The organism is Candidatus Cardinium hertigii (assembly GCF_003176915.1).
In the GTDB taxonomy this organism is placed as follows: Bacteria; Bacteroidota; Bacteroidia; order Cytophagales; family Amoebophilaceae; genus Cardinium; species Cardinium hertigii_A.
Map to the genome: position 1 here is coordinate 1,095,757 of NZ_CP029619.1, position 57,671 is coordinate 1,153,427.

Annotated in this window: 52 protein-coding genes, 1 tRNA gene and 1 pseudogene (2 of these 54 only partly in view); 35 read left to right on the forward strand and 19 right to left on the reverse strand. The window is 39.0% G+C overall.

Going from position 1 to position 57,671, the window contains the following annotated elements; genetic code table 11:
* Nucleotides 1-53: the beginning of a hypothetical protein gene (locus tag DK880_RS05490; RefSeq protein WP_204082260.1), read on the reverse strand. Its footprint begins 613 nt before the window's first position; only the first 53 of its 666 coding nucleotides appear in the window; the start codon lies at nt 51-53; its stop codon lies beyond the left edge, outside the window.
* Between the two features lie 336 nt (nt 54-389).
* Here DK880_RS05490 and radA point away from each other — a divergent pair, with 336 nt between their 5' ends.
* The 5 genes from radA (at nt 390) to rsmG (ending at nt 5,652) form a co-directional block, all read left to right on the forward strand.
* Entirely contained in the window at nt 390-1,739 is a 1,350-nt protein-coding gene (gene radA, locus DK880_RS04615; RefSeq protein WP_109997607.1) for a DNA repair protein RadA, read from the forward strand.
* A gap of 226 nt (nt 1,740-1,965) precedes the next feature.
* Complete coding sequence (locus DK880_RS04625) at nt 1,966-2,928, forward strand: hypothetical protein (RefSeq protein ID WP_162534224.1); 963 nt, start codon at nt 1,966-1,968, stop codon at nt 2,926-2,928.
* A 136-nt stretch (nt 2,929-3,064) separates the two neighbouring features.
* Nucleotides 3,065-3,136 (forward strand) — tRNA-Gln (locus tag DK880_RS04630).
* A gap of 116 nt (nt 3,137-3,252) precedes the next feature.
* Nucleotides 3,253-4,620: an ATP-dependent Clp protease proteolytic subunit gene (locus tag DK880_RS04635; protein ID WP_109997610.1), complete on the forward strand. Its 1,368-nt coding sequence runs from the start codon at nt 3,253-3,255 to the stop codon at nt 4,618-4,620.
* A 390-nt stretch (nt 4,621-5,010) separates the two neighbouring features.
* The gene (rsmG, locus tag DK880_RS04640) at nt 5,011-5,652 is read left to right on the forward strand and encodes a 16S rRNA (guanine(527)-N(7))-methyltransferase RsmG (RefSeq protein WP_109997611.1); all 642 of its coding nucleotides are present in this window, start codon (nt 5,011-5,013) and stop codon (nt 5,650-5,652) included.
* Here the strand turns inward: rsmG and DK880_RS04645 are convergent.
* Nucleotides 5,649-6,266: a thymidine kinase gene (locus DK880_RS04645; RefSeq protein WP_162534225.1), complete on the reverse strand. Its 618-nt coding sequence runs from the start codon at nt 6,264-6,266 to the stop codon at nt 5,649-5,651. The genes rsmG and DK880_RS04645 overlap by 4 nt on opposite strands.
* A 201-nt stretch (nt 6,267-6,467) precedes the next feature.
* On the opposite strand from DK880_RS04645, the gene DK880_RS04650 reads away from it, so the two are divergent.
* The 5 genes from DK880_RS04650 (at nt 6,468) to rho (ending at nt 13,916) form a co-directional block, all read left to right on the forward strand.
* Nucleotides 6,468-8,114 carry an ArnT family glycosyltransferase gene (locus tag DK880_RS04650; RefSeq protein ID WP_109997613.1) on the forward strand — a complete coding sequence of 549 codons (1,647 nt, stop codon included), beginning with the start codon at nt 6,468-6,470 and terminating at the stop codon, nt 8,112-8,114.
* Nucleotides 8,115-8,204: 90 nt separating this feature from the next.
* Nucleotides 8,205-8,639, forward strand: coding sequence for an rRNA maturation RNase YbeY (gene ybeY / locus DK880_RS04655; protein ID WP_109997614.1), 435 nt, complete (start codon nt 8,205-8,207; stop codon nt 8,637-8,639).
* 357 nt (nt 8,640-8,996) lie between these two features.
* On the forward strand, nt 8,997-10,286 hold the full coding sequence (tyrS, locus tag DK880_RS04660; RefSeq protein ID WP_109997615.1) for a tyrosine--tRNA ligase: 1,290 nt from the start codon (nt 8,997-8,999) through the stop codon (nt 10,284-10,286).
* A 17-nt stretch (nt 10,287-10,303) separates the two neighbouring features.
* Complete coding sequence (locus DK880_RS04665; RefSeq protein ID WP_109997616.1) at nt 10,304-11,842, forward strand: YifB family Mg chelatase-like AAA ATPase; 1,539 nt, start codon at nt 10,304-10,306, stop codon at nt 11,840-11,842.
* A gap of 529 nt (nt 11,843-12,371) precedes the next feature.
* A complete protein-coding gene (rho, locus tag DK880_RS04670; protein ID WP_109997617.1) occupies nt 12,372-13,916 on the forward strand; it encodes a transcription termination factor Rho in 1,545 nt (514 codons plus the stop codon).
* 128 nt (nt 13,917-14,044) lie between these two features.
* Here the strand turns inward: rho and DK880_RS04675 are convergent, their stop codons facing one another.
* Complete coding sequence (locus DK880_RS04675; protein ID WP_109997618.1) at nt 14,045-16,453, reverse strand: alpha-ketoacid dehydrogenase subunit alpha/beta; 2,409 nt, start codon at nt 16,451-16,453, stop codon at nt 14,045-14,047.
* A 272-nt stretch (nt 16,454-16,725) separates the two neighbouring features.
* On the opposite strand from DK880_RS04675, the gene DK880_RS04680 reads away from it, so the two are divergent.
* The 3 genes from DK880_RS04680 to DK880_RS04695 all read left to right on the forward strand — a co-directional run bounded on the left by DK880_RS04680 (nt 16,726) and on the right by DK880_RS04695 (nt 19,584).
* Entirely contained in the window at nt 16,726-17,004 is a 279-nt protein-coding gene (locus tag DK880_RS04680) for a co-chaperone GroES (protein WP_109997619.1), read from the forward strand.
* A gap of 48 nt (nt 17,005-17,052) precedes the next feature.
* Nucleotides 17,053-18,690, forward strand: a complete 1,638-nt coding sequence (gene groL, locus DK880_RS04685; RefSeq protein WP_109997620.1) for a chaperonin GroEL — start codon at nt 17,053-17,055, stop codon at nt 18,688-18,690.
* Nucleotides 18,691-19,263: 573 nt separating this feature from the next.
* The gene (locus tag DK880_RS04695; RefSeq protein WP_109997622.1) at nt 19,264-19,584 is read left to right on the forward strand and encodes a hypothetical protein; all 321 of its coding nucleotides are present in this window, start codon (nt 19,264-19,266) and stop codon (nt 19,582-19,584) included.
* A 126-nt stretch (nt 19,585-19,710) separates the two neighbouring features.
* Here DK880_RS04695 and gltX read toward each other — a convergent pair whose 3' ends face one another.
* From gltX to prmC, 3 genes are all read right to left on the reverse strand, one after another.
* Nucleotides 19,711-21,243 carry a glutamate--tRNA ligase gene (gene gltX, locus DK880_RS04700; protein ID WP_109997623.1) on the reverse strand — a complete coding sequence of 511 codons (1,533 nt, stop codon included), beginning with the start codon at nt 21,241-21,243 and terminating at the stop codon, nt 19,711-19,713.
* Nucleotides 21,244-21,337: 94 nt separating this feature from the next.
* Entirely contained in the window at nt 21,338-22,063 is a 726-nt protein-coding gene (locus tag DK880_RS04705) for a hypothetical protein (protein WP_109997624.1), read from the reverse strand.
* 80 nt (nt 22,064-22,143) lie between these two features.
* Nucleotides 22,144-23,028, reverse strand: coding sequence for a peptide chain release factor N(5)-glutamine methyltransferase (gene prmC / locus DK880_RS04710; protein WP_109997625.1), 885 nt, complete (start codon nt 23,026-23,028; stop codon nt 22,144-22,146).
* Nucleotides 23,029-23,232: 204 nt separating this feature from the next.
* Here prmC and hflX point away from each other — a divergent pair, with 204 nt between their 5' ends.
* The 9 genes from hflX (at nt 23,233) to DK880_RS04755 (ending at nt 33,502) form a co-directional block, all read left to right on the forward strand.
* The gene (gene hflX / locus DK880_RS04715) at nt 23,233-24,453 is read left to right on the forward strand and encodes a GTPase HflX (RefSeq protein WP_239302523.1); all 1,221 of its coding nucleotides are present in this window, start codon (nt 23,233-23,235) and stop codon (nt 24,451-24,453) included.
* A 423-nt stretch (nt 24,454-24,876) separates the two neighbouring features.
* Nucleotides 24,877-26,010, forward strand: coding sequence for a hypothetical protein (locus DK880_RS04720; protein WP_162534226.1), 1,134 nt, complete (start codon nt 24,877-24,879; stop codon nt 26,008-26,010).
* 83 nt (nt 26,011-26,093) lie between these two features.
* Entirely contained in the window at nt 26,094-27,317 is a 1,224-nt protein-coding gene (locus tag DK880_RS04725) for a hypothetical protein (RefSeq protein ID WP_109997627.1), read from the forward strand.
* A gap of 140 nt (nt 27,318-27,457) precedes the next feature.
* A complete protein-coding gene (locus DK880_RS04730; RefSeq protein WP_109997628.1) occupies nt 27,458-28,252 on the forward strand; it encodes a hypothetical protein in 795 nt (264 codons plus the stop codon).
* A gap of 130 nt (nt 28,253-28,382) precedes the next feature.
* Nucleotides 28,383-28,679 carry a hypothetical protein gene (locus tag DK880_RS05335; RefSeq protein ID WP_162534228.1) on the forward strand — a complete coding sequence of 99 codons (297 nt, stop codon included), beginning with the start codon at nt 28,383-28,385 and terminating at the stop codon, nt 28,677-28,679.
* Between the two features lie 348 nt (nt 28,680-29,027).
* Entirely contained in the window at nt 29,028-30,344 is a 1,317-nt protein-coding gene (locus tag DK880_RS04740) for a hypothetical protein (RefSeq protein ID WP_162534229.1), read from the forward strand.
* Between the two features lie 234 nt (nt 30,345-30,578).
* Complete coding sequence (locus DK880_RS04745) at nt 30,579-31,445, forward strand: hypothetical protein (protein ID WP_162534230.1); 867 nt, start codon at nt 30,579-30,581, stop codon at nt 31,443-31,445.
* A 240-nt stretch (nt 31,446-31,685) separates the two neighbouring features.
* A complete protein-coding gene (locus DK880_RS04750) occupies nt 31,686-32,906 on the forward strand; it encodes a kinetochore Spc7 family protein (protein WP_109997632.1) in 1,221 nt (406 codons plus the stop codon).
* Nucleotides 32,907-33,154: 248 nt separating this feature from the next.
* Complete coding sequence (locus DK880_RS04755; RefSeq protein WP_162534232.1) at nt 33,155-33,502, forward strand: hypothetical protein; 348 nt, start codon at nt 33,155-33,157, stop codon at nt 33,500-33,502.
* Between the two features lie 936 nt (nt 33,503-34,438).
* Here DK880_RS04755 and DK880_RS04760 read toward each other — a convergent pair.
* The 11 genes from DK880_RS04760 to DK880_RS04810 all read right to left on the reverse strand — a co-directional run bounded on the left by DK880_RS04760 (nt 34,439) and on the right by DK880_RS04810 (nt 43,607).
* On the reverse strand, nt 34,439-35,752 hold the full coding sequence (locus DK880_RS04760; RefSeq protein ID WP_109997634.1) for a TolC family protein: 1,314 nt from the start codon (nt 35,750-35,752) through the stop codon (nt 34,439-34,441).
* Nucleotides 35,753-35,770: 18 nt separating this feature from the next.
* Complete coding sequence (locus tag DK880_RS04765; RefSeq protein ID WP_109997635.1) at nt 35,771-36,433, reverse strand: ABC transporter ATP-binding protein; 663 nt, start codon at nt 36,431-36,433, stop codon at nt 35,771-35,773.
* Complete coding sequence (locus DK880_RS04770; protein WP_109997636.1) at nt 36,430-37,527, reverse strand: efflux RND transporter periplasmic adaptor subunit; 1,098 nt, start codon at nt 37,525-37,527, stop codon at nt 36,430-36,432. The genes DK880_RS04765 and DK880_RS04770 overlap by 4 nt, the downstream gene beginning before the upstream one ends.
* A gap of 2 nt (nt 37,528-37,529) precedes the next feature.
* Complete coding sequence (locus DK880_RS04775) at nt 37,530-38,729, reverse strand: ABC transporter permease (RefSeq protein ID WP_109997637.1); 1,200 nt, start codon at nt 38,727-38,729, stop codon at nt 37,530-37,532.
* Nucleotides 38,730-38,749: 20 nt separating this feature from the next.
* On the reverse strand, nt 38,750-39,967 hold the full coding sequence (locus tag DK880_RS04780; protein WP_109997638.1) for an ABC transporter permease: 1,218 nt from the start codon (nt 39,965-39,967) through the stop codon (nt 38,750-38,752).
* Nucleotides 39,968-40,059: 92 nt separating this feature from the next.
* The gene (locus DK880_RS04785) at nt 40,060-40,968 is read right to left on the reverse strand and encodes a tyrosine-type recombinase/integrase (RefSeq protein ID WP_109997639.1); all 909 of its coding nucleotides are present in this window, start codon (nt 40,966-40,968) and stop codon (nt 40,060-40,062) included.
* Between the two features lie 23 nt (nt 40,969-40,991).
* Nucleotides 40,992-41,411: a 30S ribosomal protein S21 gene (gene rpsU / locus DK880_RS05620; RefSeq protein ID WP_320409225.1), complete on the reverse strand. Its 420-nt coding sequence runs from the start codon at nt 41,409-41,411 to the stop codon at nt 40,992-40,994.
* A gap of 366 nt (nt 41,412-41,777) precedes the next feature.
* Nucleotides 41,778-42,548 carry a TatD family hydrolase gene (locus tag DK880_RS04795; protein ID WP_109997723.1) on the reverse strand — a complete coding sequence of 257 codons (771 nt, stop codon included), beginning with the start codon at nt 42,546-42,548 and terminating at the stop codon, nt 41,778-41,780.
* A gap of 56 nt (nt 42,549-42,604) precedes the next feature.
* Entirely contained in the window at nt 42,605-43,138 is a 534-nt protein-coding gene (locus DK880_RS04800; protein ID WP_109997641.1) for a metallophosphoesterase family protein, read from the reverse strand.
* Nucleotides 43,139-43,160: 22 nt separating this feature from the next.
* Nucleotides 43,161-43,313, reverse strand: coding sequence for an MGMT family protein (locus tag DK880_RS05730; protein WP_109997642.1), 153 nt, complete (start codon nt 43,311-43,313; stop codon nt 43,161-43,163).
* A gap of 12 nt (nt 43,314-43,325) precedes the next feature.
* Complete coding sequence (locus DK880_RS04810) at nt 43,326-43,607, reverse strand: methylated-DNA--[protein]-cysteine S-methyltransferase (protein WP_109997643.1); 282 nt, start codon at nt 43,605-43,607, stop codon at nt 43,326-43,328.
* Nucleotides 43,608-44,019: 412 nt separating this feature from the next.
* On the opposite strand from DK880_RS04810, the gene DK880_RS04815 reads away from it, so the two are divergent.
* From DK880_RS04815 to tsf, 6 genes and pseudogenes are all read left to right on the forward strand, one after another.
* Nucleotides 44,020-44,559, forward strand: a complete 540-nt coding sequence (locus DK880_RS04815) for a ComF family protein (protein ID WP_204082261.1) — start codon at nt 44,020-44,022, stop codon at nt 44,557-44,559.
* A gap of 175 nt (nt 44,560-44,734) precedes the next feature.
* Nucleotides 44,735-46,000 (forward strand): M16 family metallopeptidase, encoded by a 1,266-nt coding sequence (locus DK880_RS04820; protein ID WP_109997645.1) that lies wholly within the window; start codon nt 44,735-44,737, stop codon nt 45,998-46,000.
* A 128-nt stretch (nt 46,001-46,128) separates the two neighbouring features.
* Nucleotides 46,129-46,581, forward strand: a complete 453-nt coding sequence (rplM, locus tag DK880_RS04825; RefSeq protein ID WP_109997646.1) for a 50S ribosomal protein L13 — start codon at nt 46,129-46,131, stop codon at nt 46,579-46,581.
* Nucleotides 46,582-46,586: 5 nt separating this feature from the next.
* The gene (gene rpsI, locus DK880_RS04830; RefSeq protein ID WP_109997724.1) at nt 46,587-46,976 is read left to right on the forward strand and encodes a 30S ribosomal protein S9; all 390 of its coding nucleotides are present in this window, start codon (nt 46,587-46,589) and stop codon (nt 46,974-46,976) included.
* Between the two features lie 36 nt (nt 46,977-47,012).
* A pseudogene (gene rpsB, locus DK880_RS04835) lies at nt 47,013-47,717 on the forward strand (30S ribosomal protein S2); the annotation flags it as partial.
* Nucleotides 47,718-48,075: 358 nt separating this feature from the next.
* Nucleotides 48,076-48,909, forward strand: coding sequence for a translation elongation factor Ts (tsf, locus tag DK880_RS04840; RefSeq protein ID WP_109997648.1), 834 nt, complete (start codon nt 48,076-48,078; stop codon nt 48,907-48,909).
* Between the two features lie 39 nt (nt 48,910-48,948).
* Here tsf and DK880_RS05340 read toward each other — a convergent pair whose 3' ends face one another.
* Complete coding sequence (locus DK880_RS05340) at nt 48,949-49,095, reverse strand: hypothetical protein (RefSeq protein WP_162534234.1); 147 nt, start codon at nt 49,093-49,095, stop codon at nt 48,949-48,951.
* Between the two features lie 66 nt (nt 49,096-49,161).
* Here DK880_RS05340 and ruvB point away from each other — a divergent pair, with 66 nt between their 5' ends.
* From ruvB to DK880_RS04860, 4 genes are all read left to right on the forward strand, one after another.
* A complete protein-coding gene (gene ruvB / locus DK880_RS04845) occupies nt 49,162-50,181 on the forward strand; it encodes a Holliday junction branch migration DNA helicase RuvB (RefSeq protein ID WP_109997649.1) in 1,020 nt (339 codons plus the stop codon).
* A gap of 23 nt (nt 50,182-50,204) precedes the next feature.
* On the forward strand, nt 50,205-50,972 hold the full coding sequence (locus DK880_RS04850; RefSeq protein WP_109997650.1) for a YebC/PmpR family DNA-binding transcriptional regulator: 768 nt from the start codon (nt 50,205-50,207) through the stop codon (nt 50,970-50,972).
* A gap of 220 nt (nt 50,973-51,192) precedes the next feature.
* A complete protein-coding gene (gene lipA, locus DK880_RS04855) occupies nt 51,193-52,053 on the forward strand; it encodes a lipoyl synthase (protein ID WP_109997651.1) in 861 nt (286 codons plus the stop codon).
* A gap of 87 nt (nt 52,054-52,140) precedes the next feature.
* Nucleotides 52,141-53,922 (forward strand): AAA family ATPase, encoded by a 1,782-nt coding sequence (locus DK880_RS04860; RefSeq protein ID WP_109997652.1) that lies wholly within the window; start codon nt 52,141-52,143, stop codon nt 53,920-53,922.
* A gap of 20 nt (nt 53,923-53,942) precedes the next feature.
* Here DK880_RS04860 and DK880_RS04865 read toward each other — a convergent pair whose 3' ends face one another.
* Entirely contained in the window at nt 53,943-54,650 is a 708-nt protein-coding gene (locus DK880_RS04865) for a hypothetical protein (protein ID WP_109997653.1), read from the reverse strand.
* 312 nt (nt 54,651-54,962) lie between these two features.
* On the opposite strand from DK880_RS04865, the gene DK880_RS04870 reads away from it, so the two are divergent.
* The 3 genes from DK880_RS04870 to thrS form a co-directional block, all read left to right on the forward strand.
* Nucleotides 54,963-55,577: a hypothetical protein gene (locus DK880_RS04870; protein ID WP_109997654.1), complete on the forward strand. Its 615-nt coding sequence runs from the start codon at nt 54,963-54,965 to the stop codon at nt 55,575-55,577.
* 34 nt (nt 55,578-55,611) lie between these two features.
* On the forward strand, nt 55,612-56,439 hold the full coding sequence (locus DK880_RS04875) for a hypothetical protein (RefSeq protein ID WP_162534235.1): 828 nt from the start codon (nt 55,612-55,614) through the stop codon (nt 56,437-56,439).
* Nucleotides 56,440-56,836: 397 nt separating this feature from the next.
* Nucleotides 56,837-57,671 carry the start of a threonine--tRNA ligase gene (gene thrS / locus DK880_RS04880; RefSeq protein ID WP_109997656.1) on the forward strand. 1,085 nt of this gene lie beyond the right edge of the window, so only the first 835 of its 1,920 coding nucleotides appear in the window; its start codon is at nt 56,837-56,839; its stop codon lies beyond the right edge, outside the window.

Here is a 57,671-nt window from a genome sequence, read left to right on the forward strand (position 1 = left end):
ATAGCAAGAAACAATAAAGGGGCAATACCTTTTTTTATATTTGAATGTTTCATATGCGCTTAGTTATTATGTAGTTCTTAATTTTAATACATTTCATTGTTATGGTGACTTACAACATAGAAGTTCCTACCCTATTTTTTAGAAACCTTTTACAACAAAGAATGTTTTTCACTAAAGAAAGTAAGGGACAATTTAATAATTCATTTTATGAATTCCAACTAAGTTGGTATGGTATGCAACGGTACACAGTTGCTTATTCCGTTTTAAACGTACAATAGATAGAAGCTGTTAAATAGAGCAGGCTGTTATGGATGTAGCCCCAGTAAGCGAAAAAATGTTGGCGCTTTCTTTGCTAACTTTTACTTTATAGCTATTCTTTTTAAAGGATTATGACTTTCGTTTGTACAAATTGTAGTGTAAAATATGCTAAGTGGCAAGGAAAATGTGATGCTTGCCAAACATGGAATTCACTAACGCCATTTATTGAATCAGCTAAAAGTAGCGTCCTGTCCGGTCTAGCTAACAATGCATTGTCTCTTCCTAACAACCAGCCTATAAAGATGGATGACGTTGCTGCGCTTCCTCTTGTTCGTTTATGTACGCAAGATATAGAATTAAATAGGGTATTGGGAGGTGGAATTGTACCAGGTTCTTTGGTATTATTAGGTGGGGAGCCAGGTATTGGAAAATCCACGCTTTTACTTCAAATGGCTTTGCAATTAGAATCCTGTAAGGTTTTGTATGCTTCTGGGGAAGAAACGGTAGCTCAAATTAAGATACGTGCTGAACGCTTGGCATTGGCTGCTCAAAATTGTTTCTTACTGCAGGAAAATTCGCTTAGGAAGCTATTGGAACATGTGGATACCTTACAACCTGCTGTGTTAATTATAGATTCCATGCAAACTTTGTATGGCGAAGAAGAAGGTGGAATGGGTAGCATGCATCAAATAAGGGCTTGTGCTACACGCTTGCTCTATTATGCCAAACAAACGGGCAGGGCTATTTTTTTAATAGGCCATATCAATAAGGAAGGTACGTTGGCTGGCCCTAAACTATTGGAGCATATAGTGGATACAGTATTGCAATTTGAAGGAGACAAACATTTCCTATATCGAATGGTGCGAACCATTAAAAACAGGTTTGGTGCTGCCTCAGAATTAGGAATGTACGAAATGACAGCCAATGGGTTACAAACTGTCCCGAACCCTTCTGCTGTGCTGCTTGCCACGCAGGATTGTTCGGTTAGTGGAACGGCTATCGGTAGTTGCTTGGAAGGAAGTAGGGTATTTTTTATTGAGGTTCAATCATTAGTATCTATTTCAAAATATGGAAATCCACAGCGCAATGCCACGGGTTATGATCCCAGACGGCTTACTATGCTATTGGCTGTATTAGAGAAGCGAGCAGGTTTGCGTTTACAGGATCGGGATGTTTTTGTAAATATTACGGGTGGGTTAAAGGTAGATGACCCTGCCTTGGATTTAGCCGTTTGTATGGCGATAGTTGGTTCGCTAAAAGATAGCGCTATTGCGCATGATCAATGTTTTATAGCGGAAGTAGGGTTAAGTGGTACGCTTAGAAAGGTTTTACGTGTGGAACAAAGGATAGCAGAAGCTGAAAGATTAGGGTTTAAAGAAGTTTTCATAGCTGCCCAAAGTCAATCGATTACTAGATCTTTTCGCGTAAAAATTAATTATGTCCAAACGTTAAAGGAACTTATAACCTGTTTGATCCATTAGGTAAGTTGGGTTCCCTGTTAGCTAAATGTGTAAGCAGGATGCCTAGCTGCTTTAACCCTACATGGATAGCAATGCATTTTTTTGCTACTTTTCTTAAAGCATTTAAAGCTTTTATTTTATTTTTTTATACCTTCGTGAAGATTATTATAGCTATATGTAATTGTTTAAAGATTAAAATATTTGATACGCTACAAGTTTTTATTTGTATATGAACCAGATTAAGTATATGATAAATAAAAATATACAAAAGGGAATTGCGTTTTTATTGTTTCTTTCTACAATAATACTAGCAGGGAATTGTAATAAAAAACCTAAGACAACAGGTAGTAAAACAGCACTAAAAGCAGCACCAACAAAACCAGTACCAAAACCAGCAGCAGCAGCAGTAGGAACCACAACAAGCAGCAGTATTAAGAGCAGCAGCACACCCCCTCCACTAGCCAATAACATCCAGCAACAGGCGCGTGCTGATAATATTTCGGGTCAGGAGCCGGAGAACGTACGTAAACAGTGGTTGAAAGAACTGGATCAGGGGGTGGCGGATGCACATAAAGCGCTAGAAAAGCTGCGTCAAGAGCTGCCTCAGGCGCTAGCGGAGGGGTTCGAGTGCCTGTGTAAGCAGGATAAGGAACTTTTAACCTGGTTTCAGCAGCAGTTTCAACAAGAAGAGCTTGAAAATTATATTGCTTTAAACAATGAATGGGAGCGCAATATAATAAACATAAAACAGAAACAGGGGGAGCTGCATTCTACAGATCTAAATTTATACCACGATCTGGCGAGTTGGAGGTTACGACGTTTATACGACGATCTGGTGAATGCGAGAAGACAATTATTGCAGAAGCTCGAGGGGAAGCAGCCGGAACTGAAAGAACAATGTAATCAAATTCAAAGACAGGGAAGTACTATGAATGACTTGTTACAAAAGTTGTATTATTTGCCAAAGGATCATTTGAAGAAGAAATCTGATTGCTTGAATCGGTTGAATAGGGCTAAAGTACATTTGGATATAAATCAGCGGATGCTGGATAAAGATGAACGGGTTAACGAAGAAGAATTTGTTTGTATAATAGAGAGATGTGGATGGAACTTGAGTACTGCGAAGCAGGGTATAGAGGATCTAACTAATGATCTGGGTAATTTTAAGAAGCGGTTCCTGAACAAAACGATAAGCAACGGATCCAAATAATATTAGACAGGGTTCCAGTACATAGGGCTGCAATGTTTTGCTTTTTATGGTTAAATGTATATATTCGTAGACTAAACGGGGTCTAATAAGATTAGATGCTTCCTATGTAGCTGGAATAGCTGCTATTGCTTAATATTGTCCGGTAGTGTAATGGCAACACGTCTGGTTTTGGTCCAGAAGATTCTAGGTTCGAGTCCTAGCCGGACAACTGTGTATGATGGTTTAAGTTGGGTATAGGTTTAGCATTATATAATAAAAAACCCTAAGTTTAAGCGTAGGGTATAACCACCAACAACATAGGATTAAAATTTTAATGGGACAATTATGTTATCATTTTCAAATATGCCCTGTAAGCAGAGGTTAAGGTGTGGATTGCTATTCCTATTTGGTTTATTGCTATCAGTTCAGGATACAGCAATAGCTAAAGATGTAAAAGCTAAAAAAGAGGGAAAGGAAACGGTAGTTGTATCTCCCCTTCCTCAGGAGGTAGCCGCTGTTAAGCTCCGTGCTGCTGATGTAAGTAAAGAGTCTTTGCAAAAAGAATTAGCGCAAGAGAATGCGTTAAATCGGGCATTGCTGGAAAAGAAATTAGCCGGTATAATGGCACAAATTGAACAGCTTCGCCTTGAAAAAGAGCGCAGGCGCTTATCTAAGGAAGCGGAAGAAGAGACGCTCCAGGAGGCCCATAATAAGGCCATGCAGTCGCTGCGCATGGAAAAAGAAAAGCTAGTGATGGAACTGGAGTTAGCACAGGCTAGGTTTGCAAAAAAAATGGAGCAGTATAGCATTCAGCTGGCGGAATTGGAAAAGGAAATGCAATTGAAAAAAGGGCAAGCACAGCTATTGCAGGAAACTAAAAATCATTTACAAGCAGAGATAGAGGTACTTAATGCTAAAACAGAACGTAGTAAATGTATTGAAACGAAACCTACCTATTTAAAAAACCCCTTGCGTAAAAAGGATAATGTATTGGTTCTTTCTGACCGTTGTGTCAAGTTAGATGGGTGTATTACATCGTGGAAAGCAAATTATATAGTAGATCAGATTCAGTTTTTTAATAATAAGAATAGCTTTTATCCTATTTTCCTAGTAATCGGTCGTTCACCAGGTGGAGAGGTATTTGGTTTATTTAATATTTTACAAGCTATTGAGCATAGTAAGGCACCGGTCTATGTAGTAGTAAGGGAGTATGCTGCTTCTGGGGCTGCACTCATTGCTACATTGGCACCCAAATCTTATGCCCTTCCCAATGCAACAATCTTGCATCATCAGCCTTATAACTTTTCTTTTTATTTGAATGTACGGGAAGCAGAGGAGTTCCATAATGACCTGATACAAACATGGAAGCGTTTAGGTGGACGTGTAGCTAAAAAAATGGGCATATCGCTTAAAGCATTAGATGCTAAGCTGTATCAAAAAAATAGTAGTGGTGATTGGAAAGAATATGCAGATCAGGCTAAGAAATTAAAATGGATAGACGTGGTTGTAAACGGCATTGAGGAAAGTGCTGTAGCTGCCTTCCCAGATGCCGAATGCTATACGAGAGAAAATTATTTGAAAGGATACTTTGGTAGTAACCAGGCCCTAGATAAAGAAACGTCTGTGGATCAATTGTATGGCTATCCCTTGCAACCAGGTAATTTTGACTATAGCTATAGGCCTCGTAATCAATCGCATTACAAGCTAAAATAGCCTATTGCAATTGGGTTGAATGGGGTATGGGGAGAATATTTGGAAAGAAAGGAAGGCTAAGCGAGCCATTGTAGCGGGGGTAGCGGGATTAAATAAAATAGCCTATTAATTAGGGAGTAGTTAGGCACATGCATTGTAGGGTATGTTGCTTTGGGTTATAGGAGCTATATTAAATACATTATAAATCTTCATTCTTGCTTTAAGTTTTAGTAAGTATATTTGCCAGAAGGTATGCTGCTAGGCGCTATATTGTCCGGTAGCGTAGTGGCAAGGCGGCTGCTTTTGGTTTTTGGAATTGTGGCGTAAAAGCTACAAGTAATTGCTGGCAATCTAGGAGATAGCAGCCAAGGAAGTAAAAAGCTAAAACTACAAGTAACCTAACGCTTAAATATGAACCGACAGGAACAGTTTGCGCGTATAATACACTATTTTCCAGCGTTTACTGCTGATCAAATAGCACTTTTAAATCGTTTGGATTTGCTCTATGGCGATTGGAATAGCAAAATTAATCTTATTTCCCGAAAAGACATCCATCAGTTGTATTTGCATCATGTATTACACGCATTAGCCATTGCAAAAGTCATTACTTTTGTTCCCCATACGATGGTATTGGATCTAGGAACAGGAGGCGGATTCCCAGGTATTCCGCTGGCTATTGCATTTCCCGAAGTACAATTTCATTTGGTTGATGCCATAGGTAAAAAAATAAAAGCAGTGCAAGCCATTGCAATGGAATTAGGACTTTCCAATGTTACCGTAATTTGCAGAAGAGAAGAAAGCCTAGAGCAGGCTTATGATTTTGTAGTAGGAAGAGCTGTATCCAATTTGGAAACATTTTATAAATGGTCAAAAAGTAAAATAGCTAAAGAACAAAAAAATAGCCTGCCCAATGGCATGCTATACCTTACTGGGCAACCTACAACCCTTCCCGCTTGTATGCAGCTGTATGCGCTTCAGCTATTTTTTCAGGAGACTTTTTTTAAGGAAAAATGCTTGGTATATGCTGCCGCACCGCCTGATAAGACGTTTTAAATTGCTGATCGAGCGTTTTCCTGTTCTATGACGCTTTTCTTTTTATACAAATCCCTATAGCAAAGGCGGCAAACGGCTTGGTAACTTTCTATCCCTCCAATTAATTCGCGTTCAGGACGAGCAATGATACGGTAAGTGAAAGAGGCAGAATGACCGCAAAGCTGACAAACAGCATTTAGCTTTTCAATCCGTTCGGCCTGTGCAAGTAGGGTAGCAATAGGTCGAAATGGTTTTTGAAGGTAATCCCCATTCAGTGCTGCAATGAGTAGCGTTTTACCCTGATTGGCTAATTTTTGTGCGTAAGGTACTATATCAGGGAAAAATTGCCCTTCATCAATGCCAATAATATCATAATTGATGATGCTGTTGTATACATCTTTTATGCGTAATGTGGAAAATGCTTCCCTATGAACCCTGTCATGGGTAGTGGCCATGTCAGTATTGTGCCGCTTGTCCTTGGCATATTTCACCAGTATCGTTTTTTTACCTGCTAAAATATAACGCTTGGTAAGGCGAAAAAGCTCTGTTGTCTTACCACTAAACATCGGCCCAATGATTAAGTGAATGCTACCACGTGCCTGACAGACACATCCAGTCATAGATGCATGTTTCAAATTTTATGTGTAATTGTATGGTTGACAGTAGTATACCCTGTGGTACCCTAAGCGCATACTGTTGCAAAACCTATTGCTAAAGTAAAGGGAATAACCTATCCTCTCTTGCAGTTATATACCTACGTATGCTAATATAAAAGAAGTTTACTATAAATTTATGTTTATGCTAGTAGTAATTAAAAGTTCATCCTAAAGTTAAGCATGCAACTGTTTCGAAAGCCATCTTATATATTCCTCATTGGTACACTTTTTATTTTTGGCCTAATTTTTTCCTTAGGCATCGGTAGCGTATCGCTTTTTGATTTAGATGAGCTCTATTTTGCTGAGATTACTAGGGAAATGATGCTTACAGGTCGTTATAGCCAGGTGACTTTTCATTTTAAGCCACTATATGAAAAACCACCCCTTTTCTTTTGGATTCAGGCAGCTAGCATGCACCTTTGGGGTATGAACGAAATAGGTGCTCGTTTTCCCAATTTGTTATGTGGGTTGCTTACACTCTGTACCTTATACCACATAGGCAAAAAATACCAAAATAGTAAATTTGGTTGGCTATGGATGTGCTTGTATGGCAGTAGTTTTTTACCTCATTTCTACTTTAAAACAGCCATTATGGATCCTTGGTTGAATTATTGTTTGTTGCTGTCTCTCTATTTTTTATCCTTTACAGCTACCGGTCGTAAGCAAATTTGGTTGTATAGAGGAGGAGCAGGGCTGTGTATGGGGCTTGCATTGCTTATTAAGGGTCCTATTGGTGCTGTTATACCCGTTGCTACATTTGCCTTATCCGCTATTTGGTTTAGCGGGATTCCTTTCTCCTTCCAGCAACTTATAGGCGTATTGCTCATAGCCGTTACGCTGTTCGCCTGCTGGCTTGTTCCAGAGATTTACCATAATGGAACCGTATTTATAAAGGAATTTTGGTCATACCATTGGATGCTCTACCAGCAACCTGTTGCGACGCATCAGCAGGCTTGGTATTACCACTATTGGGTACTTGTTCTCGGTTGCTTTCCCTCTTCCCTTTTTGCTATTGCCTTTTTTTTAAAAAGAAAACATTGGATCCGAACATCCTATTTTGCGGCTGCTATGCAAGCTGTAGGAGTAGTTGTGCTCTTTGTTTTTACTTTGGTAGGTACAAAGATTGTGCATTATAGTTCTATGACCTATTTCCCTATAACTTTTTTTGCAGCTGATTTTTTATCCCAGCATATAGAACAAAAACGTGCTATACCGCGGTGGATCTTAATCAGCTTTATAGGGGTGGGTACCACAGTAGGAGGCTGCTTACTTCTGCTACCTTGGCTTATGCAGCACAAAGCATGGTTTATAGATTGGATACTGAATCAAGATATACTTTATGCATTGGAAACAGCAGTAGTATGGAACTGTTGGGATAGTCTCCCTGGCCTATGCTACCTCATAGGTAGTGGGATAGCTTTGCATGCTGCTGTAAAAAAACAGTTGTATCGCTTTGTTGGGAGCATAGTTTGTGTACCCCTTCTAGTATTGGCCCTACTTTTAAACCGTATAGCCCCTAAGATAGAATCCTATACGCAAAAAGCAGTTGTAGATTTTTGTAGGACCCATCAAGACCAAGATGTGTATATGGTTCCCCTTGGTTTTAAAGCTGCTGCACCACATTTCTATACCCATAAATCACTGCAAAATGGATTAAAAGAGGCGAATCTTTCATGGCTTTTAACGGGACCCATTGATAAACCTTGCTTTTTTATCTTATACAAAAGCGATGCAACGCTTCTGGAACCTTATAGAGATATAGTTTGTATCCAATCCAACCCAGGCTGTTTTGCATTTTACCAGCGGCTGCCACCTGCTTCAGGATAACGCTTACGTGCGCACAGCAGTTTTATAAAATTGCTGTAAATAAACTACTAGCTGCGGCTACTACTTTGTTCCCTTTGTTAATGTTCCTTTATGCATCAATCTATTGATTATTTTTCAGAGGATATCAACTTTAAGCTAAAGCGGAAAAAAGAAATTTCGTTATGGTTACAAGCTGTTATAGAGCAAGAAGGCTACGCTTTAGAGCAGCTTAATTTTATTTTTTGTTCCGATTCCTATTTACATGGCTATAATAAGCATTATTTGAATCATGATACGTTGACCGATGTAATTACATTTGATTATGCTACAAAAGAAAAAACCATTTACGGAGATATTTATATCAGTATAGAACGCATAAAAGAGAATGCAGCAATGTATCAAGAAGCTTTTCTAAGAGAGCTTTATAGGGTTATGCTACATGGTTTGTTGCATTTACTTACATACAAAGACGCTACGTTAGACGAAAAAAAACTAATGCGGGCGAAAGAAGCATACTATCTAACCAAACGTTCTACGCTTACTTAAGATGCGATCGATAGAAAGACGGATAAGTCCTATCGCATAGCTTCGTAGGGTTGTAGTGTCGTGCCTAGTGGAACGGAAGACTACCCCCAAAGTCAGCTTGAACGTGGAATAGATGGCAAATCTTTACTATTGGTATGAAACATTAATAGTAATAATACATTTATTTATCATTACCTTAGTAATGGGCGCAAGTACATCTAGCATAATAGCAATTCAATAGAATAATCGAATGATACAACCTATTTATAGCGCAAATAAGGCAGGTATTGAACACGTCCCAGGAGGAGCCTAATTTTTTACAATGCTTTATTAGATTTCCTTATTTTAATTTAATTATAGCATATTTTAAAAGATTATATGAAAAATTTTGTTGCCTATTTACACTGGCGTGGTATGATCCATGACATGGTGCCTGGTGTAGAGGAGCATCTCAATAGCGGTATGGTTACTGGTTACATTGGTTTTGATCCTTCTGCTCCTTCCTTACATTTAGGTAATTTAGTGACCTTAATGTTGCTCAAGCACTTCCAAGAAGCAGGTCATAAACCTGTTGTAGTGGTAGGAGGGGCTACAGCTATGATTGGGGATCCCTCTTGGCGTGCCCAAGAACGCATGCTGCTATCAGAAGAAGAAATTCGCTATAATGAAGCTTGTATAGGGCAGCAGTTGAAACAGTTCTTAGATTTTTCGAATGGGAACAATAAAGCCGTTTTGCTCAATAACCTGGATTGGTTAAAAGATTTTTCTTTTTTACCTTTTTTGCGTGATGTAGGGAAGCATATACCTGTGGGCTATATGTTGTCTAAGGATAGTGTAAAAAAACGGCTTGAAAAAGGGATCTCTTATACAGAATTTGCCTATCAGCTCTTACAAGGTTTTGATTTTTATTACCTCTATACCAATCAAGGCGTAACCTTACAGATGGGTGGAGCTGATCAGTGGGGAAATCTAACCACCGGCATAGAGCTTATTCGTAAAAAAGCACAAGGACAAGCCTTCGCAATAACATCTCCATTGCTTACCCGTGCAGATGGATCCAAATTTGGCAAGACAGCAACGGGGACCAATATATGGTTGGATCCTCTTAAAACTTCTCCTTATGCGCTCTATCAATTCTTATTAAATTGCACGGATGGGGAAGCTGAAAAATTAATTAAAATCTTTTCGTTTTGTAGTAAAGAAGAGCTAGAGACACTAATCGTAGCCCATTGTGCTAAGCCAGAGACACGTCTTTTGCAGCAAACAGTAGCTAAAATCGTAACTACTATGGTTCATTCAGAGGAAGCCTGTAGGAAAGCTATGGCTTGTTCTGCTATTCTTTTTGGAAATGCTTCCTCTGTAGAAGCGCTTTATGCATTAGATGAGGCTGATTTATTAACCGTTTGTGCGGCTATTGCTAAAATTACTATTGCGCGAACGGTATGGGATACAGTAGATAGCGTAATGTCCCTTTTATCTATGGCTACAGAAGGCATGATTACTGCCTCTAAATCAGATGCAAAACGCATGATAAATGCACGTGGTATCATGGTGAATAAGACGCTGGTTACAGATCCTTATCAGAAACCGACCATTCCTTTATTGCATGGCCGTTATCTATTGGTACAGAAAGGCAAGAAAAATTATTATCTTATTATAGTAGAATAGGGTTATGTTTAGGTAGAATGGTTACGCAATCTTTCAGTAGTGCCGTATATGGTGTAAATGCTTCCATCATTTCTATAGAGGTAAGCATTGTAAGCGGAACCAGTTTATTTATGGTAGGGTTGCCGGATAGTGCCATTAAGGAAAGCCAGCATCGCATTGAGTCTGTACTAAAACAGATACACTATGCCATGCCCCGTCAACGTGTGATTGTAAACCTAGCACCAGCAGCTATACGGAAGGAAGGGTCGGCTTATGATTTACCTATTGCATTGGCCATTTTACATGCCTCTGCACAATGCCATTTATTACATTTAGCTTCCTATACTATTATGGGTGAGTTAGCTTTAGATGGGAGCCTTAGACCAGTGAAGGGCATCTTACCCATGGCTATAGAAGCCCATGCAAGAGGCTTTAAAGGGATTATTGTGCCAGCTAAAAATGGGACAGAAGCAGCTGTGGTGGAACAGTTAGAGGTCGTTGCCATAAGCCATATTACAGAAGCCATTGCCTTCTTAGAGGGGAAGTGCAGCATACTGCCCATAACAGTAGAGGTTGATCAGCTACTGGAAACGTGTGCGAAGGGATATGAGGTGGATTTTTCAGATATACAAGGACAAGAAAATATAAAGCGGGCATTGGAAATTGCCGCAGCAGGTGGCCATAACGTTATGATGATAGGCCCTCCCGGATCAGGCAAAACGATGCTAGCCAAGCGATTGCCTTCTATTCTTCCCCCATTTACTTTAGCTGAAGCACTAGAAACTACTAAAATTTATTCTGTAATAGGTCGTTTGGATGCTTCCTGTGGACTTTTAACGCGTAGACCTTTTCGCGCGCCACACCATACCATTAGTGACGTCGCATTGGTAGGAGGTGGTAGCTTTCCCGCTCCTGGGGAAATTTCCTTGGCACACCATGGGGTTTTGTTTTTAGATGAATTGCCAGAATTTAAACGCAATGTATTGGAAGTATTGCGCCAACCGCTCGAAGAGGGTAAAGTGGTTATTGCCAGAGCCAAATGCACTGTTGAATTCCCAGCTAAAATTATGCTTATTGCTAGTATGAATCCTTGTCCCTGTGGTTATTACAACCATCCTGACAAAGCATGTGTATGTAGTGTGCTTGCCGTTCAGCGTTATCTTAATAAAATTAGCGGACCCTTATTAGATAGAATAGATCTTCACGTAGAGGTCACCCCTCTGCTTTTTCAAACGTTAACGAGTAACGAGAAAGGAGAAGCAAGCAGTAGGGTGCGCGAACGAGTAATACATGCCAGAACCATGCAAAGGCAACGTTTTCAGCATTACCCACACGGTTACATCAATGCGCATATGTCTCTGCAGATGATTAAACGATTCTGCCCACTTCCCCAAGCAGGTAAAAAATTATTGCAAGTGGCTATGGAAAAATTAGGTCTTTCGGCAAGAGCGTATGATAGAATTATAAAAGTAGCCAGAACTATTGCTGATCTAGCAGAAAGTGAACCTATATTAGAAATGCATTTGGCAGAAGCAATCCAATACCGTAGCTTAGATCGAAAGGAATGGGGTGGTTGAATATGGTAAATTTTTAAAAAGACAATGGCCTCCCCTTTTAAAAGGGGAAAAGTTAAATAATCTATTGTATACTGTATGCATTACTAGAGCGGAATACGAATTACTGTGCGTAGGTTTAAACCAGAGAAAGTGTAAAAAACTTGATTTATTCAAAATATAGTTGTATACTTGCTCATACTGGGTTTTCGTAGTAAAGGTACGTAAAATTTTGTGTTACTATTCATCCTTATTATACTTATACCAGTTATTGCTTCTATTAATCAACTTAATTTTCTATAAGCTATAGTATACACTGATTCATTATTGTTTCTGTGTTCTAGGTATATAGCTGTAAAATCAAAGTTAGAATGGGTCCAAAAGAATTGTATGCTTCATACGCTTAAAAGTGGTACAGGATCCTACCAGTATAGTAAAGATATTGTTAATCATTTTTTTATTTAATAAAATCATAAAAGATGATTTATGGATGGCTCCTATTTCATCAAAATAAGTATACTAGATTTTATCAAAACATACAGACTATTTAATCATGTACAATATCGAAGCGCTTAATCAGAAGTTGCTCTCTGAATTACGCGAAATAGCAGAAAAGTTTAAAGTGAAGAATTATAAAACACTTTCAAAGGAGGAATTGATTTATAAAATATTAGATCAACAAGCTATAGCTCCTGTTAGTGATGCATCACGCAAGAAGAGCAATGGGGTTACTGATCCTCCTACACAGGTTAAAGGGCATGCCCCCTCATTGGCTGGCAGAAGAAGCTATCTAAGAACCAAATCGGCACAAATCGCCAGTGATGGATCGGTAACCCATAACGGAACAGGAGAAACCCTAAAGGTGGAAGATAAAGGCGTAAGTGAGCGATCTTCTGCTGCTATGCCTCATACAAATGAGCCCAAAGGAATCATAACATTGAATGACAAGCAAAATAAGAAGGAATCAGCTGGGCTAAATAATTTAGATACGACGATTGAAGGGGAAGGTGTATTAGAGATTATGCAAGATGGTTATGGGTTCTTACGTTCCTCAGACTATCATTATTTAGCTAGTCCAGATGATGTGTATGTCTCTCCCTCACAAATCAAATTATTTAATTTAAAAACAGGGGATACGGTTCATGGAGTGATACGAGCTCCTAAAGAAGGGGAAAAGTATTTTGCCCTTTTAAAGGTAGTTTCCATGAATGGCATAACGGTAGAAGAGGGACGCAACCGGATTCCCTTTGAGCATCTTGTACCGCTTTCTCCTAATAAAAAATTAAATATTTCCAATGGGGCTACACAATATTCTACCCGTATTATGGATCTTTTCTCTCCTATTGGGAAGGGACAACGCGGTATGATTGTAGCACAGCCTAAAACTGGTAAAACCGTATTATTAAAAGAGATAGCCAATGCCATTGCTGGCAACCATCCAGAGGTCTATTTGATTGTACTTTTAATTGGAGAACGGCCGGAAGAGGTTACGGATATGTCGCGCAGTGTAAAGGCAGAAGTTATTGCTTCTACCTTTGATGAGCAAGCAGAGCGTCATGTGAAAGTTTCTAATATTGTTTTAGAAAAAGCAAAAAGAATGGTAGAATGTGGCCGTGATGTAGTAATTTTACTAGATTCTATTACGCGATTGGCTCGGGCACATAATACCGTCAGTCCTTCTTCTGGAAAAATACTTTCTGGTGGTATTGATGCCAATGCATTGCATAAGCCGCAACGATTTTTTGGGGCAGCACGCAATGTAGAGCATGGAGGATCGCTTACGATTCTTGCTACGGCACTTATTGATACAGGTTCTAAGATGGATGAGGTAATTTTTGAGGAATTCAAAGGTACAGGTAATATGGAATTACAGTTGGATCGTAAGCTGGCTAATAAGCGTATTTATCCAGCTATTGACGTACCTGCTTCCGGTACCCGACGGGAAGAGTTGTTGATGTCTAGAGAAGAATTATCACGTATCTGGATACTTCGTAATATAATGGCAGATATGAGTGCCATTGAAGCGATGGATTTCCTTTTAAAGAAAATGCGTGGGACACAAAATAATGAGGAGTTCTTGGCTTCTATGAGTAATTGATTCTACCAATTAAAATACTCCCTAAGCGCAGCTTATGCGGCAATCGCAAGCCACTATAACACAAGCTAATAATTTGGGAATTCCGGTAAAGGGAAGCGCTGCTTTCCTGATGGCAACAAAAGGCAAGTTTAGGGTAGAATGGAAGGGTAAGCAAAAGGATCCATCTGATGCATCATCCCATAAATTTTTGAGACGACTTCTTCTACATTGGGTTTAGAAAAATAATTCCCATCATCCCCATAGGCGGGGCGGTGGGGTTTGCTGCTAATCGTGAGCGGTGGCATTGCTAATAGGTTATACCCTCCTTGCTCTTCTAACACTTGTTGCAACATATAAGCGGTAGTACCACCGGGGACATCTTCATCAGCAAAAACAATGCGATGGGTTTTGGCTAACGATTGAACAATGCGATGGTGCCTATCAAAAGGTAGTAGCGTCTGCACATCGATTACTTCACATTCGATACCTAAAGCAGCAAGCTGTGTGGCTGCTGCACAAATAATTTGACACATAGCACCATAGGTTACTACTGTAATAGTACTGCCCGCACGCAATATTTCTGGTACGCCTATGGGTATGGTTACCTCAGCTAGGTTACAAGGCATAGGTTCTTTTAGGCGGTACCCATTTAAACATTCTACAATTAGTGCTGGATCGTCTGCTTGCATCATGGTATTATAAAAGCCGGCGGCTTGTGTCATATTACGCGGAACCAGCACATAGATACCGCGCAAGGCGTGGATAATGCTGGCCATGTAAGAACCAGCATGCCACATGCCCTCTAAACGGTGACCACGTGTACGGATAACCATAGGTGCCTTCTGTCCGCCATTGGTTCTATAGTGTAGCGTTGCCAAATCGTCTGATAAAATCTGTAAAGCATACGGCAGATAATCTAGGTATTGTATTTCCACAATAGGCCTTAAGCCACGCATAGCAGCGCCAATACCTTGCCCAATCATGGTACATTCTCGGATCCCTGTATCCGTTGCACGTAGCGCTCCATACCGTTCTTGTATACCTATAAAACCTTGGTTAACGTCTCCTATTTTTCCTAAATCTTGTCCGATCGCAAAAACACGCTCGTCCCGTTCAAATAAAGCATGAAAACAACGGTTGAGGATTTCCTTGCCATCTACTTGTGAGGGGTGGTCTGTATAAATAGGTGGTTGGCTTTTTACATGTAAACCAGCTAAGCTAGTAGAACTATACAGATTGCTGTTAAACCTTTTTGTATTATCCCTTTTATGTTTATGCCACCAAGCATGCAGTTTTTTTTTATTTATATAAGGGACATCGCGCAATACATAAAGCGCTTTATGGGCAGCCCGGGTTATATCTAAATAATGTACAGGGGATAACGTAGTTAAATCTTGTATAATAGCCGGTAAGGGATTACACTTTTCTATTGTTGTGGGCAATATGATTTCTTGCAGTAAAGCAATGAGCGGCTGTTTTTCTTGTTCATAGGCCGCTAATAAGGCGTGCCAAGCTGCCTGTTGTGCGCTCCTTACTTTTTGTTCTGCTTCTAATTGTATGGCATCAATTTCTGCTTGCGTAGCGATTGCCTCTTCCACTATCCACTCAGCCATTTTTACGATGCAGTCGTAATTCCTCTCCCAATTTAAGCGTGCTGCTGATTTATAGCGCTCATGAGAACCAGAAGTAGAGTGCCCCTGTGGTTGCGTCATTTCTTTAACATGAATCAATACAGGTTGGTGTTCTTTTCGGCAAATCGCTACTGCTTGTTGATAGACCCTGCATAAATCCAGATAATCCCACCCTTTGGCAACAAATATTTCATAGCCAGGTTGGGTAGAATTTTTTTGGAAACCAGCTAAAACAGTGGAGATAGATGCTTTGGTTGTATGGTAACGTTGCGGAACAGATATACCATATCCATCGTCCCAAACAGCAATACAGATAGGCAGTTGCAATACCCCTCCTGCATTTATTGCTTCAAAAAACATCCCTTCCGAAGTACTAGCGTCACCAATAGTACCAAAAGCCACCTCATTTCCTTCATAAGAGAAATGGCTTTGAACCTTACGGAAAGCAGGAGAGCGGTATAGTTTAGAAGCATAGGCTAGTCCTAACAACCGCGGCATCTGTGCAGCTGTACAGGAGAGATCAGCGGAGACGTTTTTACTAGTTAGCTGAGGGAGCCAATTGCCCTGTTCATCTATGAATCTAGTGGCAAAGTGGCTATTCATCATTCTACCACCGGAGGCTGGATCGGCGGTTATGGAAGCATGCGCGTAGAGCTGAGCAAAGTATTGTTGCAGCGTTAAGGCACCGATGGCAAACATAAAGGTTTGGTCCCTATAGTAACCAGCGCGCCAATCACCCGGTTGAAAATAGGTAGCCATGGCCAATTGGGCGACCTCTTTCCCATCTCCAAAGATGCCGAATTTGGCTTTTCCAGCAAAGACTTCTTTGCGTGCCAGTAAACTAGCCGCTCTACTTTCACAGGCTATACGGTAATCGTTTATTACTTTAGTGGACGTAAGCCCTAAGGATGCTAACACAAGGTTCATTTGGGATTGGGATAGTATTCTCTGTCAAATGCCATTAATTTAGGAAAAATTTTACAGGGTTATATATTATAGTACAACATATCCTCTCCTCTGTCCAACTGACAATTAGTCAGTCATAGGGAGAGATAGGCGTTAGGAAGCCATTCAGCATTGTTTGGCATGAAATATGATGTAGTAGAGATGCACAGCTGTTAGGTATACTAGCAGCGCGTGTATCTGTTTACTATAGTGTTTATAGTTATCTTAGTAAGACAATAATTTATTATTTAGATATGCGTACAATTAACATCAAACCGCTAGCTGATAGGGTGCTAGTAGCGCCTGCAGCGGCCGAAGAGAAAACAGCAGGAGGTATTATCATCCCTGATAGTGCTAAGGAAAAACCTCAGAAAGGAGAGGTGGTAGCAGTAGGTCCCGGTAAGAAAGAGGAACCTATGACGGTTAAGGTAGGGGATCAGGTATTGTATGGTAAATATGGTGGTACAGAGATACATATAGATGGCCAGCTTTATTTAATCATGCGAGAATCTGACATTTATGCTATTTCTTAATCGTGAATAAGCAATCAACTCATTATAACTTTAAAAACGCATTATACAATGGCAAAAAATATAATTTTTGATTCAGAAGCGTGTGATAAGCTTAAAAAGGGTGTGGATACCATGGCTAATGCCGTGAAAGTTACATTAGGACCAAAAGGAAGAAATGTAATTTTGGATAAAAAATTTGGTGCACCCAGTATTACAAAAGATGGGGTATCAGTGGCCAAGGAAATTACCCTCAAGGATCCTGTAGAGAACATGGGTGCGCAACTGGTTAAAGAGGTTGCTTCTAAGACAGCAGATAATGCTGGAGATGGAACCACTACTGCTACACTTTTAGCCCAGTCTATTTTTACACATGGTATTAAGAATGTAGCAGCTGGTGCGAACCCGATGGATGTTAAGCGGGGGATTGACAAGGCAGTGGGTGCTGTCGTTGGTAAGCTACAGGAATCTTCTAAAAAAATCCATAACTCTAAAGAAATAGAGCAGGTAGCTACTATTTCTGCTAACAATGATAGCCAGATTGGCAAGATGATTGCAGATGCTATGGAAAAAGTAGGGAAGGATGGTGTTATTACGGTTGAGGAAGCCAAAGGTACCGCAACGGAAGTAAAAGTAGTAGAAGGGATGGAATTTGATCGCGGTTACTTATCTCCCTATTTTGCAACCAATACAGAGAAGCAGGAAGTGGAGCTAGCGAATCCCTATATATTGATTTGTGATAAGAAGATTTCCACCATGAAAGATCTGCTTCCTATTTTAGAAGCAGTTGCGCAAAGTGGCAAGCCATTGCTATGTATTGCTGAAGACATAGAGAGCGAAGCATTGGCAACCCTTGTTTTAAATAAAATGCGTGGTCTGCTCCGTGTGGCAGCTGTGAAAGCACCTGGGTTTGGGGATAGAAGAAAAGCAATGCTAGAGGATATTGCCATATTGACAGGAGGTAATGTGCTTTCTGAAGAAAAAGGACGTAAACTAGAAACCGCTTCTTTAACAGATTTGGGTACCGCTGAAAAAGTAAACATTGATAAGGATAGCACTGTCATTGTTAATGGAGCAGGTAACAAAAAAGACATTGAGGCTAGAATAGCTTCCATTAAAGCGCAAATAGAGCATGTTACCTCTGAGTATGATAAAGAAAAGCTACAGGAACGTTTAGCAAAATTATCTGGTGGGGTAGCCATCTTATACATTGGTGCAGTTACGGAAGTAGAGATGAAAGAAAAGAAAGATCGTGTAGATGATGCCTTACATGCTACGCGTGCTGCGGTTCAGGAAGGTATTGTACCAGGTGGTGGGGTGGCTTTATTGCGTGCTGCTACATCTGGCGTATTAGATGCTTTAACGGTGAGCAATGCAGATGAAAGAACCGGTATAAATATCTTGCGTTCTGCGTTAGAGGCTCCCTTGCGAACCATTGTAGACAATGCAGGAGGCGAAGCCTCTGTAGTAGTACAGCGGGTTAAAGAAGGGAAAGATTCCTTTGGGTACAATGCACGTACAGAGCAGTTTGAAGACCTCTATGGGGCAGGGATTATCGATCCTACAAAGGTAACTAGACTTGCTTTAGAGAATGCAGCTTCCATTGCATCTCTTCTGCTTACAACGGCTGCCGTAGTAGTAGATAATCCTGAGGATGAAAAGGCGATGCCTTCCCCTCCAATGGGCAATGGCATGGGAGGTATGATGTAAGGCATCTGCCGCCTATTTCCCTAAAATACTTCCCAGGCAATCAATAGCTGTTGTCTGGGAGTTTTTTATTTTATCCTGCTGATTTTAAATGGTTCTGACTTTTTATAACAGCGTCTGCCCCCTACTCGCTGCGTGCGTTAAGCGAAACGCATACAAATTCTTAGTTTTTTGCAATTCTTTCTATCTTTGCTTAAAATGCCAAGGGCTGGGTATAAGCTGATTATGCTTAGTGGGTAAGGTTTTGCCAGGCCCCTCTTAGGAGTGTTATAGAAATTTCCTAGGACCTTTGCTGTTGTAGCTGCTATTTTAGGCGCTATCTTTTGTAGCAGAGGACGCAAAAGCGGCATACTATTAAGCTGTGTCCCACTACATAGCTATTACGGCATTTGCTATGGAAGCTTTTTATATGTTTTTGTATTGTAATTCAGTTATATTGTGGTGTATGCGTTTATAGATCGAAAGGAGAAGCCCTGTTTATGGTCGTTGGGAAAGTGTTTTTTACTTGAATTAAACTATTTGTATATATCATTGGTTTTTGCATATATAATGTATTTATTTAAAACTACAAACTAAGTGGAAAATTTCTGGTTAGAACATACAGATGCGATCAATTTCCTTGTGTTAACCACACGACTTGGTTCAACAGACCGGGATAAGCAGAGAAATTTATGCTTTGTAGTTGAAGAGGTAACCAGTGTTATGCGCCAATGGGGGATTTCTTGTACCATGGAAAGATGTGTTGATTCGCTCTATGCTGTTTGGAATGCCATGCAAAATATGGAAATACATTTGAAGCAAATAAAAGGTTCCCTTATCATTACAATTATTGTCTTGGATGAACAGAACAAAACATTGCTAAGAGAACAAGTTTGTATTAGTACGCCAAAAGATTAAAAGATAATAGTTAAGCATTCCACTTCCTTACCCTTTCCATCTGTCCTTAAAAGAACTGTTAAAAATGATACCTTGTTTTTGTTTAAAGCCTGCAGCCGTTAGGGGAAAAGCCAGGTATAGGTAGGTTTACCTGGCTGTTTGGTTAGACATCTGTGCTAAGAAGCTATGGATGCGTTTATATGTAATTTCTTTTCCCATGCATCTCATAATGGCTATTAAGTCTGGACCCGTTTTGCGTCCTGTTAAAGCCATACGCAATATAGGCAGGAAAGCAGCAAGGGGTTGTCCCTGTATAACCGATTGCAAGGTCTGCTTAAGCGTGCAATCCTCCCATTTGGTAAGCAGGACAAGCGCTTGCATGAAGCAAAGAAGTAGTGCTTCTGTTTGTTTATTCCACTTTTGTTGGAGCAGGTTTGCATCATAGGTAAGCGGTTCTAGAAAAAAACAGCTGCCTTCCTTCCAGAAATCTTCTGGGAAGGTAACCCGCTCTTGTACTACTGTACAAATAGCTATGGCCTCTGTTTCACTGGGATAGATATGCTCCTTAGCAGCTGCTGTTTGGAAATAGCCTACCCACTGTACCGCTGGTTGTTTTTGTATATGTTGCCGGTTAAACCAGTTGGCCTTGGTTATATCAAATTGTACGCTTGATTTGCCTAATCGTTCTAATGAAAATGCCTCTATTAATGCTTCTTTAGTGAAAACTTCTTGGCTGTTACCAGGGTTCCACCCAAGTAAAGCTAAGAAGTTCCATATTGCCTCTGGCAAATAGCCCTTTTCTCTAAAGCCCTCCTTGACGGTAAGATCTTCCGACTCCCAAGCAATAGGAAAAACAGGGAATCCATATTGATCAGCATGTCGTTTGCTTAATTTACCTTTTCCATCAGGCGATAATAGCAAGGGGAGGTGTACAAATTGAGGCATAGCTGCTTCCCATCCTAAGTAACGGTAAAGCAATACATGCAGAGGGGTAGAAGGCAACCATTCTTCTCCACGGATAACATGGGTAACCTGCATCAGGTAATCGTCTATTACATTAGCAAAATGATAGGTAGGGAGTCCATCTGCCTTCAGCAACACTTTATCATCCAGTGTAGCGGTCTCTACTTTTACCCAACCACGGAGGAGATCATAAAAACGTATCGTTTCTTTATGGGGCATTTTTAAACGTATTACATATGGTTTTCCCGATGCAATCCATTCTGTAACAATGGATGCAGGCAGTGTAAAGGAATTTTTCATTACCCCTCGGCTTACCGCGTTATAGGAAGCCGTTGTTGCCTTAGCTGCTTGCATACGCTCGCGTAGTGCTTCAAGCTCTTCCGCTGTATCAAAAGCATAATAGGCATAACCGCCCGCTAGCAAAGGCTGCAAATACTGCTGGTAAAGCGCTGTGCGTTCAGATTGCCGGTAGGGGCCATATTTCCCTCCTTGTAAGGGACCTGCATCTGGAACAATACCTAACCAGTGTAAACTTTCTGTAATATATGCCTCTGCACTAGGAATCAGGCGCTTTTTATCGGTATCTTCCATACGCAATAGAAACGTACCCCCCTTTTTTTTAGCAAAAAGATAATTGTACAATAATGTTCGAATGCCCCCTATGTGCAACGCACCGGTTGGGCTAGGCGCAAAGCGGACAGTTGTAGTAGGATGCATATTTTTTACTTGAATTATGATTGTTCTTTACATAAATTATCCCGTATGCATAAAGCCTATCCATGCCTACTACGGGTAAAGATAAACGCGGTAGTTATCTTTTTTCTAGGAAAGTCCAATTCCATTTTAGGTAGAAGGTTAAGCCTAGGTTTATACCGTGTAGGATTATATGGCCAGGCATGTCAATAGGTTGCGCACTATGCTGGCTCCATGGAAACGTCAGGCCCAGTTGCATACCGCCATAAAGAGCAGGCATTCTTCTAAATAATTTACATTCAGAACCTAAAATTAATTTAGCCCAATGGACCTTATTTACAAACTGCTGCCCATATCCTATACCAACATAGGCGTGGGTAATAGGATTGGGCTGCATTACATATTGCAATAGGCCTGTGGCATAGCCTTGTTGTACAGTATGTTTTGTAGGTGGTGTTGACGTATCCTTGCTATAACGTGCATAGCCCATATCCAGGGCGCATGCTATATTACCTCGGCAATAAACGTCTACACCACCCTCATAATAACCTTTTTTTTCCCCTATGCAGCATAGTAAGCCAAGGTAATTCAATCGGATACCTATATGTTGTAGCAATGGGCTATAGAGGGCAGTTTGTATGGTTTGGGGAATAAAGAGCGATTGTAGGGATTCCATCGCATTTTTAGGGACTGTTTTAACCAATGGAACTTCTGTTGCTTCCGTATCCGTTTCTTGGGCGGAAGGTTCTGTTTTTGTAGCATTCCCTATAGGAGGGGTCGTGTTTTCTATAGGAGGGGTCGTGTTTCCTAAAACGGCAATGCTACCTATCAGGGTATGCGTCAAAAAGCAACAGCAGAGGACACGTAGGTACAGCATGCATTTAAATGTTAAATAATTTTACCAAGGGTTATTGTATAGTTGGGTTAACGTACTGCTATTACCCATCTTTCTTTTGCGTGTATATCTCGGTGCAAAGCGATTTGGTTAAATCCCCTTTGCTGTAGCAAAGCTACGATTTTCTTACCTAATGTTTCGTTGATCTCTAGGCAAAGTATACCGTTTAAGCTTAAATGGTGCCATGCCAAATAGCTGATATGCTTATAAAATAGCAAAGGATCCGCATCATCTACAAATAAAGCCAAATGCGGTTCATAATTTAATACATTGGGCAGCATCTGTTTTTTTTCTTGTTTCCGGACATAGGGAGGGTTGCTAACCATGAGGGACCAGTAGGAGGAAGGCAGCACATCTGTTAGCATGTTCAGCTTCATAAAGTTTACGGCTGCACCTAATTGTTGGGCATTATAGCGCGCAATATCCAATGCTTTTTGGCTGATATCTAAGGCCTCTACACTTGCCTGTGGAAATTGTTGTTTCAGTGTGATGGCGATGCAACCACTTCCTGTACCTAAGTCTAGTATAGCAGCTGGCGTTGCTATGCGGTTTACTAAGTAGGTGACCCATTCTTCTGTTTCTGGTCTTGGAATGAATACGTCTGCTGTTACCTTAAAATAGTTTCCTGCGAAGTAGGCTGATCCTAGGATGTATTGGAGTGGTTCCTGTTGGTTTATTCTGTTTACCGCTTCTAGTAGTTTGTGTTGTATAGCAGGTGTAATAACTACAAACGTGTCGAGTATAAAATCTGTTGCATCAATTGGAAAATAAAAACTTACCAATTGTTTAACTATGGCCTGACATTCCCTTTGATGCTGTATAGTTCGTATCACTGCTTGATACAGTAGACCGCATAGTTTTTGTAAGGAGAGGGTTTCTTGCTTTAAAGCCGCCCAATAGGATGGTAGATGCATGGGATATTTATAGAACCTTACTATCCATTATTGCCTCAAGGTAATAAACCGATATACCTAATATACCCTATAAATATACGATTAAAAACTTGTCCAAGTAAATAGGACTAAGGGCGTGCTGTCTTTTTGGATTTCATCTAGGAAAAATCTACTTTGCTAGGGAAGGTTGTAAGGTAGGGTACTAAACAATAAAAGAATCATTCTATGCTAGCACACAGTCCGCATCAGACTAAGGAGATGGCCAATGAGCCTGCAAAAACAGCTGTTCTCATTGCGTTGGTTACCGGCAATCAGCCATTGGCTAAAGCAGAGGAATATCTTCTAGAGCTTGCTTCTTTGGCAGATACATGGGGCTTAACCGTAGTTAAAAAATTTATACAAAAGTTACCCCATCCACATAATGCTACTTTTGTAGGAAAAGGAAAAGTAGCAGAGATAGCTGCTTTTATTAAAGCAGAGCATATTGGGTATGCCATTTTTGACGATGAGCTTTCCTTTGCGCAGGTACGTAATTTAGAAAGCGCATTATCCTGCTGCATATTAGATAGGAACTTATTGATTCTTAATATCTTTGCTATGCGTGCCCAAACCAAGCAAGCCAAGGCACAGGTAGAATTAGCGCAATACCAATACCTTTTACCTAGGCTTGTAAGGATGTGGACCCATCTTTCGAGTCAAAAGGGGGGGAGTGCAGGGATGCGTGGTCCTGGTGAGAAAGAGCTAGAAACAGACAAAAGGATTATCCAGTATAAAATTAATTGCTTACGCAAGAAATTAGCGCATATAGCGCAGCAATCTATTACAAGAAGCAAGCTTCGCAGCAAGTTGATTCGCGTAGCGTTGATAGGGTATACCAATGTAGGTAAATCTACTATCATGCGTCTTTTGTCTAAGGCATCTGTTTTAGCAGATGACAAACCTTTTGCTACGGTAGATACTACGGTACGCAAGGTAGTATTGCAGGAGCATGTTTTTTTACTAGCTGATACAGTAGGGTTTATTCGGAAGTTACCGCATACATTGATAGCATGTTTTAAATCTACCTTAACAGAAATCAAAGAAGCGGATCTGCTTTTACATGTTGTAGATGCATCTTATCCTGATTTTCAAGAACAAATAAATATTGTAAAGGGTACATTGGCGGAGATAGGGGCAGCGGCTATCCCTGCTATGTTTGTTTTTAATAAGATAGATGCAATAGATCAGCCGGTACAAAACAATACGCATGATACAGTGCAAGCTATGGTCACCCCTATGGATGTTGCTTTACGTGCCTTAGAGGGGCAATATAAGGATACCGCTGCTGTGTTGCCTACTGTTTTTATTTCTGTTTTACAGCAGTGGAATGTAGCTATTTTAAAAGAAGCCATTGCAAAAGCAGTAGCGCATGTTCAGCAGAACAGGTATGTACCAAGTAGTTTTTAATACTACGTTGTAAATTCATCATCCTATGCAAAGCCATGCATGCTTCCTGTGCATGGATGAACATGCGAATGCGTGAAGCGTTCCAAATTTTTTCCAAGTCCAGCGGTAGGAAGGGACGCTATAGCAATTTTCTCCATTGAAGCCTATAACAGCCAATGATAGAGCCATGGAAGATGGCTTTATAAGATAGTGTAGCGCATGTCCTCATTTGATATTATATAATTTATTGATAATCAATTATATAATATATATGTACTGTAAGAGTATCTTTTGATCAGTACATTATTTAAACTATTGTTTTTACATATAGATTATTGATTTGCAAACAAAAATCATTGCAATAATTTGTTTTTTCGCTTAAGATTAACTATAATCCTTTTAGAGTTTTTAAGTTTCTTATTTCATAAACTAATTCAAGGAATTATGGTTACAAAATGTAGGGCTATGCGGTCTACCTATACAAAAGGCATAAGCGTTCTATTGGTTGCATGGAGTTCTTTTGTGTTATGGGGATGCAATCGAATGGATATGGAAGGGGGAAGAAATAGTCGATCACAGAGATCTTCCGAAACGGCTATCCTAGTGGAATTGGAAGAAGTTGGAAGTAAGCCTGAAAAATATTACAACGAATTTGTAAAAAATGAACTAGATGCACTGGAAAAAATGGAAGCTATTATGCACCCCTTGCTTCTAGAATTATGGTTGCAAGAACAAGAAAATAAATCTGGTAAATGGCAGGCTATAATAAGTGGAATCAAAGATTTTTTATTAAGAAACATTCCTAGTGGTCTAGGATTGGCAGTAGTTGGTATTCCAATAGTATATTATTTAAGGAGTCTAAGTCCAGCTTGCCCGCTTTCTGATCAGAATACGGAAATAGACAAAGCGCTTACAGATGCAAGCGGTAACCTTACAGTTATCAATTTTGGCTATGCGAGTCGTGCTTTAAAAGCGATTTGTAACCATGGGAATACGAAGAGTTACTATTATTCAGATGCAAGGAGTATTTTCCCATTTATAAATGAGACAATTTTTGATCCTTTAGTTCAGAAGTGGTATCGTGCATGCCCTAGTCAAGACTTAGGTAGAGGAAGAATAACGGGATTCTTTTTAGCTGGTGCGGCGGGGGTTATCCTACCTCCATGGGGTTTGAACGGATTGAGGGGTGCAGTAATTAACGGTCTTTCAAATACATCGAACAGAATAATTTTTTGTGGTTTAAAGAAGTGTTATCACTTTTTAGACAAATGGAAAGAAGAGCATTGTTTGTCCGATGATGCATTATTGCTTCTTAAGCATAACATAGCAATCCAATGTAAAAAGTTGGAGAATAATCTGCAGGGATCCGATAAGGAAAAGGACAAAAAGAAGGTTTTAGCTGATTCAATTATTTTGCTAGACCAGATAAAAAAACGTATAGCAAGCATCTCTGATACAGAAAAAAAAATAGAATTCAAGAATATGTGTTTGACTTTGCTGCGAAACATAGAACGAGAAGGAGAAGCAAACACTAGGTTTCGCCAAATGGTTGAATATATATTTGATTCAAATAGATAACGTTTTTATGTAATAGGAATGTTTATACGATAGGTTATATTAAAACCCGATTTAAATTTAAAGGCTAAAAAAATAACGAGCAAATGAAACAAGTAAGAAAGTTATACAATATGTTGGTAGGCTTTATCTTTATGATTAAGCATAACTATACAGCTTATGGTGGTTACGTACGTTTCATGCGTACAATAGCAATTGGGCTATTTGTAGTTTCTTTATGGGGTTGCAATCGCGTAAATAATAATGTAAGAGGGGAAAATCCTCGCCCCAATGGTGGGGAGTCATCCTCTCAAACAAACGAGGACAGTTATTCAGAAGACAGTAATGGCAGTTTAGAAAGCGATGAGGAACTAAATTTAGCAAACAATGTTTCCTATTTAATAACCGCGTTAGTTGGCTCACTGCCAGAAGCTAGTATTGCTAAGTATTGCTCTTCAAAGTGTATAAAATGGGGCAAGGTAGCAACACAAATCGCTACATTGGTTCTAATAGCTATAGCCACAGAATTTTGGTTTGATGGTTCTTTTTCTGCTTATGAGAACCTTTTTCCGTTACTATGGGTTGGGGCAGCAAGCGAAATAGCGAATTTCTCAACTAGCATGCTATTTAATATGACAGCCGAGTGGCGGGGAGAGTGTGGGCCAAAGCTAATATCTTTACCAGAAGGGGCAAGCTATACGCTAGGCGTATCCTCTTATAATAAGAGTAATAAGAGTGATGTTCTTAAGGCTGTGTATAAGGATAAGTATGATAGTGTTAATAGTTCAATATATAATTTAACTAGTAGGCAAAAAGGGACTTTGAATCATACATTAAATGAGGCTTTTCATAACGTGCAGCAGGGGTATTCGCCTTGTTTAGTGGTAGGAGGAGGGGCAGTAGCATCGCTTGTAAGTATATACCTGATTCCTAAAGTTTATGACTGCTGTATGGGTCGGTGTGTAGCGGGATATAACTATCATCGGGTTTATAAGACAAACACAAAGGGGGGGGTAATATATGATTTTCTGAATAAGCTAGACACTCAAATCAATAAATGTACAATGGAAACAATACAAGACAGAGCAAAGGAAAAAGAAGTTTTAAGAAAATATGTAAAGAGCGGATTAAATTGGATATCTATGTTATTAATACGTAACAAAGAAAAATCAAGAAGAGAGAACGAGGAGGCGGAGTCACAGTTAGATCTGGTATTGCGTTCATTAGAAAACGTATCAGACCTTTATCCGAGAGAAAAGCAAAAATTAGAGAATGCATTATTGTTAATTGAAGGGCGTAATAGGGAAGTACGTGGTGATTTTCTTGTTTAGAAAGTTGGCAGGTTAAAAAGATCATAATGCGGATGCTACTGTTTAAATGCTTTTGAATACAGTTACAATAAATTTGGAACTGTACGCAATAATTGTTCTATTCTGTGTTCGTTCAATAGGAAAGAAAATAATTTTTAAATATGAGAACCCATTTCAAAAATTTAGCAACAGCAGTTGTATTATATATTGTTGTGTTAGCAAAATCGTGCAGTAAAGAAAATATTGTTATTTCACCTACAAAGGATAAGGGAGGAGGACCACAGCTGATGCAGCATAAGTTTGCTAGCCCAGCTAAGGCATTACAAGGTGATGATTCGATTTTAGATGATGGCACAGCAATGGAAACAGCTGATGATTATTCGGAAGAGGAACAACAGGATAACCCTGATACTGTTCTGCAAAAAAATAATAATTTATTACGGAGGCGTAAGCCTAACAATCGGGGTTCGTCTCTCTCTAGCCATAGCAGTAAGAACCCAAATAGTGGTCAAGGAAGTAAACAATCCTTATTAGAATTGCCCTTATTAGAATTGCTAAAGAATAAACTAAAAGAAATAGAGCAGTTAAAGCAAAAGGAAAGCGAGATATGGACGGGATTTAACATGAGATATAAAAAGATAAAAATCTGTTTAGACTTACAAAAATCACTAGCCCTTGCGGTAGCAGGAAGTTGTACGAAGGGAGATATAAAGAATCTCTACCAAGAAGTGCAAAACAGGAAAGAGGAATTAAAGAAGGTCATCATAAAGGGAGATAAAATCCTTGAAGAGGTAAAGAAGCTAAAAATGCAAAGGAATCAATCGAAATCAGATACAAAAGCTGGTGCAATACAAAACAAAGTGCAAGCTTATAACGCTATATTAAAATCATATGTAGAGCAATATTGTGGTCTAGAACGACAACTTCAGTGGATAGCTTCTGAAGAGGGTAGGTAGTTAGTGTGGTAATAAAATAATTTTTGTCTGGATTAAAGCGTTAAGGTAAGCATAAGTTTATGTAGGGAGATTGTACATTTCCAATGGTTGTCGGTTTGTTAAAATTTGAATAAAAATAAAGTGGATAAATATGAAAAGAAGAATGATTCAACTAGGTAGGTATGGCGTATGTTATTTTTTCATGCTATGCTCTATAGGCTGTAGTAGGCTAAGCGATCAGCTAGAGGCACAAAAAAGAAAACATACAGCTTTTACAGCAGCAAGCAGTAACGCGGTAAGTAGAAGCGGAAGGCAAAGAGACAGCAACAGGACAGCTATATTTACGTGGGGAACATTCCTAAGGGTATTGATGCTTGAGTCCGTATTACAAGCAGGTCCTACCACTACATACGGTCAAAATCTTAGTAGAAATCAAAACGTACCTTAAAAAGCAATTAAATAGCGACATAGAGGAAGGAGCTAAAATCCTTGAAGAGGTAAAGAAGCTAAAAATGCAAAGGAAGCAATCGAAATCAGATACAAAACAAGCTGATGCAATACAAAACAACGTGCAAGCTTGTAACACTAAATTAACATCATATAGAGATAAATATCTTAATCTAGAACGGAAACTTCAGGGGATAAGCTTCTGAAGAGGGTAGGTAGTTAGTGTAGTAATAAAATAATTTTTGTCTGGATTAAAGCGTTAAGGTAAGCATAAGTTTATGTAGGGAGATTGTACATTTCCAATGGTTGTCGGTTTGTTAAAATTTGAATAAAAATAAAGTGGATAAATATGAAAAGAAGAATGATTCAACTAGGTAGGTATGGCGTATGTTATTTTTTCATGCTATGCTCTATAGGCTGTAGTAGGCTAAGCGATCAGCTAAAGGCAGAAAAAAGAAAACATACAGCTTTTACAGCAGCAAGCAGTAACGCGGTAAGTAGAAGCGGAAGGCAAAGAGACAGCAACAGGACAGCTATATTTACGTGGGGAACATTCCTAAGGGTATTGATGCTTGGGTCCGTATTACAACCAACAGGTCCTACCACTACATACGGTCAAAATTCTATTAGAGATTTAAACTTACAATCAGATGAAGCAGCGTTGCAAGCGCTTTATACTCTTTTTAATACAGAAAAAAATCGTTTAGGTAACAATGGGGAAAACTTGAATATGGTATTGTGGTATATAAATATGAAAAAGGAATTTATAAAGGTGCAAGATAATCTGCAATATTGTGTAACCAATGAGGATAATGACTGTAGTATTAGCTTGCATGATAAAGTTTATACCATTTATAAAACCGTCAAGTCAACCTGTCCCGAAGGCCAATCGTGTTTGTCAAGTCCATCCACAATTACACCTTCAACAACACCTTGTCCTCTCCAAAGGGATTGTATGCAGGAAGCAAAGGATTTGCTACAAGGGTTCCAGAGCCAGCCTAATTCGACAGTGTCACAAGAGATCTATTTTACGCTGAATAATCAGCATAACGATTGTCTAACAGACAAGGGAATTCTGCTGGCTAACCAAACTAATCTGAATACTATTATAAAAAGTAAGGATAACGAGATAAGAAATCTGAAAAAAGAAAAAAATTCTTTAGAAAAAAAATTAATTGAAGCTAAAAAAAATCAAACAGAGTTGGAAAGCAAATACGATAATTTGGGATTGACTAATATAGACACGCTGAATAATACTTTAACTGAAGCTAGAAAGAATCAAACAAGGCTGGAAAAAGAGAAAGAAAGGTACCAAACAAATTTAATACAGTATGCAGAAAATAATGTCATAGAGAACAAGCAGTGTAAACGTTATCAAGAGGACAAGCAAACAGCTGAAAGTATAGTAAAACAATGCAACGATTTGAATATTCCTTTAAAAGACATATTCAGTCTCTATGCGAAAGTTTGTAGTGAAGAATTTGAGAAAGAAAAGCAAGCAATAGAGAGAAGGTGCGCTAAGGAGGGAACGGACCGAAAGAAAAGATCCGTTTCATTGTACATGGACGGCCAAAAGGCGGAAAGTAGCGCTCAGTCAAATAGGCCTACTCAGGGGCAATCCCGCAGAGGGAATCCGTTGCTTAGTAAGAAGCAGTCACATCGGTAAGATAGGTATAGTATCTACCTAAAATACTACACTTTTGCTGTAGTTCTATGCAGCGTACATACAATGTATAGGCTTGGTAAGGTTTGTCCCCTGTTAAAGCAGGGCCCCTATTATTGTATAGGATGCAGTCTGATGAAGCGAATGTCCTACGCTCTTTGCACTCTTTGATAGGGGAATTATATACTATCAGTTATAGGTTGTTTGTTAAAATTGCATAAAAATTAAATAGATAATATGAAAAGAAGAATAGTACAACTAAGTAGACATAGCGTATGTTGTTTTTTTATGTTAACCTCGATTGGCTGTAGTAAGCTAAGCGATCAGCTAGGGGTAAAAGCAAAAGCGCATACAAGCGCTACAGCGGTAAGCAATAAAAAGGTAAGGAAAAGTGTAAACGCTCAAAGGGAAAGCGAGGTAGTAGCTATTCCCAAAATGCAAACATGGCTAACTGTAATGATGATTTTATCGCAAGTGCAACCAGCTGTAGGGAATGGGAATGCTGCCTTCTGTTCCAACCTTCAAAGTTGGAAAAATAAATATACTGCATTCTTGAATAGAAGAAGCGATTTTTCTAGTTTTTTCAATGGTGTTTATGCGTTTTATTGCAATTATAAAAGCGATAAATGTAATAAGTATGATACTTGTATCTTAGAATGGGAAAAACATAAAAATAATATAGCTAATTATTTCTCTAACCATCAAACAAAATTACAAGAATTAAATAGTCAAAAGTTGAACGCACAGCCTAGTAGCGTACAAGGGAGTAAGCAGGAGAAACTAAGGAAGCTACGTAATGATAAGGTATTGTTGTCACGGCGTTTCTTTAGTCAAGAAAGTAGGGAGTTCCCTTTTTGTTCTCAAAGTTTTTATTTTGATGTTTGTAGCAAGAATGGACAAGATCCTGTTTATAGCAATTATGCGGTATGCGCATCTAGCGTCTGTCATCTTAATCGATGTGGTCATAACGGAGAATCGCATAGGGGAAAAAGGGAAGTTATAGATAAAGTTACCAGGAACAGCCAAAAGAAGGAAAGTGAAGTTTACGCAAAGAGGCCTACGCAGGGGAAATCTTCCAGAAGCAGTCATATCGGTAAGAGATAAGAGAGGTATATTATCTACCTAAAATGCTACACTCTTGTTATAGTTCTATGCAGCGTACATACAATGTATAGGCTGAGTAAGGTTTGTCCCCTGTTAAAACAGAGCCCGTATCATTATACAGGATGGCTGTTTAATAAGCGAACTTACTACGCTCTTTATCTGTGCTTTGATGGGGAAAAAGCTATTATTTTCCTTTTACAGTTTTCGGCTATTTGTTAAACTTTCATAAAATAAATAAATATGAAAAAAAGAATGCTACAAATGAGTAGACATAGCGTGTGTTATTTTTTTATGCTAACCTCCATAGGTTGTAGCAAACTAAGCGATCAGCTAGGGGTAGAAGCAAAAGAGCATATAGTGGCTACAGCAGCTGAAAGTACAGCGAGAAAAAGCGTAAGAGCACAAAGAAAAGCAGCGTCTCAAACACGTACAGCTATCAAGTTAAAAGGTATCCCTATACTATCATGGATAACAGGATGTCTGATTTTATCGAGTCCAATGCTAATGGGTAGTGTTCGTGGTACAGATGAATGTAGACTTCTGTTAGAAAATCGTGCAGATAACATAGATAGATCTTCTGGTGCTATCCTTAATGTCATTAACAACTGGCATAGACAGTATCCGCATAATCATGGTTCAGAGTTAAATGTGATAGTGGAGAATATTATCTACTTTGCTACTATGATTGCAAATAGAGATCAAGCAGCAACTTGTAAAGATAAACATAACAAGCTAAACACAACAATATTGCACCATGACTACTTTACCAATGAATATTTTAGTATTGACGACCAGATAAAAGAAATTTCAGCAAAATTACCGGATAATGAAGAAAACGAGTTAAATAATAGCATCGATAATCACGCAAAGAGTATAGTAGAAAGCCATATAGAAACTCTTGAAAAAAAGGTTAAAAATTTATGTCCTCAATTCAATTTAAAATATTGTAAGCAGATAGTAGAGCAATGTCTTCCTGGTATGTCTGGAAACACGGTGTCTACGCCTTTTAATCGTAATGTGGATGGTACGTTTCCTTTTTGTGCTCCCGATCAGACATCAGTACAATGTAAAAATGTGGAGAACCACTGCGTTCCTTTTATTTCCAATGCACAAATAGGGAGAGAATGTCATAGAAAATATAGAGAAAGTTGGTGTTCTGATAACCATTCTAGCCAAGCATGTAATGCGATGAAAAACGCGTGTGCATATGGTATACGTCAAGGAAATCTGCTGTCGGTATGTCATACTTTTTGTACCGGGAGAAGAAATCAAACAATAGTATCTGATTTTAATAATAATTGCCGTAGGTCACCAGGATATCAAACCCAAGCCATACATCAACGGGGGAAAAGAGCAATTAGATTAGAGAGGAGAGGCAGAGAGGCAAATAGGAAAGATAGGCAGGGAAAAAATCAAGGTAATCCTAAGCCCTTGCAGCGGAAATCCCGCAGAGGAAATTAAGCAGCAGTCATATCGGTAAGAGCGGTATACATCTATCTAAAATGCTACTCTTTTGTTATAGTTCTATGTAGTGTACATACAATTTATAAGATCCTACACAATCCATATAGGGATGTGTAGGATACAAAGAAAAAAGATCCATCTTTCAGTATGATTAGGGTAGGGGGGTAGGGTTGCTTACATTGTGTGGGGCTTAAGCCGTGCCCTTGCTCTATGCTACCAAGCGTATAAAACCAGCAACTATAGCAATGCAAAGTAAAGCGGCAACTACAAGTGTGAACCCTCAAAAAAATAACAAGTTAATAGCTATTCCCAAAAGGAAAACATTGCTAACTTTAATGCTAATTTTCTCACAAATACAACCAGGGAATAGTAGTTCTGAGATAGAAAAACAAAAGGAAAAATATAATAGCAGGTCAATAGCGTTGCCGTTGCAAGGATATAAAGAAAGGGAATTAGGAGAAAGTTTTTGTAGCGCAAAATTTGCTGAACAAATAGGCAGGGGAGCTAACGAAGCTAGATCGAGCAATAAACGGATGCATAGAGCAAACGAACAAATGTATGATACGTGGCCTGGCTGCAGAAGAGGAAGCTAAACAAAAGCAAGCGAAGCTTAAACGCAATCAACCAAACTATCAGATATCATTTAAACCTAAACATTGGCATCCTGAAATGTAAGCCATAGAGATAGGGAAAGATTTTTAATTGTAGTAGTTGAAATTTAATCAGACAATTGTTTTAACTTGTAATCTGTAGGAATCTGAGTGGGTGTACGAAACACTTTCTACCCTAACTAAGCGTAACTAAATGAACTTTTTATGTGTGCGTATAATTTACGCACCTTGTTCGTTGTTTAGAAATACGGAAGGAAAATGCGCCCTGTAAAAAATGGCATGAATAGAAAAAGTAGTAGGCTGAAAGTTATAAGCAAATCAGTTTGTTTGAGCCCAAAGGGCGAGGCCTGATTTGCAACTTGAGGCCTGCTTTTTCAGCCATTTTTTACCTAGGCGTTTGATTTTTTGGTTACTTTTTTATCAAGAAAAAAGTAACATGAAAGATATAAGAAAAAAAATTATCTTATTTTAAAAAAATGGTATGTCTAGCAAAGAGGGTTCAGTGTAACCTTCAGCTTGGAGTCTGTTTTTTAGGGTACGGAAGAAAAATGTGTCCTTGAAAAAACAGGATTATCTTCTTTGATTTCATCCCTATTTTGCAAGGTTTTTATACAAAACAACACAAAAAGAGGTTGTTTCTTAGTGAGCTTAACAAATAAACAGGCAATACTTCAGGGGCTACTAAGTAGGCTGTAAGTCATATACTATTTCCTTATTACGCGAAAGTGTCACGTACGGTTTTGAATCTTTACCCGTAAATCAGAGGCGATCAGCGCTTCTTTCTTTTTAGCTTTCCCACTAATATCTGCTAGATATGCCATTGTGACGCTATTAATTACCTTCCTTTTCATTATGATTTATTGATTCGCTCGCTGACCCTAAAGTGGGTAAAATAGTATCCGTGTAATATGCTTTATATTAACGGTCAAGCATACCAGTCAGCTTATAAAGCGCAAATTCCGCTTTTTTGACCTTATAACCTTGCTCTATTACTTTCATTTCTATCTCATAAACTTTTGTTTCCTCTTCTTGCAAGTCGATTAAGGTTTTTTTATTAAGCCGATAATTTTCCTTTACTTCTTGTAATTTTTGTTTACTTATCTTTAACTTTTCTGCTTCTATTCTATAGGCAGCCACTGTATGGCAATAACTTGCTTGCGCAGATGCCAGTACTTCCTTTGCTTGTAATTTTTGTTGCACAAGTGCAAACGTTGCATGGTTTAATGCTAACCTTGTTGCTCTAAGCTTTGCAGGTAGGAGCAGCAACTGCTCTAAATCTAGGTTAATACCAAATGTGCATGTCATCTGTTCTGGTTGCGTAGGGCCAAACATTTTGTTTTTTTTGTCAAAGATTTTTTTATCTGTAGTGAATGTTACGTTTAACTGTACACAAGAGAAGAGAGAGGCTTTGTCTTTACTTAGTTCAGTTTTAACGCTCATTATTTCTTTTTTTCGTATGGTTGTTCTTAAATCCGTTCTATGCTTCTTTAGGATCGCTGTCATATCCCATAGAGGCTCCGGAGAAATAAATGATTGCACTACCACTGCTTCATTGGGAGACCTTCCCAGCTTTATGTTTAACGTACGGCATGCTTTTTTTACAGCTTCTTGCTTTTCTAGTAAGCTTAACTTAGCTTCTTCTAAGGCTAGTTTGATTTCTAGATAGGTTACTTTAGTTATTTTACCTATATTTTTCTGCTTTTCAGCTAATTGTAACTTTGCGTTAGCTAACGCAATGAAAATAGTTGCTCTTGTTAATTTTTTTTGTGCTGCGGCTAATGCATGGTAGCAATCTATTACTTCTTCCAATTCATCTCTTATTTTTTCTGTTTGGCGTAACTTCCTTAGTAATTTTTGTTGATGAAACTTTTTTATCTGGAAAGCGTTTTCAAACAGGTCTAATTTAGCTTCTAAGGTAAAGGTTGGATGCATAGCAATGTACCAATAATCACTGTTACTACGATTTGGATCTGCCCATTGCTCACTCTTTAAAAGCTGAAGCTTAGCGGCAGGAAGCCAACGGGAAATATTTTCCTTTTTATGTGAGAATGATTCCTTCTTACAAACATTTCTAGCAGTTTGTATGGTTAAATTTTCCTTTAAGGCTATAGCCATTACTTCTTGTAATCCGAGGGGCTTCCCTGTTTCAGATAGGGCAGGATGCGCTACAGATAGTAAGCTACAGAAGCTACCTAATCGCATAACCCAAGGCCATCTTAGTATCGTTAGCATATATGTTTGAATAAAAATTTATGGTACAATTTTTCCATCTACAATTGTTTGAATGCAATGGCATTGCTGTGCTACCTGAGCAGAATGGGTAACAATAAGTATAGTATTCCCTTCTTGGTTTAATTCTTTAAGCAGTTGCATAATTTCATGTGCGGTACTACTATCTAAGGCGCCAGTTGGTTCATCAGCTAAAATCAAAGGAGGTGCTGTTACCAATGCACGGGCGATTGCTACGCGTTGCTGTTGGCCACCTGAAAGCGCTTGAGGCTTTAGGCGGGCATGGCTAGCTAACCCTACCCGATCTAACATGGCTAGTGCACGCTTATATCGTTCTGCTTTGGCAACACCTTGGTAATAGAGCGGCAAGGTTACATTTTCTAAGGCAGTTTTAAAAGGAATTAAGTGAAAACTCTGAAAAATGAAACCAATCAATTGATTTCTATATTTACTAGCTTCTTGTGAAGTAAGGTCTTTTACAAGTATGCCGTTAAGCAAATAGGATCCTTGATCATAATTGTCTAGTATACCTATAATATTCAACAAAGTAGATTTACCCGCACCAGATTGGCCCATTAATGCCACTAAATCACCTTTTTCAACATGAAAATCGATGCCACGCAATACCTCCCTGGTGCTATTATCTGTTTGATAAGATTTATGCAACGCTCGGATCTGAATCATAAGGTTTTCTCGATAATAAGCTGATCCATTTCCGTAAGACCTTCCTTTACTTCTGCATGCAAGCCATCCGATAATCCTAGACGTACCTTTTTGTTAATGGGTTTACCATTATCCAAACACTTTACAACATCAGCTTCTCCTTCCCGCTCGATCAGGTTTTCTGGAACAGTAAGTACATTCTTTGCTTGATCTAAAATTATTTCTGCAATTCCTACATAACCAGCACGCAAATAGATTTTTTTGTTTTTAGATTTGGCTATGGTACCTTGTATTTCAAACAATATCTCTCCCTGGTTTTTATATTCATCGTTTGCTTTAGGGGAAATATGCGTTAGCGTAACCTGTAATTTTTCTTTCTTTAGTGCATTCAAAGTAATGGGAAAGGTCATGCCTTTCCGAAGATATACCACATCTGTTTCATGAACTTTAGCAGAGAAGAGTAAATTTTCCATATCCCCAATAACGACTACAGCACTGTTTTTCCCCTCCCGGGAGACATTTACCATGCTGCCCTCCTTAGCTGGTAAGGCTAAAGCAATTCCCTTGGTAGTGGCTTTAACGATATTAGAATTTTCCCCTTGTGGTACTTTTATGTAGCCACAACGAGTGATAGTAAGCTGTTTTTCAGCTATAGCAACCTGCTCTTTTGCGTCTTCCCATGCTGCTAAGGTAGCTTCATAAGCCTCTTGAGCTAACATTTTTTTTGTAAAAAGAACCCTATCCCTTAAGAACGTTTTCCTGATTTTATCCCGTTTAATAATAGCTGAACGTAAGGCACTTTTGGCTTGTTCTACCTTGTCTGTGTTAGGTTGTATGGTAATACGGGCAATGGCAGTCCCCTTTTGCACAAGATCCCCTTCTTTGACAAATAACTTGTCTACTATACCTGGAATATGCGTATGTATGGTAACCTCTTTACAAGGTATAATATTACCACAAAATTGTTTTTTATGTACAATTGTTCTGCGGACAGGCCGCTCCGTTTGAAAGACTGGCTGCTGCGATGGTAACGTAAACAGTCTGTATTTGGTGTGCACAAAGAATCCTCCTGCTGCTAACAGCAGGAGAAGGATAAATTTAGTAAAATTACGCATTGTTATTCATTATTTAAAGCATCTATTGGTTTAATATACAATGCCCTTTTAGCCGGAATAATAGCAGCTAAGCAACTTGCTATTAGTAACACAGCCAAGGCAGCTAGGGCTGTAGCATATTTAAGTTCTACATGGGCAATATCGTATAGTTTCATAATAGGCAATAGGCATTGATTGGCCCATTTGAGTAAACCGATACCTAACCCCATACCTACCATACCAGCCAATACATGGATGATAATGGACTCTAATAAAATAAGCAGCACAATATGCTTTGTACTGGCACCAACCACTTTACGGATAGCCAGCTCCTTGGTACGTTCCCTCACTACTACTAGCATCATATTGCTTACCCCAACTACACCACTTAGCAACAAACAACCGCTAATAAACCAAGTAAATCCTTGTATAACTAAAAATAAAATCTTAAAACGTTTGGTTTCTTTAGTATATGGTATATAAATGTTAATGGTATCTTTATCTTGGATTTGAAGCTGCCTATTTAAATAGTTTTTCGTTTTTGCTTGTATACTACTAATATCTTGTTTTGGTTTAAGTACGCTTACCATTTTCGTTATGGTTTGTGTAGGGAATAATGTGTTAAAAAAAGTGTCAGGAATCAGTGCTATATTTTCATTTTCTTTTCTACCCATTATCTCAACTATACCAATAACATGCACAGCGGTATTGTGTAGCCATATAGATTTTCCAATGGCCATTTCCTCACCAAAAAGATTCATTTTTGTTTGTTTGCTTAATAGGCAAATTGGCAAGCCTGCTTGTATATGTCGTTGTGTAAAAAAACGCCCTTCTACGATTTTTAAATCGTGAATTGCTGCGTAGTTGGTCTCAATACCTATAATGCTACTTTCCTCTTTTTCTGTTTCGTGTATTAAAAAAGAAGTAGTTTCCAAGACAGGTACCGCACATTCAAAAAAAGGCAACCCCTGCGTTAAGCTTGTTGCTACTGTTTTTGTTAACTTCAATCGCTTAGCTGATGAGGGATTTATGGAAATGTTTAAGACATCCTTATTAAAGTCAGAGAAGCTTTTTGTTAGCCCCTTATAGTACCCATTGCTTATCCCTTGAAAAAGAACCAATAGCAACATAGCCCATAAAACCCCGAACCCTGTAAAGCAGGTCCGGATGGTGTGCTGCCTTAAACTTTTGTATGGCTCTATAAATATTTGATAATCAATCATATTATATATACTAAGAGAGACTAGTTATTTAATGCCGTTACAGGTTTAATTCGGATAGCTCTTATAACGGGAGCGACAGTTGTTAGGCTGCTGGTTAGGCATAGCAGCCCTAAGCAAGATAACATAATTTCAAATGAGCAAGTTAAGTTTGTAAAGTAATAGTCTTTGTATGCGGGTATAACCCATTTATTCAGCAGTTGTATAAGTGCAAAACTGGATATACTACCTAAGGCACCCGCTAGCATAGTCACCAGTAGTACTTCCCATGTGACCATAGCTATAATCGCTGTAATGCTGCTGCCCAATACCCTACGGATAGCGATTTCTTTTGTTCTTTCATGGATTGTTACCAGCATCATATTGCTTAAACTTACTATCCCTGTTATAAGAAACAAAATGCCTATAATCCAGTTAGCGGTAGATAGGTTTTGGAAGAATCTGTGGAACTTAGCAGCGTGTTGTTCCATAGAAAATATCCCGATTGCTTTTTTATCAGTTGGATTAAAATGCAACTGTCGTGCAAAATAGGAGCGAAATTGTTTTTCTGCTGCTACTGCGTGCGCAGTAGGCATTAATGTTAGGCGAATAGAAGTCACATAATCTCGTGCACGCAGCTGTAGCTTTTTAAACAAACTGCTTCCCAAAACTATACAATCGGAGATCATTTTTAAATGGCTCGCATCTTCTAGTACACCTACTACTTGTAAGCTTTTATTTCCTAATAAAATTAATTTCCCAATGGCAGCTGTTGCTCCAAATAAGTCTTTTTTTATATCAGCTCCCAATACGCAAATATCAGCTGCTGCTGTTATATCACGTGCAGTAATAAAACGTCCCGCTTGAAGTTCTATATTTGCTAAGGTAGCATAGGTAGGATCGACCCCTGTAAGCCAGGGCGTAGTTGTTTTGTTTGCATAAGTTGCTTTTTTATTACTAGCATAGTGGAACCATTGCGGAGTAATATGGTGAATTATCTTGAATTGCTTGGAAAAAGGTACAACTAATTCTGTTGGAATCAAAATCGGAATCCCATTCTTACTACCTCGATATATCCACATGGTTTTTTCGCCGTATTTTGCAAATATTTGTGTGATGCCAGTGTGTAAGCTATTTCCAACAGTTAATAATAGTTGTAGTATAAAAATGGCTAATGAAACGCCAAATCCCATAGATAGGGTACGTGTTTTGTGGGTCCGTATACTTTGATAAGCTTCTTTGAAGGCGTGCAACCAGGTCATAACATAAAACCAAAGGAAACCATTAAATTGTAACTTAAGTTTAGAAAGAAATTTAAGAAAAAAATCCTTATAAATCTATGTAATTAGCTTCCTTATGTGCTGTTATCTTCTGCTCTAGGATGTGCTTGCTGAAATACTTCTTTTAGTTTATGCAGGGAGGTATGGGTATAAACCTGGGTAGCTGCTAAACTTGCGTGGCCTAATAGCGCTTTAATAGCATTTAAATCGGCTCCTTTATCCAGTAGGTGTGTAGCGAAAGAGTGGCGCAATACATGGGGGGAGTGCTGGCTAGCACGTATAGTGGGCGCCAAATATTTTTTAATAATGCGATAGATAAACATAGGGTAGCAAGGGGTCCCTTTATCTGTGACGATCAGGAGGGGTGTAGTTGTGTAGCCCGAGGTTTCTTTTTCAGCCAGGTAGCTTGCTAGTAACTTTGTTAATGGCTTCGGAAAGGGAATAAGCCGTTCTTTTTTACGTTTACCTATCACTTTAAGCATGCCATCCATTAAGTTAAGATCTGCTGTACGCAGCGTTACGAGCTCTGCTAGGCGCATGCCTGTACCGTAGAGTAGCTCTAGAATGAGCCGGTCACGCATACCTGCAAATGTAGTGGAAAAGGAATGCCCAGTTAAGAAAGTCAAAAATTCCCTTTCTTGAAAGAAAAGAGGTAAGCGCTTAGGGGCTTTTAAACTTTTGAGCTGATGGGTAGGCAGGGCAGCAATGTATGCATTTTTGTGTAAAAAAGCATAAAAAGCACGTACCGCAACTATTTTTCGGTTGATAGAGCGGTTGTTGTACGCTTCCTTTGCTAGGGAAATAAGCCATCCACGCAAATCCAACGGAGTTACTTCCGTAACATGCTTGGGTATCGCTAGGCTAGATAGGTAATACAGCAGTTGATTCAAATCTGCCTGGTAGGCATCCGTGGTATGCATGCTTGCCCTTTTTTCTACCTTTAAATAAGTTATAAAAAGAGATAAGAGCCATTGGTTACCCATGCGGATAGTGCATTTAATGCTGTTTAAGCATTGGGATTATGCAGCATGCTATGTCTGTAGCGGGCTTTTAATTTTTCTGCTTTCCTTCTTACAGAAGGTTTAACATAATGCATACGGGCGCGTACTTCCTTGAGGACACGTACACGTTCTACCTTCTTTTTGAATCTTTTTATTGCCCTATCAAAGGATTCTCCCTCTTTTACTTCTACAAAAATCATACCTAACACGTTATACGTAACTATACTACAAATTATATGGTTTAAAAAAATTTCTCCTCTCTTCTTGTTTGCACGTCTCCTTCTCCCCCTCTTCTTGTTTGCACGTCTCCTTCTCCCCCTCTTCTTGTTTGCACGTCTCCTTCTCCCCCCTCTTCTTGTTTGCACGTCTCCTTCTCCCCCTCTCCTTGTTTGCACGTCTCCTTCTCCCTCTCTTCTTGTTTGCACGTCTCCTTAAATAGGCACCCTATCCCTTAATTCCTCCCCTCAAAATCAAATTTAGGTTAAAAGCAGGGCAAACACAAGAACTGTTCATTAAAATGTTTTAATTATTAAATTGTATGTTTAAGCATTAAAAATTAGTGCGTTGCGTTAAATAGTACTTTTTTAGGTAAAAGTATTGTAAATTTAATGATCTATCTGTTTTTTTGTTGAATTTAAACATTTTTAATTTATGGTATCGTTTAAAGTTGGTCTTATACTTTCGTTAGTAGCAACGGCGTATTTTTCTTTAGTGTTGTACATGTTATTTCACCTTATTAGGGATAAGTATTTCCGGAATTAAAAACATACGGTATTACCAGCATGGTATAGTTATTGATTATTAAATAACCTTGTAGCATTTTCCGTGGTTATGGCGGCGATTTCTGTCAACGGCATCTGCTTAATAGCAGCTAATTTTGCTGCTGTATAGCGTAAATAGCCAGGTTCATTGCGTTTGCCACGGTGCGGTAGAGGTGCCAGGTAGGGGCTATCTGTTTCTAATACGAGATGGTTTGCTGCTATAGTTGTTAAGGTTTCTGCTAGTTTATGGGAAGGGAGCGTTATTAAGCCCCCAATGCCTAAGCGAAAGCCTAGCTTTATGCAGTATTCCGCTTCTATTGTATTTCCTGTGAAACAATGGATAACACCTTTTAGGGAACCGTCTTGTGCTTTTTCTAGTAGTTGAAGCATGCGTTTAAAGGCATTTCTACAGTGAATGGAGACAGGAAGTTGGTGTTTTTTGGCTAAATTTAGCTGGATCATAAATGCTTCTTCCTGTTCTGCAAGGAAAGCAGAAGAATGGTATTGGTCTATGCCTATTTCGCCTATTGCCAGGAAAGAAGCTTTGTTAAGCCATTCTTCAACCAGATATAGCTGATTCGTAAAGTTTCTTTTGATGTAACAAGGGTGAATCCCCATCATGGGGAAACATTGTGTCGGATAGCGAGCTGCTACAGCCATCATTTTTGATAGGGTTGTCTCATTGATGTTAGGCATGTAAATTTTTTGTACATAGTTCTTTTGTGCATTTTCTAGAATGTCGGATAAGTTATCCTGAAATTCAACTTCATATATATGTGCATGTGTATCAATCAGCTGCATAAGATACATGGTTAAGCTATGGTTTAAATGGGCAAGCTTTCTGTTTTAGTCTCTTCTTACGTAGGATCAGGTTCTCTTTCCAATGCATTGGGAAGAACCCTGCTACCTAATTCTATTACTTCCATGTTACCAATCTTTGTATTATTTATTTCGAAGCGTAGTAGCGTTCGTACGGAATGATGTCCCTGCTGTCCAGCAGCACCTGGGTTAAGGTAAAGCAGGGGAGGATGTTTTTTATCACGCATTATACGTAAAATATGGGAATGTCCACAAACTAAAATAGCCGGTTGTGTTTGCTTTAGTTTGGCTCGTATCTCTGCTGTATAGAGGGGGGGGGCACCCCCTATATGTACCATCCATATGGTTATACCTTCACAATTAAATGATTGAAAACTAGGATATACTAATCTTACTGCCTGCGCATCTATGTTACCATGTACAGCCCTAAAAACTTTAAAAGCAGCAAAGGTAGGTAGCAATTTGGGGTCGCCAATATCACCTGCATGCCAAACTTCATCGCATATTTTGAAATGATCAAAGATGCTAGGATCCATCCATCCATGTGTATCTGAGAGTAGGCCAATTTTCATAGCTATTGCTTCATTCTGCTTATTATGTATCCTCTGTATCCAATGTAAGCAGTGTACGATTCTTTTGTTCCAATTTAAGCAAGGTTTGCTTAAGCGTTATACCCGCAGCATAGCCTCTTATTGAGCCATTGTTTTGTATTACCCTGTGACAGCGTAATAAGAACAACAGCCCCATAGAGAATTTTTGTTAAGCTTTGCCATATTTTTTTTGAAAACAGCTACCATTTACATTATAATCAATAGTAAAACAGTTGCTTTTTGCAACGATATAGGCAACTAATTGTTTTTTGGTTAAGGTAAATAAAGGAATAGCATCGGTATACTTCCAATTTGCTCCTACAATAGGCAAATTCTTTTGTCCTGCTGTATATATGCCACTTAAGCTTTTTCCACAATAAGAAACCAGTAAGATTTTACCAATAGGTGTAGCAACGTAAGTATAGTAGCTGATGGCAACACCTGTTTGCATAAAGGGTGCTAGTGTTACGTCATTTCAAAATTTAGATAGATTTGTGTATTTTTTATAAATATAATTATAATGTTTTATATATACAAATGAGGGCATGTATTTGAGGGCATGTATTGGTTGGAATCAAGAGACATGGTTGGAATCAAGAGACATGGTTGGAATCAAGAGACATGGTTGGAATCAAGAGACATGGTTGGAATCAAGAGACAGCGAGCAATAGATAAGCGATGCAATGCCAATAGCATACATATATAGGATAGCAACTAACTATGTAAGCGGTTTATGGGATTTGTTGTTCCCTCCGCTTTGTGTAGGCTGCGAGCGGAAGCTTGTACAAAGCGAAGCGTTCATTTGCACCTTTTGTTTTAGTTCTTTTCCAGAAACGAGCTACCATAGGCAGCCGGACAATGCTATGTTCTATCGGGTTATAGAGGATGTAGCTATTGCCGATGCCTTTGCCCTTTATTGGTTAAGAAAAAAAAGCCTGCTCGAGCGTGTGCTCGTAGCGATGAAATATAAAAACCAACCCAACATTGGCCTATTTTTAGGCCGTTATTATGCTACTATGTTAGCGCAAACATCGCTTATACAAACCATAGAAGGCATTGTTCCCATTCCCTTGCATCGGAGGAGATTACAAGAAAGGGGGTATAACCAAAGTGGTTTTTTTGCGCAAGGTCTTGCAGAAGTATTACAAATTCCTTGCTACTCAGCTTGTGTGGAACGGATCCGTTATACGCCTTCCCAGACAAAAAAGAGCAAAGAAGAGCGCAAAGCAAATCTCCAAGGAGTCTTTCGTGTAATGCATCCGGAGCTTATACAAGGTAAGCATCTTCTGCTGGTAGATGATATTTTTACTACAGGTGCCACATTGGTTTCCTGTGCAAAGGAAGTGTTAGCAGAAGGAGCTGGTCCAGTCAGTATGGCTACTATAGCAATAGTAGAAGCGTAAGGTGGAGAGTCTTTATTAATACTACCCTAAAACAGATAAAATTTAATTAAATTGGTTTTATCCTACTAGGGTCTGGGAACCATAAGAAGCAAACCGGGAACAATACAACCGTAGGGAGCGTCCCGGAGGTATTTATGCAATGCAACGCATTGCCTGTTGTATGTAGATTAATGTAATGTTAGATAGATCGATTCCGCCAAAATTTCAGACAATTCATGCAATTGATTTTCCATGGCCAGCGTTGCATGTCCTTAAGAATCAGTTGCCGCTTTACCTGCTCAATGTAGGGAGTCAACCTATTATAGAAGTGGAATTAATTTTTAGAGGTGGTAATGCCTATGAAGCGGTTCCAGCTGCTGCTTATTTTACGGCTGCTATGCTATTGGAAGGGACTACAAACAAGTCGGCGCAAGCTATTGCTCAGGTTATAAGTTATTATGGTGCTACGATTGATGTTCGGTCAGAAACAGATTTTTGTTCCATAACGCTTACTACCCTTTCGGCCCATATTGTGCCGATGATGGAGCTCTTGTTAGAAGTATTGTTGTATCCTAGTTTCCCTCAAAAATCACTAACCTTATTCAAACGTTTAAAATCCCAATCCATTCGAATAGCGGACAAGAAGCCTGATAGAGTAGCCTATAAGTGCTTTCGTGCTGCTATCTTTCCAACACCTCATTCTTACGGACGTTTTTTAACCTTACAAGAGGTAGAGGCGATCCAATTAGAAGATTTGTACAATCAGTATGCTAAATTCTTTTTTGCGGGTTGTACCATTTTTGTTAGTGGAGCAGTTACACCAGCAGCTTTACAATGCATTAAAGAACAGCTAGCCTATCTAGAACCAAAAGAAGCTGTGCTATCCCAATATGCGTTGCAGGGTTGTAAGGTTGAAAAAAAAGTAACGGGTACAACGGTACAGCAGCTACAAGCTGCCATTGTAATTGGTAAGCAATTACTGGTTAAAAAAGAAGCAGACTTTTTGCCGATGTGCATTGTAAATGAAATTTTAGGGGGTGGTTTTTGTTCTCGTTTGATGCAAAACCTTCGAGAGGATAAAGGCTATACCTATGGTATCTATTCGCGTATGGTTGCTTTGCAGCAGGCAGGTTATATCGCTATTATGACAGAAGTAGCCCAGTCAGTTGCGCCCAAAGCCATCCAAGAAGTTTACAAAGAAATAGAGCGCTTGCAAAATGAACTCGTTTCAACAACTCTATTAAAGAAAGTTAAAAATTACCTATTAGGCCGCTTTTTAACCACTATTAATGATCCTTTTTCCATTATGCAGCGGTTTCAATCTGCTTATTTACATGGCTTGGATCAACAATACTATAGCGCATTTTACCATCAGGTGCAACAGATAACCCCTATAGAAATTAGAGATTTAGCACAAAAATACTTATCTTTAGATAGTCTTACAGAAATTACAGTAAGTTAAGAAGGGTGCTGCAGGGCTGTCAGCATTTTTCTACATAGGCTGGTGATGGCCTAGTAGTAGGGCCTATTTGAGGATAGGTCTACTATAATAATTGCAGTATATTAGGCTCATTTTTCTTTTAAGAAAGCGTGGATTGTATTAGTTATAAGACAAAATATATAAGCAAGCAGCATATTGCGAGGCAGTGGGTTGTTGTAGATGCTACCGCACAAACATTAGGTAGATTGGCTAGTCAGGTGGCTTATAGAATGCGTGGCAAACATAGGCCAGATTTTTCCCCTCATGTGGAAGGGGGGGACCATATTATTGTGCTCAATGCAGATAAGATAGTGTTATCTGGTAATAAATGGGAAAACAAAACATATGTTACCTATTCGGGTTATCCTGGTGGTGTAAAGAAAGCTACCCCTAAGGAGGTGCAACGGGTTAATCCCAAGCGTATGGTAGAGCATGCGATAAAAGGCATGTTGCCTAAAAATAGGTTAGGAAGAAAGTTGTTCCATAATTTACATGTTTTTTTGGGTGGTGTGCATCCTTATGCTGCTCAAAAACCAAGTGAAGTAAGTCTTAAATACAAATGAAAGGGATGGAAAGCGTGCATGCGGTAGGCCGAAGAAAGACTGCAATAGCTAGGGTCTATTTTATGAAAGGGAATGGGGTTATTAAGGTCAACCAGAGGGAGTTTATGAACTATTTCCCGTTGGAGGCTATGCGGCTCATTGTTAAACAGCCGATAGAAAAATTAAAGTTAGAGAATCATTATGATGTAACCATTAATGTTTCTGGTGGTGGATTACGGGGGCAAGCCGAAGCGGTTCGGCTAGGCATCGCTAGGGCATGCTGTAAGTTAGACATGGAAAATAATAAGCCTTTATTAAAAAAAGAAGGCTTCCTTACAAGGGATGCTAGGATAGTAGAGCGAAAAAAATATGGCCGTAAAAAAGCAAGGAAGCGCTTCCAGTTTACCAAACGTTAAATTTATATTGGTTGTGTAGGCAATTATTAACCTATAATGATACAGTTAGAACACAAAACACTCCTAGAAGCGGGTGTTCATTTTGGCCATTTAACTAGAAAGTGGAACCCAAAAATGGCACCCTTTATTTTCATGAAACAGAATGGTATACACATTGTTGATTTAAACAAGACCATTGCTGCTATGCAAGAAGCGATACCCCATTTGTATGCTATAGCAAGAGCTGGCAAAAAGATTTTATTTGTAGCTACTAAAAAGCAAGCGAAGGTTTCAGTAGGTAAGATAGCGAATGAATTAGGGATGCCCTATGTTGCAGAGCGCTGGTTGGGTGGTACGTTAACTAATTTTTTAACCATCCGAAAGTTGCTCAAGCGTATGTCTACGTTAGAAAAAAACATGCATACGACTTACTACAAGAACTTAGCTAAAAAAGAACGATTGGTTATTGCACGCGAGCAAGAAAAACTCAAGAGGCTTTTGCAAGGGTTGTCCAATATTACGAGGTTGCCGGCTGCTTTATTTGTCATTGATATTAACAAGGAGCATATTGCGGTTAAGGAAGCACGTAAGCTGGGAATCCCCATTTTTGCGCTTACTGATACCAATACCAATCCAACCCTGGTGGATTTTGCTATTCCTGGTAATGATGATGCCTTTCGTTCTATTGATTTAATAGTACGCTACGTGGGAGACGCTATAAAAGAAGGCATAGAAGCTTATAAAAAAGATAAATTAGAAGCTGCTGCCAAGATTGAAACAGTAGGGGATAGTACAATAACACCTAAACATGCTCCAAATAGGGGCATCAAGATAGTACAGGGTGTGGTCATTAAGCAAAATAGGAAGGTTCAAAAGCCGTCTTCTGTAGGTAAGACTGCGGAACCTGATACAAGCAGTGGGGAGCCTACTACTCCACCTATTGCTACTGGACCTGCTTCTCCTGATCCTGTGGTTAGTGAGACTCCCCAGCCGAAAGATCAGGATTAGAAATGCGGTAGAGAGGAGATTCGATTATAGGGTCTCGTCTTATACCAAGTAAAGTAAATAATAGGGTAAAAATTGAGAAGGTTATATAGCTTATAAAAATTATTTTATATATATGGCAATTACAGCACAGGAGATAGCTGCACTCAGAAAAAAAACGGGTGCAGGTATAATGGATTGCAAAAAGGCGCTAATGGAGGCGGGGGGTGACTTTGAACAAGCAATTGATTTGCTTAGAAAGAAAGGACGTAAGTTATGTATGGATCGTGCAGCGCGTCAGGCTAGTGAAGGGGCGGTCTTTGCTGCTGTAAGCAGCGATCAGCAAGAAGCTTTTTTATTGGTACTGAATTGTGAAACAGACTTTGTAGCTAGGAATGAGCAGTTCCTACAGCTGGGCAATGCTATCCTAGCAGAATGTGTGGCGCATAGGCCTGATTCGATAGAAACTTTGCTGCAGTTGCCTTTAAAAGATGGCGTGGTTCAGGATGCAATTATGGAAGCTATTGGTGTGATAGGAGAGAAGATTGCTATTTCTGCCTATGAGACGCTTAGAGGGACTATCGTCGTTCCCTATATTCATACAGGGAATACGTTAGGGGTGCTGGTGGCATTGCAAGGTGCTAACGCTGCACAATCAGAGGCGGTAGGAAAGGAAATTGCGATGCAAATTGCTGCTATGCACCCAGTTGCAGTGGATGAAACACAAGTGGATCCAGCTTTAGTAGCAAGAGAAACTGCTGTTATTCAAGAGCAATTAGCTCAAGAAGGCTTTACTGGGTTTAAAGCAGAAAAAATTACACAAGGTAGGTTGCATAAGTTTTTTCAGGAGAGTACGCTCTTACAGCAACCTTTTGTATTTGCACAAAACAACAAGTTAACCGTTGGCCAATACCTACAATCCCTTGCTTTAACAGTTACCGCCTTTAAGCGTGTACAGGTAAATGGCTAGTTGCACCGTGGGACGAAGTCCCGACGTTCCTTGCTGCTTCTAGCTTGCCTTGCTTTTTTCTTCTCCCTTCTCCCTTCTCCCTTCTCGCATATCCCCCCCCCCTTGTAGCCTATGCAGTTGCCTGCTGCTATCATTATATACCTTATTTCCCAGACAGAGCGCAGTAGGATAGCTAATTGTATACATTTCCTATCCTATTAGTTGGTGGTATCATTGCTATATTCTATTTTAACCTAATAATTACATAGAAGCATGGAAAATAATTCACATAACATATGGGATGAGTTAGGGAAGCCAATAGAAGCATTTGATAAAGCTTTGCGCCCACTGCAGTTTAGAGATTTTTACGGACAGGAAGAGTTAATAAACAATATGCAAGTGTTTGTGGCAGCCGCTAAACAAAGGAAAGAAGCATTGGATCACGTCCTACTGCATGGTCCACCTGGTTTAGGGAAGACTACCATGGCCTATATTATTGCTAGTGAACTGAATGCTAATATAAAAGTAACATCTGGACCTGTTTTGGATAAACCTAGTAATTTAGCAGGTATTTTAACAAATTTAGCTGCTTATGATGTGCTTTTTATAGATGAAATACATCGTTTGAATCCCATAGTAGAGGAGTATTTGTATACTGCTATGGAAGATTTTAAAATAGACATTCTATTAGATTCAGGACCTAGTGCACGAAGTATACAGTTGGTATTGCAGCCTTTTACGTTGGTGGGGGCTACTACGCGTTCGGGTTTATTGACAGCACCTTTGCGTGCTCGTTTTGGTATTAATGCACGGCTGGATTACTACGATGCTACCTTGTTAGCAAAGATCGTGCAGCGGGCTGCACTTTTATTGCATTTAACTGTGGATCAAGCTGCTGCTTATGAGATTGCCCAACGCAGTAGGGGTACGCCTCGTATAGCGCATAACCTCTTAAGACGTACCAGGGATTTTGCTCAAATTAAAGGGAATGGTTCTATTACCCAAGATATGGTTAAACTCAGCTTGGCTGCACTGAATGTAGATGAAAATGGACTAGATGCGATGGATAAACGTATTCTTATCAATATTATTGAAAAATTCAGGGGGGGGCCTGTGGGTCTTGCTACGCTTGCTACAGCTTGCTCAGAAGAAGCTGAAACCATAGAAGAAGTATATGAGCCTTTTCTTATTCAGGAAGGCTACATTAAACGTACTTCCCGGGGAAGAATAGCTACGGAATTAGCTTACAAACAGTTAGGGGTGCCTTATAGGGTGGATTTATTTGGTAAATAATAGTTAAAAATGAAATTTTAAGTATGGCAGGGCATAGTAAATGGTCTAATATTAAGCGTAAGAAAGAGATAAACGATGCTAAAAGAAGCAAAATCTTCACCAAACTGGCTAAAGAAATAACGGTAGCTGCTAGGAATGGCTCCCCAGATCCAACGCTGAACCTGCGCCTGCGTTTGGCTATTCAAAATGCAAAGGGGGCAAATATGACTAAAGAGGCTATATTGCGTGCTATTCATAAAGGCAATAAAATGGATTCATCTGTATATGAGGAAGTGAATTATGAGGGCGTTGGTCCCCATGGGGTGGCTATTATGGTAACCTGTATGACAGATAAGGTTATTCGAACAGTAGCTAATGTACGTACTATTTTTACTAAATATGGTGGGAGCTTAGAGAAAAGTGGTTCAATTTCATTTTTGTTTGATCACAAAGCTGTTTTTATCATTCCATTAGGGGTTATCAAGCAGGAAGATGATTTTGTATTGGCTTTAATAGATGCAGGTGCAGAAACAGTAGAGAAAGGGGAGGAAACTATGTATACTACTTGTTCGGTAGCGCATTTTGGTCGCGTACAACAACAGTTAGAGGCAACTGCTGTTACGCCTGTTTATTGTGGTTTACAATATATACCCCATACTTTTGTAGAGGTAAATAATGAAGCATTGGTAAAATTAAACAAGCTTGTAAGGGCTTTAAAAGAAGAAGAGGATGTACAACAAGTATATCATAATATAGCGCTTAAGGAGGAGCAAAGGGAGGTTTGGGAACAGGACGATCTCTGGTTTAGTTGAGCAAGTAGCATAATATAAATTTTGGTATCTTTATACGAAGAAGAGGGGTAGAAGAAAGAGGGTAGAAGAAGGAGGGTAGAAGAAGGAGGGATAGAAGAAGGAGGGTAGAAGAAGGAGGGTAGAAGAAGGAGGGTAGAAGAAGGAGGGTAGAAGAAGGAGGGTAGAAGAAGGAGGTAGAAAATGGGGAGTAGAAAAATGGGGAGTAGAAAAATGGGGCAAAATGGATAATACTGAATCAATAGAGAGAAGTCAGCGTCCCAGTTGGCTTAAGGTGAAGTTACCCATAGGCAAGCGTTATGCGGCGGTACGTTCGCTGGTAGATAAGTATCGGTTGCATACGATTTGTACAAGCGGAAATTGTCCCAATATGGGGGAATGTTGGGGGGCGGGGACTGCTACTTTTATGATTTTGGGGAATGTTTGTACGAGGAGCTGTTCTTTTTGTGCGGTAGCTACCGGAAGGCCTATGGTTTATGATAAAGAGGAACCCAAAAGAGTAGCCAAAGCAATTCAGTTGATGGGCGTTAAGCATGCGGTTATTACCTCTGTAAACAGGGATGAATTAAAGGATCGTGGGGCAGAAATATGGTATCAAACGGTTGTAGAAACCAAAGCTTTGACCCCAACCACAACGATTGAAACGTTAATTCCAGACGTTAAGGGTAGTTGGTGGGCATTGGAGCGGATGATTAGCGCAGGGCAAGAGGTGGTTTCACACAATATGGAAACAGTAGAGCGGTTGTATAGGCCAGTTCGGCCACAGGGTAACTATACACGAAGCTTGGAACAGCTTAAACGTATTAAAGCCTATGGAAAACGATCCAAGTCAGGAATTATGCTGGGACTAGGAGAAACAGATGCAGAAGTATACCAAATTATGGATGATCTTCGAGCAGTTGACGTAGATGTGTTAACATTAGGTCAGTATTTACAACCCACCAAAAAACACCTTGCCGTGGTTTCTTTTGTGCATCCAGATAAATTCTCTCATTTTAAAGAGGAAGGAATGAAACGTGGTTTCTCTTATGTAGAATCTGGTCCACTGGTCCGCTCTTCTTACCGTGCAGAACGGCATATTTAATATTCCCTCAGCTGCTTTATCTGTTTTTTTTTGCCTTTAATCTATTTAAACGTTCCTAATAATCTATTTAGACGTTCCTATAGTAGCATGTACAAATTACCGATTGGCGTTGACAACTTTCAGGAGTTAATAAAAGGGGATTATCTTTTTTGTGATAAGACGGCTATGCTTGCTGAATTATTAGGCAAAGGAGATAAAGTTACTTTAATTACACGTCCGCGTCGTTGGGGGAAGACACTGAATATGTCTATGCTGCAGCATTTTTTTGCTTCAGAAGTGAATGGAGTAAGTACAGCAGGTTTATTTGATGATTTGGCAATCGGTAAGCTAGATGGCGGTAAATACCTTGGACAATATCAAGGTAAACATCCGGTCATTATGCTAAGCTTTAAGGATATCAATGCAGATAGCTTTCAAGGGGCTTACAATGCGGTGTATGAGTTGATCTTAAAAGTGTATAGTTCCTATACTTATGTGTTGCATAGTGATAAGATTAATGAAATACAGCTGAAGAAGCTACATACTCTTCTCAACAATCAGGCCAATCAACAACAATTAGAATCTGCCCTAGAACTGCTTAGCCAATGCCTTTACCAATACCATGGTCAAAAAGTCTATATGCTTATAGATGAATACGATACGCCTCTTAATAAAGCTTATGGAAATGAGGCATACGTAAAAGCTATGGTTGCATTTATGCGTAACCTATTTAGTGCTGCTTTAAAAGGAAATGCTACGCTAGAAAAAGGGGTATTAACGGGTATATTACGTATTTCTAAAGATAGTATGCTTTCTGGGTTAAATAACCTGAAGACTTATACTCTTTTAGATCAAGGTTATAGTAGCCATTTTGGTTTGAGTGAAGCAGAAGTTCAAGATTTATTTACCAGAAAAAATCTTTCTACTTGTCTAGATCAAGTAAAAAGCTGGTACAATGGTTACAAAGTAGGCAGCTTGATTAGGTATAATCCATGGTCTATTATTTCATGTTTGAGCGAAGAGGGTTATTTTGATTTGTATTGGATTAATACCGGAAATAATGATTTAATTAAACAACTGATTCTTTCTTCTAACGATAGCATTAAAGGTCAGTTTGAGCAATTGATGCAAGGAGCGGCTTTAACCGTATCGATTGATAAGCATCTTGCTTTTGATCTGCTGGATAAAAGTGAAACGGCTTTATGGAGCTTACTTTTATTTGCTGGCTATTTAACTTGGGAAAAAAGCAGTTTAAGTAGAAGTAGTGATTTATATGATTGTGTAGTTAGCATTCCTAATAATGAAGTACGCAGACTCTACAACCGCTTTTTTGAAGAATGGTTGCTTACTAAATTTCCTAATCAACGGAGCTATGCTACCTTTTTAAGCCATCTACTAGAGGGCAATGTCCGTGCATTTACACAAGATCTCAGTACTTATCTTTTACAGTGTGTCAGTTTTATGGATACTACTTCTGGTAAGCAAGGGGAAAGTTTTTACCATGGTTTTGTTTTAGCCATGCTGGCTAGCATCAGTGATAGCTATTCTATACGCTCCAATCGAGAAAGTGGTTTTGGAAGGTATGATGTGTTGATCATCCCTAAAAAAGATTCCAAAGCAATTTTATTGGAATTCAAATACCTACGGAAGGAAGAAGAGCTGGAAAATGGAGCTAAAGTTGCGCTAGATCAAATACGAGGGCGCGCTTATCATACCGAATTATTACAACATACGCATGTCCAGGAAGTAGTAGAGATTGGCATTGCTTTTTCCGGGAAGGCAGTGTTGTCAGCTTATGCTACCTATGATTTGGTGCATAAAAAGACTGGAACACTGCATGTAACGGGTAGATATGGCCAAATAGAGGGAGATGAATGCTACCCAAAATAGAAGATAGCGCCTTAGGTTGCTTATTTTCTTGGCTTGATTATCTTATTTGCTACTTCCTTTATAGATGAATTTATATGAGAAATTGCCTGATTTATATGATTTTTTGTATCTTGTATTGCACTCCTACGTAGGGTGTTGCTACCTGTACTTACTAATTTTGCTTCCTCTTCTTCTTTTAAATTTGCGCTAAAGTTTGTTATAGACGCTCCTTCTAGTTCCTCTATTGCCATATCTATATACAGTATAATACGCTTTTCTTTGGTAAAGGACCTTATACTTTGTAGTGTTTGGACGATAGCCTTTATTGTATCTTCTATTTCCTTTGCTTTGGCTACGCGCTTATCTACGTTGTCTTTGCGCTCTTCTTCATTAAGCGTAGTATTATTGACAATCCATGGAAGTGGAATAGCTCTTGTTATACCCGTTAGGGCCTTTTCTAACTTCTCTTTTTCTGTTTGTAGCTTGTACACTAAAGGATCTTTTGTGGCGTCAGCTTCTCTGCTGCCTGATTGGCCATTATTATATAGAGTGGGATATATTTTGTTGCTAGGTGGTTGTTGCTTTTTATTAGGATGATTATTTGATACTTCATATTTTATTTTACCAGCATTAGAAGAAACAGTTTGCTTAGTGGCTATAGGTTTGTTGCCCTTATCTGCTTGATTGCTACAATCGCTAGATAACAGTAAGGAAGAAACTAAAACTACAGAAATACATTTCTTTTTCATTTTTTATTGGTTATTTGATACTTTTGTTAATTATGCTGTCTTTCTTAAGAAATAAACCATTGGACAACAGGAATATTAGATTTGGTTTCTAAATAAAAATAGAAAATTTATTTTAGGTAATTCAAGGAAGGGGCCGTTGGTATTATTTACTTATATGGTTTATATTATAAATTATAAATCTTAGTGGGGGTGGGGGATTTCCGTTAGAGGAAATATTCGTATACTTGTTATTCCTTCAGAGGGTGGATGATTGTAGCGCAAAAGAGAAGATCCCTATAGGGTTCTTTTGAATTAGTTTATATTGTATAATATATGTATAAGAATATATTTGTTTTTATAGTTATTGGCGTACAGGCTTGTGGCAATGGGTGTAAACTGTGGATACAGCATCTGCAAAGACAAAAAGAACAAGGTAGCAGAGCAATTAAAGAACTTACGAAAGAAGATACCCGGGAACTATGTAAAAAAAGTAAGCAAGCTTTGGTTGTGTGTTTATTATGGAAAACACCCAAGCAACTTATTGATAAAATAGAGGCGGATCCAAAAATAGAGAAGGTTTATAAAATGTTCATGGGTTGTTCTCCTTCAGAAGAGGATATACCACTATTGCGATGCGCTTTATACCTTTTCTGTGATACAAAACAGTTATTTAAAATAAAAAAAGTAGAAGGGAAAATATACCATCCACTTTGTAAGGAAGTACCTAAACTCGAGGAATTCTTACAAGATAAGTTTAGCAATATTTCTAAAATAAAGGATTTAAAACAACAATTGGATGAAATAAGCGCAGAAGAAGAGGAAGAAGAGGAAGCTAACCAACCATTTTTTGAAGCGGATTTTGATTTTAAGCAATTCCTTGAAAAGGAGTTAAAAAGTATTTTTGAAATAAGACGTTTTTTATATAGATTAGCGTGTAACCTGGTTTAATTTAATGAATCATAATTTTTAAGCGTAATATTATATGAATATGAGAAAAAAAATAAGGATTTTAGGCATGGCATTGGCATCGTTTGTAAACTGCGGGGATATTTTTGCTATGCAAGAAGCTACTACAGAGACAACAGAAGCGAGTGATTTTTTTGCTAAAAATAAAAAGTTTCCTTTCCATTTTGACATAAAAACTTCGTTAAGCGTGGGGTTTGATACTATTGGTGATTATTGGGCTGGGAATGGGAAAGCAGCCATTGGGCCTATGGTAGAATGGCACCCTTTAAATGGGATAGGTGTGCAAACTGGTTTATGGTATAGCTATAACCTTTCCCCAGGCATACGTATTGACAAATGTGGAGAAAGCTTAGCAAAAAAAGGGTTTTTGGATTTTATTAAAAATGGCTTTAAAAGTATTAGCGATATGGATTGGACAGATGATAGTGACGATAGCATGGCTATGCGTTTAGGTGGTGGCTCTTTCCATGCAGTGCATATTCCCATTTTTCTACGAGTATATCTAGGTAAAAAGCGTCAATTCGCATTATACGTTGGAGGTGACTACAGAATTGCATTATTCGGTGAAAAGGATTTCTTTGCTAAAGATGTCCCTTATTTATACCTTAATTCCAAGAAGATGAGAAACCATATACTTCAGAAAGGTGTTCCGAGTTTAAAGGAAGCTATTTTTATGCAAAATGATAAGAAAGACCAATTGCAATTATCAAAACTAGCCAAGTGGCATTGGGATTTTGGATTTGAATTTAGAAATAAGTCTGGTTTAATAGTAGGAACTAAGTGGTTTGGCCTTACATTGGGTTATGATTTTAGCAAACTTTTCTGTGAAGAAAGCAATAATTAATTTTTTTTATTATTATTATCCGATTCAGCAATAAGAGTACCTGGCTAACTCTTGGCCAAGTAAGAAACATAGCGTAATACATTTATAGTATAGTATACTATGTTTCTTCAGTACTGTGGCAGAAAACGCGTTTGTGTCTGGTTTTTAAGTAAATTTATTACAAAACTTGCATTTTTACGCTAAAAATTAACCTAAAAGTATGCTGAAAAGCAAACGCTTGCTACAGCGTTGAACAGATACTAATACGTCACATATAAAATTTAAAATTAAACAATACGTTTAGAGAAGCTACGGGAAAAAAACAACAGAAAGCATATTGATTTTTAAGTTTTATATTTATCTAATTTTTTTTTACTACAGATCAAGGAGTATAGTCTACTAGGGCTAAATAAATATAATGGTTACTATTCTAATTGATGTTAATGGTGAACAGTTATCTTTTCCGAAGGGTAGTACAGGATTACAGATTGCCCGACGGATTGGTCTCCTTCCTGACATGCTGGGGTTAACGGTAAATGACGTGGTTTATGATATAACCCGTTCTATTGAGGAAGATGCTACGATTCGTTTTCTAACGTGGGAGGATGCCCTAGGCAAGCAACTCTTCTGGCATTCTGCTGCCCATCTTTTGGCTGCTGCCTTAGAAAGTCTTTATCCCACTGTGCAATTGGGTATGGGGCCTCCTATTGAGCAAGGTTTTTATTATGACGTAGATTTAGGCAATGATACGGCAACTACGTTGGATACAACGCTTATAGAGGAGAAGATGTTGGCGTTGGCACAACGAGGCGATGCTTTTATCCGTCGTGCTGTTTCCAAGCAGGAAGCCATTGCTTTTTTTAAGGAAAAAGGCAATGGGTATAAGCTGGAATTGATAGAAGGGTTAGAAGAGGGACGGATTACTTTTTATCAATTGGGGGACTTTATAGATTTATGCAAAGGGCCTCATCTGCCCCATAGCGGTTGGATTAAGGCAGTTAAAATCTTAACCATTGCAGGCGCTTACTGGAGGGGCAATATCCATAATAAACAATTGACGCGTATTTATGGAATTGCTTTTCCAGAGCAAAAAGCACTTGCCGCCTTCCTCGCTTTGCGAGCGGAAGCTGCCAGGCGTAGCCACCAAAAAATAGGAAAAGAGCTTAAGTTATTTACTTTTTCAGAAAAAGTAGGCTTAGGACTTCCCCTTTGGTTGCCTAAGGGCGCTTTGCTATATGATATATTGGTTCAAT

Excerpts from the sequence above, each read along its gene's own strand:
- DK880_RS04730 (WP_109997628.1), top strand. The coding sequence starts at position 27,458 with ATGAGAACCCATTTCAAAAATTTAGCAACAGCAGTTGTATTATATATT.
- DK880_RS04770 (WP_109997636.1), bottom strand. The coding sequence starts at position 37,527 with ATGCGTAATTTTACTAAATTTATCCTTCTCCTGCTGTTAGCAGCAGGA.
- DK880_RS04765 (WP_109997635.1), bottom strand. The coding sequence starts at position 36,433 with ATGATTCAGATCCGAGCGTTGCATAAATCTTATCAAACAGATAATAGC.
- DK880_RS04680 (WP_109997619.1), top strand. The coding sequence starts at position 16,726 with ATGCGTACAATTAACATCAAACCGCTAGCTGATAGGGTGCTAGTAGCG.
- DK880_RS04795 (WP_109997723.1), bottom strand. The coding sequence starts at position 42,548 with ATGCAGCTGATTGATACACATGCACATATATATGAAGTTGAATTTCAG.
- rho (WP_109997617.1), top strand. The coding sequence starts at position 12,372 with ATGTACAATATCGAAGCGCTTAATCAGAAGTTGCTCTCTGAATTACGC.
- DK880_RS04820 (WP_109997645.1), top strand. The coding sequence starts at position 44,735 with ATGTTAGATAGATCGATTCCGCCAAAATTTCAGACAATTCATGCAATT.
- DK880_RS04785 (WP_109997639.1), bottom strand. The coding sequence starts at position 40,968 with ATGGGTAACCAATGGCTCTTATCTCTTTTTATAACTTATTTAAAGGTA.
- tyrS (WP_109997615.1), top strand. The coding sequence starts at position 8,997 with ATGAAAAATTTTGTTGCCTATTTACACTGGCGTGGTATGATCCATGAC.
- DK880_RS04750 (WP_109997632.1), top strand. The coding sequence starts at position 31,686 with ATGAAAAAAAGAATGCTACAAATGAGTAGACATAGCGTGTGTTATTTT.
- tsf (WP_109997648.1), top strand. The coding sequence starts at position 48,076 with ATGGCAATTACAGCACAGGAGATAGCTGCACTCAGAAAAAAAACGGGT.
- DK880_RS04810 (WP_109997643.1), bottom strand. The coding sequence starts at position 43,607 with ATGCAAACAGGTGTTGCCATCAGCTACTATACTTACGTTGCTACACCT.
- rpsI (WP_109997724.1), top strand. The coding sequence starts at position 46,587 with ATGGAAAGCGTGCATGCGGTAGGCCGAAGAAAGACTGCAATAGCTAGG.
- DK880_RS04865 (WP_109997653.1), bottom strand. The coding sequence starts at position 54,650 with ATGAAAAAGAAATGTATTTCTGTAGTTTTAGTTTCTTCCTTACTGTTA.
- DK880_RS04755 (WP_162534232.1), top strand. The coding sequence starts at position 33,155 with ATGCAAAGTAAAGCGGCAACTACAAGTGTGAACCCTCAAAAAAATAAC.
- DK880_RS04745 (WP_162534230.1), top strand. The coding sequence starts at position 30,579 with ATGAAAAGAAGAATAGTACAACTAAGTAGACATAGCGTATGTTGTTTT.
- DK880_RS04850 (WP_109997650.1), top strand. The coding sequence starts at position 50,205 with ATGGCAGGGCATAGTAAATGGTCTAATATTAAGCGTAAGAAAGAGATA.
- DK880_RS04675 (WP_109997618.1), bottom strand. The coding sequence starts at position 16,453 with ATGAACCTTGTGTTAGCATCCTTAGGGCTTACGTCCACTAAAGTAATA.
- DK880_RS04815 (WP_204082261.1), top strand. The coding sequence starts at position 44,020 with ATGTTCTATCGGGTTATAGAGGATGTAGCTATTGCCGATGCCTTTGCC.
- DK880_RS05730 (WP_109997642.1), bottom strand. The coding sequence starts at position 43,313 with ATGGGGCTGTTGTTCTTATTACGCTGTCACAGGGTAATACAAAACAAT.
- groL (WP_109997620.1), top strand. The coding sequence starts at position 17,053 with ATGGCAAAAAATATAATTTTTGATTCAGAAGCGTGTGATAAGCTTAAA.
- DK880_RS04650 (WP_109997613.1), top strand. The coding sequence starts at position 6,468 with ATGCAACTGTTTCGAAAGCCATCTTATATATTCCTCATTGGTACACTT.
- DK880_RS04665 (WP_109997616.1), top strand. The coding sequence starts at position 10,304 with ATGGTTACGCAATCTTTCAGTAGTGCCGTATATGGTGTAAATGCTTCC.
- DK880_RS05340 (WP_162534234.1), bottom strand. The coding sequence starts at position 49,095 with ATGTATACAATTAGCTATCCTACTGCGCTCTGTCTGGGAAATAAGGTA.
- ybeY (WP_109997614.1), top strand. The coding sequence starts at position 8,205 with ATGCATCAATCTATTGATTATTTTTCAGAGGATATCAACTTTAAGCTA.
- DK880_RS04870 (WP_109997654.1), top strand. The coding sequence starts at position 54,963 with ATGTATAAGAATATATTTGTTTTTATAGTTATTGGCGTACAGGCTTGT.
- DK880_RS04635 (WP_109997610.1), top strand. The coding sequence starts at position 3,253 with ATGTTATCATTTTCAAATATGCCCTGTAAGCAGAGGTTAAGGTGTGGA.
- radA (WP_109997607.1), top strand. The coding sequence starts at position 390 with ATGACTTTCGTTTGTACAAATTGTAGTGTAAAATATGCTAAGTGGCAA.
- DK880_RS04875 (WP_162534235.1), top strand. The coding sequence starts at position 55,612 with ATGAATATGAGAAAAAAAATAAGGATTTTAGGCATGGCATTGGCATCG.
- gltX (WP_109997623.1), bottom strand. The coding sequence starts at position 21,243 with ATGCATCCTACTACAACTGTCCGCTTTGCGCCTAGCCCAACCGGTGCG.
- DK880_RS04800 (WP_109997641.1), bottom strand. The coding sequence starts at position 43,138 with ATGAAAATTGGCCTACTCTCAGATACACATGGATGGATGGATCCTAGC.
- DK880_RS04720 (WP_162534226.1), top strand. The coding sequence starts at position 24,877 with ATGGTTACAAAATGTAGGGCTATGCGGTCTACCTATACAAAAGGCATA.
- hflX (WP_239302523.1), top strand. The coding sequence starts at position 23,233 with ATGCTAGCACACAGTCCGCATCAGACTAAGGAGATGGCCAATGAGCCT.
- DK880_RS04625 (WP_162534224.1), top strand. The coding sequence starts at position 1,966 with ATGATAAATAAAAATATACAAAAGGGAATTGCGTTTTTATTGTTTCTT.
- ruvB (WP_109997649.1), top strand. The coding sequence starts at position 49,162 with ATGGAAAATAATTCACATAACATATGGGATGAGTTAGGGAAGCCAATA.
- DK880_RS04725 (WP_109997627.1), top strand. The coding sequence starts at position 26,094 with ATGAAACAAGTAAGAAAGTTATACAATATGTTGGTAGGCTTTATCTTT.
- DK880_RS04740 (WP_162534229.1), top strand. The coding sequence starts at position 29,028 with ATGAAAAGAAGAATGATTCAACTAGGTAGGTATGGCGTATGTTATTTT.
- prmC (WP_109997625.1), bottom strand. The coding sequence starts at position 23,028 with ATGCATCTACCATCCTATTGGGCGGCTTTAAAGCAAGAAACCCTCTCC.
- DK880_RS04780 (WP_109997638.1), bottom strand. The coding sequence starts at position 39,967 with ATGACCTGGTTGCACGCCTTCAAAGAAGCTTATCAAAGTATACGGACC.
- DK880_RS04775 (WP_109997637.1), bottom strand. The coding sequence starts at position 38,729 with ATGATTGATTATCAAATATTTATAGAGCCATACAAAAGTTTAAGGCAG.
- lipA (WP_109997651.1), top strand. The coding sequence starts at position 51,193 with ATGGATAATACTGAATCAATAGAGAGAAGTCAGCGTCCCAGTTGGCTT.
- rsmG (WP_109997611.1), top strand. The coding sequence starts at position 5,011 with ATGAACCGACAGGAACAGTTTGCGCGTATAATACACTATTTTCCAGCG.
- DK880_RS05335 (WP_162534228.1), top strand. The coding sequence starts at position 28,383 with ATGAAAAGAAGAATGATTCAACTAGGTAGGTATGGCGTATGTTATTTT.
- DK880_RS04760 (WP_109997634.1), bottom strand. The coding sequence starts at position 35,752 with ATGCTAACGATACTAAGATGGCCTTGGGTTATGCGATTAGGTAGCTTC.
- DK880_RS04860 (WP_109997652.1), top strand. The coding sequence starts at position 52,141 with ATGTACAAATTACCGATTGGCGTTGACAACTTTCAGGAGTTAATAAAA.